This is a genomic window from Streptomyces composti, from assembly GCF_012034205.1.
GTDB lineage: Bacteria > Actinomycetota > Actinomycetes > Streptomycetales > Streptomycetaceae > Streptomyces > Streptomyces composti.
In genome coordinates, this window is the sequence record NZ_JAATEM010000010.1 from 56,255 (window position 1) to 111,577 (window position 55,323).

Consider the following 55,323-nt stretch of genomic DNA (forward strand, 5'->3'; position numbering starts at 1 on the left):
CGTCACCGACCGGGGGCTGATCACCGCCGGGCCCACCGAGCCCGTCGCCTTCGCACGGGAGGTCTTCCGGCTGCTCGGCGCCTTCGACGAGAAGGTGATCGACGCGTGGTACCGGCTGTTCCACCACTCGGACGCGGCCGCGTACGCCGAGCTGCAGGCGGCGGCCCGGTGAGCGCAGCGGCCCCGGAGCACGCGGGGGACCGAGGGCGGCAGGAGCTGCTCAGCCGCGCTGCGCTCGGCGTCTTCCGGCTCAACGGCCAGTTCCTGCAGCTGGCCGAGGAGCTGGCCCGTCCGGCCGGCCTCACCGCGGCCCGCTGGCAGGTGCTCGGCGCGGTCCTCGGCGAGCCGCTGCCGGTGGCGGGCATCGCCCGCGTCATGGGCATCACCCGGCAGAGCGTCCAGCGCATCGCCGACCTGCTGGTCGGGCAGGGCCTCGCCGAGTACCGCCCCAACCCGGCCCACCGCCGCGCCAAACTCCTCGCGCCCACCGAGGAGGGGCGGGCCGCGATCGCCCGCATCGACCCCGGGCACGCGGCCTTCGCCGAGCGGCTGGCGCACGCGTACGGGGAGGCGGACCTGGCCGGTGCGGTGGCGGCCCTGGAACGCCTGTCCGAGGTCCTCGACCGCCTGGACGGGCCCGTTACGGAACCGTAGGCACAGCCGGCTCACCCCGCACCGGCCCGGCACTATCCTCGGCTTGTTGCTCACTTGGGGGGAAGGCGGCGCAGCGATGGAGAAGCTCGGACCCGGGGATCCGCAGCAGATCGGGGCGTACCGGCTGCTCGCGCGGCTCGGGGCCGGGGGGATGGGGCACGTCTATCTGGCCCGTTCCGAGCGGGGCCGCACGGTCGCCGTGAAGCTCGTGCGGGAGGAGCTGGCCCGGCAGGAGGAGTTCCGGGCGCGCTTCCGGCAGGAGGTGGAGGCGGCCCGGCAGGTCGGCGGCCACTGGACGGCGCCCGTGCTGGACGCGGACACCGAGGCGGCCGTGCCGTGGGTGGCCACCGGGTATGTCGCGGGGCCCAGCCTGCAGCAGGTCGTCGGCCACGACCACGGGGCGCTGCCGGAGCGGTCGGTGCGCATCCTCGCGGCCGGTCTGGCGCACGCCCTCGAGGACATCCACGCGGCGGGGATGGTCCACCGGGACCTCAAGCCGTCCAACGTGCTGGTCACCATCGACGGCCCCCGGGTGATCGACTTCGGGATCGCGCGGGCCCTGCAGACGGTGACCGACGGCGGGCTGACCCGCACCGGGGCGCTGGTCGGCTCGCCCGGCTTCATGGCGCCCGAGCAGGTGCGCGGCGACCGCATCACCCCGGCCTGCGACATCTTCTGCCTGGGCTCGGTCCTCGCCTACGCCGCCACCGGCAGGCTCCCCTTCGGCACCGCCAACAGCGGAGTGCACGCGCTGATGTTCCGCATCGCGCAGGAGGAACCGGACCTCGAGCCGGTGCCGGAGGGGCTGCGCGACCTCATCGGCGACTGTCTGAAGAAGGACCCGGACGCGCGTCCCGGGCTGGACGAGATCCTCCGGCGGACCGGCGCGGAGGACACGGTCGCCGACGGCCGCTCCCGCGACCCGTGGCTACCGAGCGCCCTGGTCGCCCAACTGGGCCGCCACGCGGTGCAGTTGCTGGACACCGAGAACCCCGAGGCGCCGCAGGCGCAAGCGGACACGGGCGGGCCGACACCCACCGCTGTCTCCGAGACCCCGGCCGGTGCCTCGCCCGAGGGGGCCGCCAAGGACGCTCCCGCCGCGTCCCCTTCGGGTGCCGCGCCCGCCGCGACGCCCGAACACGCCCCCGCGGACGACGACGCCGCGCCGCCACCTCCCGGTGAACCGGGCAGCGGGGGCCCGGTGAACCACCTGCCCACCGTGGTCGTCGGCGGTCCGGGCGGCACCACCCCGCCCCCTGGCCCGGCCCCGGGCGCCCCCGGTCACCCGCAGCAGCACCCCCAGCCCGCCGCCTACGGCTACCCGTACGGCGGCTACCCGAGCGGCGCCACCCCTCCGTACGGCCCGCCGCCCTACTACGGGGCACCCGGCGGACAGGACCCCCGGCGGGACCCGCGCCCCTCCACCGCGCTGCTCGTGCTGATCGCCCTGGTCGTCGCGCTCGCGGCGGGTGGCACCGTGTACGCGCTGATGAGCGGCGGGGACAAGAGCAACGAGGCCGACGACCCGGCGGCGCCGCCCTCGACGGCCGTCACCGCACCCGACACCGCCGGCGCCACCACCCCCACCACCGGGCCGGACGCCTCGAAACGGCCGAGCACCACCCCGCCGCCGTCCGGCGGGGCGATCCCCACCGCCTACCTGGGCAGATGGTCCACCTCGTTCCGCAACGCGATGGGCGAGCACACCCGCCGGCTGACCCTCCAGCAGGGCGAGACCGGCGACACGGTGCTCTCCCTCGTCGCGGACGGCCCCACCGGCAGCGGCACCTATCACTGCGTCTTCGAGGCGGAGCTGACCTCCGCCTCCGACGACCGAGTGCGGCTCGGCCCGTCCACGGTCACCGTCGGCCGGCCCAGCAGCTCCTGCACGCCGGGCTCCGCCAGCGAGATCACCCTGCTCCCCGACGGCTCGCTCCGGCGCGTGCACAGCGGGGGCGAGCTGACCTTCCAACGGGACTGACCCCGGCCCGGGCTCGCCCTGGACCGTCTCCGGCTCCCGGACCGGCCCGGGCTCCGGTTCCCGGATCGGCCCGTGCCCGGTCCCCGGCCCGGAGCAGGAAGGGCTACCTCGGCTCCGGCGGGCGCTGTCTCGGCATGTTCGGGCGCGGCTGGTGTCCCGGAGGCGAGGGGATGCGCCCGTTGGGTGACGCGCCCTGCTCCTGCCGGGCGCCGTTCGCCACCGCCGTGTGCACGCTCAGCGGCGCGGTCCCGGTGCGGAACTCCACCATCCAGTCCGCCGTCTCGACCCGCACCAGCTCCGTGATGTCCTCCGAGAAGCGGCGCAGCACGTTCAGGCACCGCTCCGCCGCCTCGCCGGCCGTGCCCTCCGCGGGGCCCAGAACCTCCCGGACACACTCCGACGCCCAGTCGAACTGCAGCGCCTGCAACCGCCGCTGCACCGCCTGCGCGGTGGCCACGTCCCGCATCCAGCCGGACGTCACCCCGAAGAACCGGTCCCCGGCCACGCATGCCGCGCCCAGCAGCAGCGCCAGATAGCCCCAGGGCGCGACCCCGCTCACCGCCCCGGCCAGATCCAGCAGCGGCAGCGCCGCCCCGGTCACCACGCCCGCCGCCGCGCCGACCCGCAGCGCCCGGGCGCACCGGCGCTTCCGGACCCGGTCGGCGAGATACCAGGCGGCCGTCTCCAGCGCGCCCCGCTCCACCCACCGGTACAGCTCGTCCAGCCGGGCCGCGGGCTCGCCCCAGTCCCCGAGCGGGAACACCCGGCCGCCGAGGTCTCCCGGCCCCGCCTGCCCCGGCCGCCGCAGCCAGGCCGACGCCCCCTCGCCGCGCAGCTCGCCCCGCCCGTTCTGAGGCCGACCCTCGGGCTGCATCTCCGGCTGACCCACCCGGTACTCCCTAACTGACCGCGACTACGTGACTGACCCCGACCGATCCGACTGCTGCTCCCCGACCGCCCCCGGCCGGCCCGTACCGTTCACTCCACGCACCCGGCTGGTGACACCCGGTGCCGGTGTGGCGGACCCTTGATACCGCCCAAAGGGGTGGGCGCGCCGGTGTTTCTGCCGCTTTTCCGCCCGTACGGGGGCCTTGATCAGGTATAGGGTCCCGGCGCGGCTCACTCGAAAGAGTGCTGGGGCGACGCCCGCTGCGACCACGTAGGCTCGTGCCGAACGGGAAAAACGCCCGATGGACGATGGGAGCTGATCGTGATCCCCGGTGGTGGCCAGCCCAACATGCAGCAGTTGCTCCAGCAGGCCCAGAAGATGCAGCAGGACCTGGCCAAGGCGCAGGAGGAACTGGCCGGCACGGAGGTCGAGGGGCAGGCCGGCGGCGGTCTGGTGAAGGCGACCGTCACCGGCTCGGGAGAGCTGCGCGCGCTGAAGATCGACCCGAAGGCGGTGGACCCGGAGGACACCGAGACCCTCGCCGACCTGGTCGTCGCGGCGGTCCACGCGGCCAACGAGAACGCCCAGGAGCTGCAGCAGCAGAAGCTCGGCCCGCTCGCGCAGGGCCTGGGCGGGGGCGGCATTCCCGGTCTGCCGTTCTGAGTCGTTCTGCCTTTCTCAGACCGGCCGAGCCCTCTACCGTACGTAGTGAAGGAACCCCAGGAAGGACGGCAGTCCGTTGTACGAAGGCGTCGTGCAGGACCTCATCGACGAGCTCGGGCGGCTGCCCGGCGTGGGTCCGAAGAGCGCCCAGCGGATCGCCTTCCACATCCTTCAGGCGGAGCCGGCCGACGTACGGCGCCTCGCGCACGCGCTCATGGAAGTGAAGGCCAAGGTCCGCTTCTGCGCGGTCTGCGGGAACGTGGCGCAGGAGGAGCAGTGCGGCATCTGCCGCGACACCCGCCGCGACCCGGCCGTCATCTGTGTCGTGGAGGAGCCGAAGGACGTCGTCGCGATCGAGCGCACCCGTGAGTTCCGGGGCCGCTACCACGTCCTCGGCGGCGCGATCAGCCCGATCGACGGAGTGGGCCCCGACGACCTGCGGATCCGCGAGCTTCTGGCCCGGCTGGCCGACGGCACGGTCAACGAGCTGATCCTGGCCACGGACCCGAATCTGGAGGGCGAGGCCACGGCCACCTACCTCGCCCGCATGATCAAGCCCATGGGCCTGAAGGTCACCCGCCTGGCCAGCGGCCTCCCGGTGGGTGGCGACCTGGAATACGCGGACGAGGTCACCCTCGGCCGTGCCTTCGAGGGGAGACGACTCCTAGATGTCTGATGCCACGCTGCACGCGACGGACCAGAACCCGGACGACTTCGCGGTCCAGATCGCGGATCAGATCGAGAGCTTCCTGGTCGCCGTCACGGAGGTGGCGAAGGGCGACGAGCCGGACTCGGCCGTGCCCTTCCTCCTGCTGGAGGTCTCCCAGCTCCTCCTCGCCGGCGGCCGGCTGGGAGCGCACGAGGACATCGTCCCCGACGAGCGCTACGAGCCCGACCCGGGCCCGGAGCCCGACGTGGACGAACTCCGCGAGAATTTGGCCCGCATGCTGGAGCCGGTCGACGTCTACTCCGAGGTCTTCGACCCCTACGAGCCCCGCAAGAAGCCCGTCCCGGCCCGCATCTCCGACGACCTGGCCGACGTCATCACCGACCTGCGCCACGGCATGGCCCACTACCGCGCCGGCCGCACCACCGAGGCCCTGTGGTGGTGGCAGTTCTCCTACTTCTCCAACTGGGGCAGCACCGCGTCCGCCACCCTGCGCGCCCTGCAGTCCGTGGTGGCCCACGTCCGCCTCAACCAGCCCCTCGCCGAACTCGACGGCCTGGACACCGACCAGGACGTCGGCGACGACACCCTGGAGTTCGAGGCGGGCAAGGTCATGGCCCGCGAGATCGGCGAACCTCTGGGCATGCGCCCGGTCCAGTGACGCCGACGGGGCGCTCGCGGACCGCGGCCGACCGTTCCCGCGTCCGCCTGGGCCGTCTTCCGCGCCGGACTCCGGCCCGGGACGTGAGGATGCAGGCCTGACCGACCCCGCGCGATCACCCTTCCCCCGGCGCCGTATCGTGGTGCGGCATGTGGTCAGGGGAGCAGCCGGCGAAGAATGAGCACGCGTGGTGGGACATGCCCACGCGACCGTCCGGGCAGCCGGCCGGGCCCCCGCCGCCCCGGCGGAGCAACCGGGCGGCCACCTTCGCCGTCGTGGCGTCCGCCACCGTGGTCGTGGCGTGTGCGGCCGTCGCCGGCTACGTACTGCTGGGGGACGGCGAGGGAAGCGATCCGGGTCCCGCGCCCGCTCCGCCCACGCAGTCCGGGAGCCGGAGCCCGGCGGACTCCCGGGGCGAGGCCGGGCCGGAACCCCTGGTCCGCGGCTGGAAGGTCGTGGTGAACCAGGACCGGGGCATCGTCTTCGACGTTCCGCCGGAGTGGGATCCGCAGTCCGCGGACTGGATCCGGTACACGGCCGAGAACGACGACCCCGACGAGAAACCGCTCGTCGCCATGCGCGCCCCGGCGCATCTCAAAGAGAAGTGGTGCACCTCGGACGAGAACCGGGACGGGTCGGTGGAGGACACCCCGCTGGCGAGCGTGGGCACCAGGGGGAACAGCGGCGCCGCCGACCCCCGTGAGGCCGCCTCGGAGGATTCCCGGGCCTGGGTGTACGGGGAGTACGCCCAGCCGGACCGCGGCAAGGTCGCATCAGGTCGCGCGGAGAACTTCACCACCCGGTCAGGACTTTCCGGGACGCTGGCCTCCGCCTATTCCACAGGTGTGAACAGCACGAAGAAGTGCGCCTCGGACGGCAAGGCGTGGACCTTCGCCTTCCGGGACTCCGAGGGCGAGGTCATGTCCGTTTCGCTGGTCGGTGCGGCGAAGGTGCCCGGAGAGGTCAGCGAGGCCACCGTGCGAAAGATCATGAGTACCGTGCGCCTGAAATCCGGCTGATCTCTCCGGACGGAGAGGGCAACGTCAGGCGCGTCAAGGCGTTCAGGGGTCCGACGGCGCTCCCGAGAAAACAGGATCGCCGGTTGCGGCATGCGGAGGCGGGATGATCGGCAGGCCGTCCTCAGGTTCCGACCATGTGGGCGTGGGATCGGAGGGGTGCGCGAACGGCCCGGCGTGGTGGTACATGAGCAGCATCACCACCCCCGCGACCAGCACGGATATGACGGTCAGGGCGCAGCCGACGGGGTTGCGCGGGTTGTACTCGTAGTTGCTCGTGCCCCACTTGCTGCGCCTGAACACGGGTTCGTCCTCGTCGAAGTACACAGGCGGGAGCGTATGCGTGCGCATCGGGCGCCCGTCCCGGGCCGCCTGCGCGACACGGTTTGTGTGACACAGGTCGCTTTTCCGAGTGGTCTTGGCCGCCCTGGGCATGAGCCCTGCTGCACGGGTGCCCGGATGTCTCACGATGCGATACCGCAAAGGGGAAATTCGGACGCTCGTTAGACTGACTGCCGACCGCGGCCTGCACACATGTGTACGGACCGTGGAAAACGACGGACTGAGCGAGGAGCGCACGTGGGCCTTGTCGTGCAGAAGTACGGAGGCTCCTCCGTAGCCGATGCCGAAGGCATCAAGCGCGTCGCCAAGAGGATCGTGGAAGCCAAGAAGAACGGCCACCAGGTGGTCGCCGTGGTTTCCGCGATGGGCGACACGACGGACGAGCTGATCGATCTCGCCGAGCAGGTTTCCCCGATGCCTGCCGGGCGCGAGCTCGACATGCTGCTGACCGCCGGAGAGCGGATCTCCATGGCACTGCTGGCCATGGCGATCAAGAACCTGGGCCACAACGCCCAGAGCTTCACCGGCAGCCAGGCAGGTGTCATCACCGACTCGGTCCACAACAAAGCCCGCATCATCGATGTCACGCCGGGCCGGATCCAGGCCTCGGTGGACGAGGGCAACATCGCCATCGTCGCCGGGTTCCAGGGCGTCAGCCAGGACACCAAGGACATCACCACCCTCGGGCGGGGCGGGTCCGACACCACGGCCGTGGCGCTCGCCGCAGCGCTCGACGCCGAGGTGTGCGAGATCTACACCGACGTCGACGGTGTGTTCACCGCCGACCCGCGCGTGGTGAAGAAGGCCCGGAAGATCGACTGGATCTCGTTCGAGGACATGCTCGAACTGGCCGCCTCCGGGTCGAAGGTGCTGCTCCACCGCTGCGTGGAGTACGCCCGCCGGTACAACATCCCGATCCACGTCCGCTCCAGCTTCAGCGGCCTTCAGGGCACGTGGGTCAGCAGCGAGCCGATCAAGCAAGGGGACAAGCAGGTGGAGCAGGCCATCATCTCCGGTGTCGCGCACGACACCTCCGAGGCCAAGATCACGGTCGTCGGCGTGCCGGACAAGCCGGGCGAGGCGGCCTCGATCTTCCGCGCCATCGCCGACGCCGAGATCAACATCGACATGGTGGTGCAGAACGTCTCCGCCGCGTCCACCGGGCTGACGGACATCACGTTCACGCTGCCCAAGACCGACGGCCGCAAGGCCATCGACGCCCTGGAGCGGACCAAGGCCGCCATCGGCTTCGACTCGCTGCGCTACGACGACCAGATCGGCAAGATCTCCCTGGTCGGCGCGGGCATGAAGACCAACCCGGGTGTCACGGCCGACTTCTTCACCGCGCTCAGCGACGCCGGGGTGAACATCGAGCTGATCTCGACCTCCGAGATCCGCATCTCGGTCGTCACGCGCAAGGACGACGTGCAGGAGGCCGTGCGCGCCGTGCACACCGCCTTCGGACTGGACTCCGACAGCGACGAGGCCGTCGTCTACGGAGGCACCGGCCGCTGATGGCCGGAACCGGACGACCCGGCGGGGTCGTGCGACCGACGCTCGCGGTCGTGGGTGCGACCGGTGCCGTCGGCACGGTCATGCTGCAGATCCTGTCCCAGCGGAAGGACATCTGGGGCGAGATCCGACTGCTCGCCTCATCGCGCTCGGCCGGCCGCAAGCTGGCCGTGCGCGGTGAGGAGGTCGAGGTCCTGGCGCTCACCGAGGAGGCCTTCGACGGCGTCGACATCGCCTTGTTCGACGTGCCCGACGAGGTCGCGGGCCAGTGGGCGCCCGTCGCCGCCGCGCGCGGTGCGGTGGTGATCGACACCTCCTGCGTCTTCCGCATGGACGACGAGGTGCCGCTCGTCGTCCCCGAGGTCAATCCGCACGCGGCGCGGCTGCGGCCGCGGGGCATCATCGCCAACCCCGACTGCACCACCCTGTCGATGATCGTCGCCCTGGGCGCCCTGCACGCCGAGTTCGGCCTGCGCGAGCTGGTCGTCTCCGCCTGCCAGGCCGCCAGCGGCGCCGGGCACGCCGGCGTGCGGACCCTGCGCGAACAGCTGTCCCTGGTCGCCGGCACCGAGCTGGGCACCAGCCCGGGCGATGTGCGGCGGGCCGTGGGCGACAACACCGGGCCCTTCCCGGAGCCGGTGGCGCTGAACGTGGTGCCCTGGGCGGGGACGGTGCGGGAGGACGGCTGGTCCTCCGAGGAGATCAAGGTCCGCGAGGAGACCCGCAAGATCCTCGGCCTGGCGAACCTCCCGGTGGCCGTGACCTGCGTACGGGTGCCGGTGGTCACCACGCACTCGTGCACTGTGCACGCCCGCTTCGAGAACGAGGTCACCGTCGACCGGGCCCGCGAGATCCTGGCCACGGCACCGGGAGTGGTGCTGTGCGACAACCCGGCCGCGGCCGAGTTCCCCACGCCCGTCGACGCGGTCGGCACCGACCCCACGTGGGTGGGGCGGGTGCGCAGGGCGCTGGACGACCCGACCGCGCTGGAACTGTTCGTCTGCGGGGACAACTTGCGCAAGGGGTCGGCCCTGAACACCGTGCAGATCGCCGAGCTGGTGGCCGGCGAGAGCTAGGTCGTGTCTTCAAATGATCTTGAGTAGTGGATCATGGTGGGGTGATACGTCGCCATGAACTGTCCGATGCTGAGTGGGACTTCGTCCGGCCGCTGCTGCCCGAGTCCTTGCGGGGGCGGAAGCGGTTGGACGACCGCACCGTGCTCAACGGGATCGTGTGGAAGTTCCGGACCGGCACCGCTTGGCGGGATGTGCCCGAGCGGTACGGTCCGTGGCACACGCTGCACACCCGCTTCCGCCGCTGGGCCCTGGACGGCACCTTCGAGCGGATGCTCCGTGCCGCCCAGGCACGGGCGGATGCGGCCGGGGACATCGACTGGCTGGTGTCGGTCGACTCCACGGTCGTGCGGGCCCACCAGCACGCCGCCGGAGCCCGAAAAGGGGGCTCCGCAGCCCCGGCCTCGGACGCTCCCGGGGTGGCCTGACCAGCAAGATTCACCTGGCCTGCGACGCCTTTGGCCGCCCGCTCGCCTTCACGGTCACGGGTGGGAACACCAACGACTGCACCCAGTTCACGGCCGTGATGGAGGAGATCCGGGTGCCCCGCATCGGACCGGGACGGCCCCGCGTGCGGCCCGCCCACGTACTCGGCGACAAGGGCTACAGCTCCAGGGCCATCCGGACCTGGCTGCGACGCCGGGGCATCAGCCACACCATCCCCGAGCGATCCGACCAGGTCCGCAACCGGCTCCGGCGTGGCAGCCGAGGAGGGCGCCCGCCAGTCTTCGACAAGCAGCTCTACAAGCGGCGCAACGTGGTGGAACGGTGCTTCAACCGCCTGAAGCAGTGGCGCGGTATCGCGACCCGCTACGACAAGACCGCCGAGTCCTACCAAGCAGCCGTCACCCTCGCATCGCTGCTGATGTGGACGTGACATTTGAAGACAACTCCTAGCCCTGCCTCGGTCCGGGAGGCGAAGCATCCCGCCCTGGTCCGGCCCGTCAGGCGGAAAAATTGTGCTCAGCACTAAGATCCCATGTCGGGCCTGTGTAAATTTGCCTCCCCGTTCTCCGCAACCGCGCGGAGGGCGGGGAGCGTCTATGCGGTCACCCTTTCCGGTGCGTGGGGACGCCTGGAACCGGGCGTGGGGACGCCCGTCATGACGCGACATAGGGGATGAGCGGGGCACATGAGGGCAAAGGACGTCGGTGCACGAGTGACGCCCGGCACGTACAACCCTTTCGGGGGGAAACGTGTCCAACTTGCGTGGCTGAGGTACTCGACTTCACAGCGCCGCCTGGCTTGGGCCTGCGCCCCCGCCAGGCCGTCCGACCCCGTCTGGCCGGGTCGCCCGGTGGCATGCCGGTGATCGCGCCGATGCCAGCAGCGCGGCCGGCCCGCCTCCCCAACCAGCGTGACGGCGCCGACGAGGCAGTGGCGGCCGGAACGACCGTCGACCACCTCACCGAGACCTACCGGGCCCACTACCGGTCGCTGCTCGGTCTCGCCGCGCTCCTGCTCGACGACACCGCCTCCTGCGAGGACGTCGTCCAGGAGGCGTTCATCCGGGTGCACTCCGCCCGCAAGCGCGTCCGCGACCCGGAGAAGACCCTGGCGTATCTGCGCCAGACCGTCGTCAACCTCTCCCGATCCGCGCTGCGCCGCCGCATCCTGGGGCTGAAGCTGCTGTCAAAGCCGATGCCGGACATGGCGAGCGCGGAGGAGGGGGCCTATGAGCAGCTCGAGCGCGACTCCCTCATCCAGGCGATGAAGGGGCTGCAGCGCCGCCAGCGCGAGGTGCTGGTGCTGCGCTACTTCGCCGACATGACCGAGGCCCAGGTCGCCGAGACCCTCGGCATCTCGCTGGGCTCGGTCAAGGCGTACGGTTCGCGGGGCATCGCGGCGTTGCGGCTGGCCATGGAGGCGCCGGCATGAGCAACGGCAGCACCGCCCGGCCCGAGGGCACGGGGCCGGAGCACCGCCCGGAGGAGACAGGACCCGAGCACCGGCCCGAGGGCACAGCGCCCGAGCAGGAGCGCGAACCTGCTGCGTCCGTCGGGGCTGAGCGGGAGAGCGAACCCACCGCGTCCGACGAGGCTGAGCGGGAGCGCGAGTCCGCTGTGGCGGAAAGTGCCGAGCGGGAGGGCGAGTCCGCCGCGTCCGACGAGGCCGGGCAGGAGGGCGAGTCTGCTGCGTCGGCCGGGGCTGAGCGGGAGCGCGAGTCTGCTGCGCCCGACGAGACTGAGCGGGAGGGCGAGCCTGCTGCGCCCGACGAGGCCGGGCGGGAGCGGGAACCCACGTCGCTTCGGGGGCCCCGGGCCGACGAAACGCACGCTGGGAACGGAGCAGGGAACGACGGCCTTGACGACCAGGGCCCCGAGGGGCTCGGCGCGGACGAGCAGAAACTGCGCGAGCTGCTGCACCGGGCGGTGCAGCAGGTCGAGCCGAGTGACGGCACCCTGGAGTATCTGCGCCGCGCGGTCCCCGCCCGCCGGGCCCGCAAGCGCCAGGCGATGATCGGCATGGCCGCCGCCGCCCTCTTCGTGGGCACTGCCGTCCCGGCCCTCGTGCACGTCTCCAACAGGACCGGCTCCGACGCCAACCCCTCCGCCGTCGGCCACGCTTCCCAGACCCAGGGCGGCACCGGCGACGCCGTGGGCGGCGCGGGCGGCGAGACCACCGCCGGCGGCTCCTCCGACGAGGCCGGCAGGGGCGGCAAGGGGAAGGGCGAGGACAAGGAGAAGGGCACCGGCCCCGGCGCCACCCAGGGCGCCACCGAGGGCACCGGCCCCTCCGCCGGCACCACCGCCGAGGCCCCCGCCTGCACCAGCGCCGACCTCGGTCCCGCGGTCGCCACCAGCGCCGCCCCCGACTCCACCGGCGCCGTCTACGGCTCCTTCCGGGTCAGCAACATCTCCGGCGACAGCTGCACGGTCACCGGCCCCGGCGGTGTGACCGTCACCCCGGCGGGCGCGGCCGACCGGGCGAGGATCGGCGCCTCGCGCCATGTCGCGGGCGACCCGGCCGCCGCGCTGCCGGACCCCTCCCTGGAGGTGCCGCAGCTGGTGCTCAAGCCGGGCGAGGCCTACGAGGTGAAGTTCGCCTGGGTGCCCACCGAGACCTGCCCCACCCCCGGTGACTCCTCCGGCGGTTCCACGGGCGGCCCCACCACCGACCCGTCGCCCACCGACGAGCCGGGGCAGGACAGCGAGGGGGCGACCACGGGCGGCGACACCGGCACCGCCGCTCAGATGCTCAGGGCGGACGGCCCGGCCGACGGCAGCGTCACGGTCACCTACACGCCTGCGACGGGCAGCGGTTCCGCGTCGGCCGTGGTGGGCAAGGCCTGCGCCGGCTCGGTCTACTGGACGGGCTTGCTGACGGCGACCTGATCCTCGCCGGACGCGCCGGACGCGCCGGATCTCGCCGTCCCGCCGGACGCGCCGGGGCTCGCCGCACCGTCCGTCGCCGCGACGGTCCCGTTCGTCTCGACCGTACCGTTCTTCTCGTCGGCCGCCCCGTCCGGGACCAGCCCGAGCTGCGCGTCACGGGCGAACTCCAGCTCGCGGCGCAGCAGCCGGAACCACATGAACACCACGAAGCCCACGAAGGCGAACCACTCGGCGGTGTAGCCCAGGTTCTGGAAGGCCTTCAGGTCCAGCCCCGTGCCGCCCGGCGCGGTGGCCGGGACCGCCTTCATCCCGGAGTCGCCGCGGTTGAGCGTGACGTACGCGTCGTACACGTCGTAGGGCACCAGGTTCACCAGGGACGCCGCGCTGATCGCCGCCGTCTGTCCCTGCGGGAGCCCGCCGCGGGCGCTCACCCCGTTGTTGCCCGGGGTCTCGGAGGCCTGGAGCGCACCGGTCACGCTCACCTCGCCGGACGGGGGCGCGGGCACGTCCGCCGGGTCGGGCGTGCCGGGCAGCCAGCCGCGCACCACCGGCAGGGCCTTGCCGCCGTCCGTGCGCAGCAGCGTCAGCACATAGGTGCCCCGCTTGCCGTCCAGCTCGCGGTCCGGCACCAGCAGCTGCTCGTCGTAGCGCCCGCGCGCGGTGACCTGCTTGCCGGAGGTCTCCTTGGTCACCGGCAGCATCGCGTCCAGCGGCCGGGGGGCCTCGCTCCGGGCGGACGCCACCTGCTCCTCGGCCTTGCGGTGGCCGTCGACCCGGTCCTCGAACCGGCCGAGCTGCCAGGACCCCATGAAGATGCAGAAGGGGATGGCGAGCACCACGAAGAGGTTGATCCCCCACCACCGGGGGGTCAGCAGAAACCGGTACACACCACAACGGTACGGGGCAGCCGCCGGCCGGGAACCGTGGGGGTCCTGGAGGGCTCGCGAAGGTTGTCCACAGGCCGGGCGGGGGTGGCGGTGCGATGTCCCTCCGAGCGGGCAGTATGGCCCCATGACTGAGCCACACGCCGCCCCCGCCTCCGAGATGCCCGACTGGGAGAAGCGATTCCGGGCCCCCCGAGTGTCCCTCCCCGAGTGGGCGGAGGACGCCCCCGACCGTTCGCTGTTCGTGTCCAACGCCACCGGCACCTACGAGCTGTACGCTTGGGACCGCAGGACCGGCGAGCAGCGCCAGGTGACGGACCGGCCCAACGGCACCACGGACGGTGTCCTCTCCCCGGACGGCGAGTGGATCTGGTGGTTCGACGACAAGGACGGCGACGAGTTCGGCGTCTGGCGCCGGCAGCGCTTCACCGGCGGCGAGGACGAGCTGGCCGTGCCCGGCCTCGACCCGTCCTACCCCGCGGGGCTCGCCCTCGGCCGGGACGGGCGCACCGCGGTCGTGGGCCGCTCCACCGACGAGGACGGCACCACGATCCACCTCGCCCGCATCGGCGAGCGGCCCGTGGAGATCTACCGGCACCGCGAGTCCGCGGGCGTCGGCGATCTCTCCCACGACGGCTCCCTGATCGCCATCGAGCACACCGAGCACGGCGACGCGATGCACTCCGCGCTGCGCGTGCTGCGCCCCGACGGCAGCACCGTCGCCGACCTCGACGACACCGAGGGCGGCACCCGCGAGCTGGGCCTGGAGGTGCTGGGCTTCGCGCCCGTCGCCGGGGACACCCGGCTGCTCGTCGGCCACCAGCGCCGGGGCCGCTGGGAGCCGATGGTGTGGGACGTGGCCACCGGCGAGCAGACCGACCTGGCCGTGGAACTCCCCGGCGACGTGAGCGCCGAGTGGTATCCGGACGGCACCGGGCTGCTCATCGTGCACAGCTTCGAGGCCCGCAGCGAGCTGTTCCGCTACGACCTCTCCGCGCGCGAGCTGATCGAGCTGCCCACCCCGCCCGGCACGGTCTCCGGCGCCACCGCCCGCCCGGACGGCACCGTCGAGTACCTGTGGTCGTCCGCGGCCGAGCCCTCCGCGGTCCGCTCCACCGCCGGCGGTGTCGTCCTGGATCCGCCGGGCATGAGGTCGCCCGGCTCGGTGCCGGTGGAGGACGTCTGGGTGGAGGGGCCCGGCGGCCGCATCCATGCCCTGGTGCAGAAACCGGCCGGCGCCACGGGACCGCTGCCCACTGTCTTCGACATCCACGGCGGTCCCACCTGGCACGACAGCGACTCCTTCGCCGCGGGACCCGCCGCCTGGGTCGACCACGGCTACGCGGTGGTCCGCGTCAACTACCGCGGTTCCACCGGCTACGGCCGCGCCTGGACGGACGCGCTCAAGCACCGGGTCGGCCTGATCGAGCTGGAGGACATCGCCGCCGTCCGCGAGTGGGCGATCGACTCCGGTCTCGCCGACCCCGACCGGCTGATCCTCACCGGCGGCTCCTGGGGCGGCTACCTCACCCTGCTCGGCCTCGGCACCCAGCCCGACGCCTGGGCGCTGGGCATCGCCGCCGTCCCCGTCGCCGACTACGTGACGGCCTACCACGACGAGATGGAGGCCCTGAAAGCGATGGACCGCACCCTCCTCGGCGGCACCCCCGAGGAGGTCCCCGAGCGCTTCGAAGCCTCCTCCCCGATCACCTACGTCGACCAGGTCAAGGCCCCCGTCTACATCTCGGCCGGCGTCAACGACCCGCGCTGCCCCATCCGCCAGATCGAGAACTACGTCCGCCGGCTGGAGGAACGGGGCGCGGTCCACGAGGTCTACCGCTACGACGCGGGTCACGGCTCCCTGGTCGTCGACGAACGCATCAAGCAGGTCCGCCTGGAACTGGATTTCGCCGCGCGGCACCTGCCCTGAGCGGAGCCGGAGGGGAGGCCCCGGCCTCCCCTCGCCACGGCCGGCCGTCCGCCGGTACACCGGCCGGACATGCGGAGGCCGGTACGCCGGCCGGACATGCGGAGGAGGGAACCGGAGGGCGTCTATACGATGTCCGCCCGTACGACAGACGGCGGTGCCGGAAGGGAGACGAGGCGTGGGGGAGGAACAGCAGCGTCCCCGGCGGCGGCGCGGTCAGGGCCAGTTGGAGGCGATGGTCCTGTCGGCGCTGCGGGAGGCCGACGGCCCCGCGACGGCCGGCTGGGTGCAGCGGCGGCTGGGCGGCGACCTCGCCTATACGACGGTCGTCACCATCCTGACCCGGCTGCTCGCCAAGGGCGCCGTCACCCGTGAGCGCGCGGGCCGGTCCTTCGCCTGGACCCCGGCCGCCGATCAGGCCGGACTGGCCGCACGCAAGATGCGCAAGGTGCTGGACGCGCAGAGCGACAGGGAGGCGGTGCTGGCCAGCTTCGTCACCGGTCTCGGGCCGGACGACGAGCGGCTGCTGCGGGAACTGCTGCGGCAGGCGGAGGACGAAGGGGAAGACTGAAGCCTCATGGGGGTGTTCGTCTTTCTTCCGCTGGTGCTGCCCTTGACGGCCTGGCCCGTCGCGCGCCTGGCCGAGCAGCATCTGCATCCCCGGACCGCGACCCGGCTGCTGACGGCCGTGACCGCGGTGATGGCGGTGTGCAGCACCGTCTGCCTCGCTCTGCTGATGGTGGTCGGCACGGCCCAGCTCCCCGGCAATCCGCTGCCCGACGGCTGGTCCGACCCCGAGGTGCGCGAGGCGGTGCCGTACGACGAGGTGGCGGGCCGGGCCGCCATCCCGGCGCTCGTCCTGGTGCTGGCCGCCTGCGCCCGTACCCTGTGGCGGCACGGCAGGGTACGGCGCCGCGCCCACCGCGCGCTGGCCGGGGTGCGCGGCAAGCGGGTGGCGGTCCTGCCCGACGACGTCCCCTACGCCTACGCCCTCCCGGGCGGCCGCAGGCAGGACCGCGTGGTCGTGACCACGGCTCTGCTGGAGCATCTGGAACCGGCCGAGCGCCGGGCGCTGTTCGCCCATGAGCGGGCCCATCTCGCCGCCCGCCACCACCGCTTACTCCTGGTGGCGCAGCTGGCCGCCCGGGCCAACCCCTTCCTGCGTCCCCTGCGCACCGCGGTGGCGTACACCGCGGAACGCTGGGCGGACGAGGACGCGGCCCAGACAATCGGCAGCCGCCGGACCGTGGCCTCGGCGATCGGCAAGGCCGCCCTCGTCTCCCGCGGCACGCCGATACCCACGCTGGCCGGTCTGGCCGCCGTGGGACCGGTGCCGCGCCGGGTCGCGGCCCTGCTCGCTCCCGCACCGACGGCGCGCCGCTGGCCCCCGGTGTTCACCTCGGTCGGTCTCGCGGCCTGGGGGGCCGCCGCGGGAGCCGCCGTGTCGGCCATGTCGTCGGCCAACTCGGCGGTGACGATGGTCCTCATCCTCCGCGCGGCGACGCCCCTGTGAGGCACGGGGCCGGTGCGGTGCGCCGCGTCGCTCAGAGGTCGAACTCGTGCGGCGGCAGGTCCAGGGCGTAGCACGCCTCCCGCACCACGGCCTGCTCGTCCTTGTCGAAGTCGCCGTCGGCGCCGCCGATGACGATGCCGATCTGGATGACGGCGCGGGCCTCGGCGGGCTTCTTCCTCGCCTTGGCGACCTCCTGCATCACGCTGACCTTGCCGAGCGCGAAGTCAGCGGTGAGACGGCTGAGGTTCTCCTCGAAGCGGCGGTGCAGGTCGTCCGGCGCGAAGTTCTTCAGCACCTCGTTGGTGGCGATCAGCTGGGCCACCCGCTGACGCTCCGAAGGATCGATCGTGCCGTCGGCGGCCGCGACCAGCGCGCACATCGCCATGCTGGCGTCGCGGAAGGCACCGCTGGTCAGTTCGTTCTTCTTCGCCATCAGCTGGGTCTGCATCGTCGATGCGGACTCTTTGATCCGGTCCCACAGGGCCATGCGCTCTCCAAGAAGTGAGGGGGCTTCGCGGCGCGGCGGCCCGGGACGTCGCCCGGACCGCCGCCCACATCTTCTACAACAACGTAGAAGTTCCCTGCCGAGTTCCCCCACCGGCCCGCCGGCCTGCACCAGCCGCCCGAGCCCTCTTCAGCCCTCTTCAGCCCTCTTCAGTCCCCGCCGGTCTTCGTCAGCCCTCTTCAGCCCTCGTCCTCTTCTTCTCCCTCGAAGAAGTCCCCCACCTCGTCGACGACTTCGGCGGCCACCATCCCGCCGGCCACACCCACCGCGAGCCCGGCCGCACCCGCCGCGATGGCGGTACCCATGCCGGGCCCGGACCGGTGCCCACCGTGGTGGTGCTCCCCGTGGCCGTACGCGCCGAAGGACCCGGGCGAGCCGTGGGCCGCCCGCTGCTCGATCAACTGCCGTACCCAGCCGTCGACTTCCGTGTTCCAGTCGCGGGCGTCCTGGTGCCCGACGGTGAAACGGGTGAGCGCGTCGTGCCCCGCCGAGAAGAAGCCGCCGCGCTTGTCCGCCTCCAGGACCACCTCCATACCGCCCGGGGTGGCGAGGAAGGTCACCTCGATCTCGTTCACCTGGTGCGCGTACTGCGGTGCCGGGGTGAGCTCGATCTCCTGGTAGAAGGGCAACTGCTGGCCGGTGCCGCCGATGCGCCCGTACTCCAGGTCGGCCGACTTGAAACCGAAGCCGAGCTGACCGAACGCCTCGAGAATCGCCTCCTGCACGGGCAGCGGGCCGACGGCCAGCGGATCGAGATCACCCTTGTCCCTGGCCCCCGCCACCGCCAGCTCCGTGCGCACACCGAGGACGACGCCCAGCGGCTGCCCGTGCAGCTCGGTGACCGGCGTCTCCCACGGGAGCGTCACGCTGAACGGCACGCTGCGCTCCTCGCCCTCCGCGAGGCGGAAACCGCCGCCGACCGTGTAGCGCTCGAAGGCGACGACGCCCTCGCGCTCACCGCCCTCGTGCTCGGCCTCGACGCGGGCCACCAGCTCCAGGGTGATGTGCTCGATGTCGAAAGCCGCGTTGCCGCCCTTGAGGCGTACCTGCCCCGACAGCGCCCCGCCGGGCCGGAACGGCCCCGCGTCCAGCACCGTGTCGACGGTGGGCCCGCCCACGCCGAGCGAGCCGAGCAGTCGCTTGAACACCATCCTGGCGTCCACTCCTTCACATGCGTGCCTCACCGAAGGACGGCGCCGGACACCGTCCTTCTACAAGTGAGTAGAAGCATAGAGCGGCAGCTCGCTCGGACAGTGCCTGATCGCCGGCGACTCGCCCACAACCGGCCACCCACCTGCCCGAGCACCTCCGCCACGACCACCACCAGCGACTCCGCCCGGCCTTCGGGCACCTCCCGCGACATTCGGTCATTGCCGGGCAGTCCGTCGCCATTTCCTCGCGATCGAGACCCCGCGCCGTCGAAGCCGGGCTATGCAGGGAAGCGGTGCGTGGAAGCGATGCGTACGGGAGTGATGGTCAGGTGGTTCTGAACATCAACGTGGCGTTTCTGCTGGCAGTCATCATCGTCTTACGACTCCGTCGGCGAACCCAGGCCCGGAGCCGGTCCGACGAGAAGCTGACGGTGGTCATCGTGCTGGTCTTCGGCGTGCTGATCGCGCCGACCAGCTTCGGGCAGGGCATTCTCCATGTCGTGGGTCAGATGGCCGACAGCCTGTCGCAGGCGAGCAGCCCCTGATCATCGGCGGTTCAGCCGCACGACGAGGCCGCCACATCCCGCTCGTGTGCCGATGGCCACAGCAGGCGGAGCCGGAATGGGCGCATACTGAGTCATGACAAAGCCTGCGGCGTCCAAGCGTCACTTGCCCACCAGCCCCTTCAAGGCCCCGGTCGCACCGACCCCCAAGCACTTCGCCACCGGCGATCAGGTCACACATGACGTGTACGGCCTCGGCCGGGTGCTCGGTGTCGAGGACGGGGTCGCGGCGCTCGTGGATTTCGGCTCGGCGCGAATGCGGATCTTGAGCCCGTACGCGAAGATGACCAAGCTGTAGGACCTCCGTGCCAGGTTTCGGCACGCCGGGTCTCCCCCGGGGACCCGTAACGAAAGGCAGACCTCTCATCGACTCGACGTCGCTGTTCTCCGCGCCCGAAGCGCGGCCCCGCCGCTCCGGTGCGGCATCACCCCGTCCGGCCACCAACCCGTTCCAGGCTCCGGACTTCCCGCAGGACGAGAGCTTCTCGGCCGAGTCCGAGGAGGCGGGCAACCGCAGGACCGGACGTCCCGCACGTGCGGGACGGACCCGGACTTCCTGACCGGCCGCCCCCACGAACGGCTCAGGGGCGCATGTTCCCCGAGGCAGGGCCCGGCGATGCGTCGGGCCGTTCGTCGCCGGCCGGGTTCTGGAGGGGGCGGCTGTCGGTGACCTGATAGGTGGCCTGCGGCTCCACAGGGCCGTCGGACTTCATCGCCTTGGCCTCGCTCTTGAGGATGCGGGCGGCCTTGCCGGCGTTGCGGGCGAGTTCGGGCAGCTTCTTGGCGCCGATGAGGAGGATGACGACGATCAGGAGGACCGCCATCTCGCTGATTCCGAACACTGTCTTCCGCTCTCTCAGGGGCCGTCTCGGAGCTGCAAATCTACAGCGATGTAGAAGGGGCGGGAAGGCCGGGTTTTCGGTCTCCTGCCGCCCCTCATCCGCGGCGTGTGCCGGCCGACCGGGGCCGGCATCGGCACCCCCGCGCGCGGGCGGCGGTGCCGACGGAAGCCGTCAGGGCTACTTGGAGGCGGCGTCGAGGGCGGCGAGCGCCTGGGCCCAGCGCACGTACTTCAGGTCCGCGAGGTCGGCGACCGTCCTGACGCCGAACGCCTCCTGAAGGAGTTCGCCGTCCCGGTCGGACACGCCCTTCAGCGCGGCGACAGGTGCCGCGAGGATCTCGGGCAGGCTCTTGTCCGCCCACGCTTTGTCCAGCACCTTGTCCAGGTCGATCGAGGCCATGACGCCCTCCCAGGGGTGACACCGCGGGAACCGGGTCCCCACGTGCCGACACGCACGTGAACCCGGTCCGCTCTCTACAAGACTGTAGAAGAATAGAAGGTGATTCCTCCAACTGCAGTGCAGTCAGGGGAAGTTCGGATGCAATGTCCGAAAGACGTGCGTGGAGAACAGCGATCGACGCGGGCCGGACGGCGGACGGCCGCTCGCCGGGAGCCGGTTTCAGGAAGTGGGCTCCCCAACGGCTCCCGAAACGGGGCCACAAAGCAGGCCAGGCCCGGTGCTGATCTCTCAGCACCGGGCCTGACCTGGTGTTTCTCTGTCGGGGTGGCGGGATTTGAACCCACGACCTCTTCGTCCCGAACGAAGCGCGCTGCCAAGCTGCGCTACACCCCGAGCGTCGTCGCTGTCGCGGCGACGACGTTTACTTTAGCCCACGGGTGGCCGGAGACGAAATCCGGTTTCAGCGCAGGCGGCGGTCCGGGTTCGGGCGGACGTGGTCGAGGGCCACTAGGAGGACCGCCAGGGCGTAGAAGGAGAGGCCCACCAGGAGGGCGTTGGCCAGCACGCTGCGGTAGCCGTCGCGGGTGACGTCGAGGAAGGGGTAGAGGTAGGCGGCCGGGTTGCCGGGGAGGAGCTCGCCGCGGACCAGGGTGAAGGCCAGGTAAGCCAGGGGATACAGCATCCAGGTCGTGGCCTGGCGGATGTGCATGCGGCCGGAGGGGGAGAGCAGGAGCCAGTCCAGCAGGGCCGCGACCGGGAGCACGGTGTGGAGGGTGTGCGCCGCCGCCGTCTCCAGCAGGCCCGTCTCGCCGGTCATGGAGAAGGCCGGCTTGGCGTCGGCGAGGAGGATGTGGTGGACCAGGGCCGCCATGACGACGTAGAGGAGGGCGGCGCCGGTGATCGCGCCCGGCAGGGGGTGGCGGGCGGTCCAGGCGCGGCGGGCCGAGGCCAGGGTGACCAGGGCCAGAAGCAGCGTGCTCTGGATGGTGAAGTAGCTCAGGACGCGGGTGGGGCTGCCGAGGAGGAGTTCGGCGGCTGCGGACGCGACGGCCGTGGCGGCCAGGAGCAGGCGGTAGGTGGCTGCGAGGGGGCGGCGGACCGGGGGGACCACCGCCCGGGCCGGCACCGGGGAGGGCAGCAGCGAGCGGGACGGCATCGGGACGGCGGGCAGGTCCGGGATGTCCCTGGGTATCGGGGCTGTCATGCCTCCAGGGTGGGAGGTATGACTCGATTGGTGCGATTTGTTGTGATGCGGATGGGTTAAGGCCCGGCTTGGGGGTGGGACAGCGGCCCGGGCTTGGGGACGGGTTGGCGGCGCAGTATGGGGCCAGTGTGGGGACGGGCTGGCGGCCCGGGGCTGGGGAGGGGGCGGGGCTCGGGCCGGGGGATGGGGCAGTCCCCCGGCGGGGCCGTCAGTCCCGGCTCGTGAGGGTGAGGAGGGTCGCCTCCGGGGGGCAGGCGAAGCGGACGGGGGTGTAGCGGTTGGTGCCGCAGCCTGCGGAGACGTGCAGATAGGCGGTGTTGCCGTCGGCGGTGTGGGTGGACAGGCCCTTCACGCGGTCCGTGTCGAGGTCGCAGTTGGTGACCAGGGCCCCGTAGAAGGGGATGCACAGCTGGCCGCCGTGCGTGTGGCCGGCCAGGATCAAGGGGTAGCCGTCGGCCGTGAAGGCGTCCAGGACCCGCAGGTAGGGGGCGTGGACGATGCCCATGGAGAAGTCGGCGGAGGACGACGGGCCGCCGGCCACCTCGCCGTAGCGGTCCCGCTTGATGTGCGGGTCGTCGAGGCCGGTGAGCTCGATGGACACGTCGTTGATCTTGAGGGTGCCGCGGGTGTTGGTCAGGTCGAGCCAGCCCGCGGCGTCGAAGCCGTCCCGGATCTCTTCCCAGGGGTTGTGGACGACGCCGACGGCGGGCGGGTTGCCGTTCAGGCCGTGCCTGCCCTGGGCCTTCTCGATCAGGTAGCGGGCGGGGTTGCGCAGGCGGGGGCCGTAGTAGTCGTTGGAGCCGAAGACATAGGCGCCCGGGAACTCCATCAGCGGGCCGAGGGCGTCCAGCACCTCGGGGACGCCCTCGGGGTCGGACAGGTTGTCGCCCGTGTTGATCACGACGTCGGGGCGCAGGCCGGCGAGCGAGCGCAGCCAGCGCTGCTTCTTGCGCTGGCCGCTGACCATGTGGATGTCGGAGACCTGCAGCACGCGCAGGGGGCGCATCCCGGACGGCAGGACGGGGACCGTCACCCGCCGCAGCCGGAAGGAGCGGGCCTCGAAGCCCGCCGCGTACAGCAGTCCGGCGGCGCCTGCCGCCGTGATTCCCAGGGGGATTCCGTATCGCGCGCGCATGGGCCCATCGTGTCAGACCGCGGGCGGCCGCCGTGCCACGCCGTCCGCCGGCCGCACGTACGAACGGCCTTTTCCCGTACGCCCCTTAAATCAGCAGGCGTCCTGCCCTGCGCACCTGCGACAATCAAGTCATGACCACGCTCAAGTCCAAGCTGCAGGATGACCTCAACGCCGCGATCAAGGAGCGCGACGAGCTGCGCTCCTCCACGCTGCGCCTGACGCTCGCCGCGATCACCAAGGAGGAGGTCGCGGGCAAGGAGAAGCGTGAGCTCTCCGACGAGGATGTGCTCAAGGTGATCACCCGTGAGGCCAAGAAGCGCCGTGAGGCGGCCGAGGCCTTCGCGCAGGGCGGGCGCACCGAGCAGGCCGAGCGGGAGAAGGCGGAGGGCGAGGTGCTCGCGCAGTACCTGCCGAAGCAGCTGTCCGACGACGAGCTGAACGCGATCGTCGCCCAGGCGGTCAAGGAGGCGAAGGCGGCCGGTGCCGAGGGGCCGCGCGCCATGGGCGCCGTCATGAAGATCGTGAACCCGAAGGTCGCGGGCCAGGCGGAGGGCGGCCGGGTCGCCGCCGCGGTGAAGAAGATGCTGGCCGGCGGCTGAAGGTCCGGTTTCGGTCCACACGGCCCCGTCCGGTCCCATCCGGTCCAGCCCGGTCCGGTTCCAACGGGTCTGTGCACGCCGACGGGCCTGCGCACGCCAACAGGTCTGTGCACGCGAGCGGCCCCTTCCCCGGTGGAGGAGAAGGGGCCGCTCGCGTAGGTCAGCAGGGCAGGAAGCCGGAAGTCCAGGTCCTGCCTCAGTCCCGGCCGCCCGGTCCGTTGCCCGGGCCGCGGATGAAGCCCTCCGGGAGGGAGAACGTCGGCTGGGGCTCCGGGCCGCCGGGGCCGCCGTTGCCCCCGCCGGGGCCGCCGTTGCCGCCGCCGATCAGGCCGCCGATGAAGCCGCCGTTGTCGCGGCCCCTGTCGCGGTCGTCGTCGTGATCGCGGTCCCGGTCACGGTCACGGCGGTCGTCCGGGATGTCGACGAGGTTGAAGTCGGGGGCGTCCTTGCCCTCCAGCGCGCCGTTCATCATGTCGCGCCAGATCGGGCCGGGGACCTGGCCACCGAAGACCTTGCCGTGCCACCGGCCGCCGATGGAGATGTTGATCATCTTCCGCTTGTGCGCGGGGTCGCCGACCCAGACCGCGCCGGCCATGTTCGGGGTGTAGCCCACGAACCAGGCGGCGTAGCGCTCGTCGGTCGTACCGGTCTTGCCCGCGCTGGGCCGGCTGCCGAGGCCGGCCTGGGTGCCCGTACCGTCCTCGACGACGCCCTTGAGCAGCGTGTTGATGGTGTCGGCGGTCTTCTCCGACATGGCCCGCGAGCAGGTCGACTTCGGCACCGGCAGGGACTTCTCCTTGCCCCCGATCCGCTGGGTGATCGACTCGATGGCGATCGGGGTGCAGTGCATGCCGCGCGCGGCGAAGGTGGCGTAGCCGTTCGCCATGGTCAGCGGGGACACCTCCTGGGTGCCCAGGGCGATGGACGGGGCCTGCTGCATCTTGCGGCCGTCGGCCCGCTGGACGCCCATCTTCTCGGCCATCTCGGTGACCGGGCAGATCCCGATCTCGCTGATCAGCTCGACGAAGTAGGTGTTGACCGACTTGGCGGTCGCCTCCTTCATACCGTAGGGGCCGACCTCGGACTCGTTCTCGTTCTCGACCGGGACGTTCTGCTCGTTCCACACCTTGCCGTCGCAGGCCTGGACGGGCGAGGGGTAGTTCATCTTGTACGGCGAGGCGTACTTCTTGGTCGGCGGCACCCCGTTCTCCAGGGCCGCCGCGGCGACGATCGGCTTGAACGTGGAACCGGGCTGGTAGCCCGCGCCGCCGCCCATGGCGTCGTCGACCGCGAGATTGAGCGTCGTCTCGTTCTTCTTGGTGTCGATGCCGTACGGCCGGGACTGGCCCATCGCCAGGATCTTGCCGGTGCCGGGCTCGACGATGGTGGCGGCGGTCGCCACGTCGTCGCTCTGGTTGACGTGGTCCTTCACCGACCGCTGCACGGCCTCCTGGGCCTGCGGGTCCAGGGTGGTGCGGATGGTCAGGCCGCCCCGGTTCCAGATCTTGGCCCGCTCCTCCCTGGTCTTGCCGAACGCCGGGTCGTTCAGGAAGACCTCGTGCACGTACTCGCAGAAGAAGCCCGCGCCCTTGACCGCGGTGATGCAGCCGTTCTTCGGCTTGCTGATGTTCAGCCCGAGCGGGGCCTTGGCCGCCTTGTCGGCCTCCTCCTGGGAGACGGCCCCGACCTGGGCCATCCGCCGGAGCACCACATTGCGCCGCTTCGTCGCCTCGGCCTCGTCGTTGACCGGGTCGTAGCGGCTCGGGGACTGCACGATGCCGGCGAGGAGGGCGGACTCCTGGAGGTTGAGGTCCTTGGCGGGCTTGGAGAAGTAGCGCTGGGCGGCGGCCTCCACGCCGTAGGCCTGCTGGCCGAAGAAGGTGATGTTGAGGTAGTTCTCGAGGATCTTCTTCTTGCCCAGCTCCTCCTCGACCTGGATCGCGAACTTCAGTTCGCGGATCTTGCGGCCGATGGTCTGCTGGGTGGCCTGGGCGACCTTGGTGGGGTCGTCGCCGGCCTCCTCGACGAAGACGTTCTTCACGTACTGCTGGGTGAGCGTGGAGGCGCCCTCGGCGACGCCGCCCTCCTGCGCGTTGCGGTTGAGGGCGCGCAGGACGCCCTTCAGGTCGACGGCGCCGTGCTGGTAGAAGCGCGAGTCCTCGATCGCGACGATCGCCTTCTGCATGTACGGCGAGATGTCCTTGAGGTCGACCACCGTGCGGTCGCGCGAGTAGACCGTGGCGATGGTGCCGCCCTGAGCGTCCAGGATGGTGGTGCGCTGGCTCAGCGGAGGGGTCTTCAGGTTGGCCGGGAGCTCGTCGAAGCTCTCGACCGAGCCCTTGGCCGCCAGCCCGAGCGCGCCCACGGCGGGCAGCGCGATTCCGGCCAGCACCGCTCCCGCGAGGACACTGACACCGAGAAACTTGGCGGCCTGCTGCGTGGGGGACAGACCACCGCCCGAGCGCTTGTTTGACATGAGAGCAGCCTACGTTCTCATTCGCCGGACAGGCGTATATGCCTTGGCCTAAGCTGCTCTCGACTGTCACAGCAGTGAGGCCACGTATCAATACGTCCGGCGACCCCGAATCGTCTCGGACCTTCTCGGCTTTCTTTGTGGAGAGAGAGTCGAGTGCGTGCCCCGAATCGCCTTGTGTGTCACTTGGTGTCCGTTGTGGCGCAACTGAACTGACCCCATATGCCCGGTTTGCCGCGCATGTCGCCAGCTCACTCCCGCGGGTGATCTGCCGCTTACCCATAGTCCGTTCGGACCATTCAAGATTGGGCCCGCTGGGGGTGTTGCGTCGTGCCCACCTTCCGTAACGTCCTCAACTGGCGACGGTGAATATGCCGCTGCCGCCGTGGGGGAGCCTCGATTCGGGAGAGGACGGCGCCGGTATGGGCTGGGTTACCGACTGGAGTGCGCAGGCTGCCTGCCGCACTACCGATCCGGATGAACTGTTCGTTCAGGGAGCAGCGCAGAACAGGGCCAAGGCGGTGTGCACGGGATGCCCGGTACGCACCGAATGTCTGGCCGACGCGCTGGACAACCGCGTCGAGTTCGGCGTGTGGGGAGGCATGACCGAGCGTGAGCGCCGGGCGCTGCTGCGCCGCAGGCCCACCGTGACCTCCTGGCGCCGGCTGCTGGAGACCGCCCGCTCGGAGTACGAGCGCGGAGCCGGTGTGCCGATGGGCGACGACCAGGTCTACGAGAACTACGCGGCGGTGAGCTGAGGGCTCCGCCGGCCGAGCCGAGGGATTCGGGAGCCGATGAGCTGAGGGCCCTGCTGCGGGCCCTCGACGGCGTCGGAGTGTTCCTTTGACGGGCGTCGGTGTGTTCCTTTGGCGGGCACGGCCAGGGATGTCCTCGACGGGAACGGCCAGGGAACGGCCAGGGACAGAGATGGCGGAACGACGCGGCCGGCGCTACGCGCCCGGCTCGGGCAGCTCGGGCCGGTTGTTCGCGAGCCGGTCGCCGATGTCCCGCAGCCCCGCCAGGTCGTGGACATCGCCGGGCAGCGCGGCCACCTCCGTCACCGCCACCTCCGGGTGGAGCGCGGTGAAGCGGTCGCGTGTGCGCTGCTCGCGCGCCAGCAGGTGCATCCGTTCGGCGTGCAGCCTCAGCAGGCCCGCGGTGAAACGGTCCACCGAACGTTCCGCGTCGGCGGGGGAGCCTTCGTCGGGAGCGGTGGACTCGACGGGGTCGGCCGGCCCGGCGGAAACGCCGGGCTCGTCGCGAGCCGGTGATTCTGAACTGTCGTATGTGCTCGGGGAGTTGCCGGGAGAGGTACGAGAACCAGCTTTCCCGTCCTCCTGATCCACAATGCGGGACTCCTCAAGATTTTCCGCCGCGGCGACCGCCCGCTCGGCCGACAGCCGGTCGGCACCGCTGCCGTGCACCCGGTTGAGCACCAGACCGGCGAGCGGCATCCGCTCCGCGGCCAGCCGCTCCACGAAGTAGGCGGCCTCGCGCAGCGCGTCCCGCTCCGGGGCCGCCACCACCAGGAACGCCGTCCCCGGCGCCTGGAGCAGCTGGTAGGTGGCGTCCGCGCGCGTACGGAATCCGCCGAACATGGAGTCCATCGCCGCCACGAACGTCTGCACGTCCTTCAGCAGCTGACCGCCCAGCAGCTTGCCCAGGACGCCGGTCATCATCGACATGCCGACGTTCAGGAATTTCATCCCGGCGCGGCCGCCGGCCTTCGCCGGGGCCAGCAGCACCCGGATGAGCTTGCCGTCGAGGAAGGAGCCCAGCCGCTTGGGCGCGTCCAGGAAGTCCAGCGCGGAGCGCGACGGCGGGGTGTCCACGACGATCAGATCCCACTCGTCCCGGGCCCGCAGCTGGCCCAGCTTCTCCATCGCCATGTACTCCTGCGTGCCCGCGAAGCCCGCGGAGAGCGACTGGTAGAAGGGGTTGCTCAGGATCGCGGCGGCCCGCTCGGGGTCCGCGTGCGCCTCGACGATCTCGTCGAAGGTGCGCTTCATGTCGAGCATCATGGCGTGCAGTTCGCCGCCCGCGGAGTCGTCGATGCCCTTCACCCGGCGCGGGGTGTTGTCCAGCGAGTCGATGCCCATCGACTGGGCGAGCCGGCGGGCCGGGTCGATGGTGAGGACCACCACCTTGCGGCCCCGCTCGGCCGCGCGCAGCCCCAGGGCCGCGGCGGTGGTCGTCTTGCCGACGCCGCCCGCGCCGCAGCACACGATGATCCGGGTCTGCGGATCCTCGATCAGCGGGTCGATGTCGAGGACCCGGGCGGGGGAGAGGCGCTGACGGGCGGCTCGCTCGTGCGCCTGGGCGGCCTGGGCCGGTTCCGGACGGCTCATGTCATCCCCTGCTTCCGATGCGTCCACAACCTTCGACACGTCCGGTCGCTCGCGCGCATCCGGTCTCGTCCGGTCTCGTCCGGTCTCGTTCTGCACGGCCGGCACGTCACGGCACGTCCGGCTGGTGACGACACGCGTGGCGCGTACGGCGGGCGGCACGTCTCGTGACGGTTCACGAGACGCCCTGTCCGCGCAGCTCGCGGGCCATCTGATAGAGGGCCGCGAGGTCCACGCCGTCCGCGTACAGCGGCAGCTCGTGCAGCGGCAGGCCGAGGTCCTCCAGTACGGCGCGCTGCTCCGCCTCCAGCGCGTACCGCTCTGCGTACTCCCGCGCCTGCTCGAGCAAGGGGTCCACCAGCCGCTCGGCGTGTCCGCCGCGGCGTGCGCCACCGAGGCCGGCCGACGACAGTGCCCGTGCGACGGAGGAACGCTCGACGGTGCCGAGGAGTTCCAGGTCGGCCGGGTCCAGCAGGGCAGGACGCACCATGTTCACGATCACCCGTCCGACCGGCAGCCGGGCCGCGCGCAGCTCGGCGATGCCGTCCGCGGTCTCCTGGACCGGCATCTCCTCGAGCAGCGTCACCAGGTGCACCGCCGTCTCCGGCGACTTCAGCACCCGCATCACGGCCTGCGCCTGATTGTGTATCGGGCCGATCTTGGCGAGCCCGGCCACCTCGTCGTTGACATTGAGGAAACGGGTGATGCGCCCGGTCGGCGGGGCGTCCATCACGACGTAGTCGTAGACGAACCGCCCGCTGCGCTCCTTGCGGCGCACCGCCTCGCACGCCTTGCCGGTCAGCAGCACGTCCCGCAGACCGGGGGCGATCGTGGTGGCGAAGTCGATGGCACCGAGCTTCTTGAGCGCGCGGCCGGCGCCGCCCATCTTGTAGAACATCTGGAGGTAGTCCAGAAGGGCCAGTTCGGGGTCGATGGCGAGGGCGTACACCTCGCCCCCGTCCGGAGCGACGGCGATCTTCCGCTCCTCGTAGGGCAACGCCTCCGTCTCGAAGAGCTGTGCGATGCCCTGGCGGCCCTCGACCTCGACGAGAAGCGTCCGCTTCCCTTCCGTGGCCAGGGCCAGCGCGAGGGCCGCGGCCACCGTGGTCTTGCCGGTTCCGCCCTTGCCGCTGACGACCTGGAGCCTGCTCACGTCTTCGAGCCTAAATGCTCGGTGTGCGCCCCGGCGGCTCCGGGCCGACTTCCGCGGACATGTCACCGTTCATGTGACGGTTCACGTCACGGTTCACGCGACCGGTCAGGTCGCTGTTCATGGTGCTGTTCCTGTCGCTGTTCATGGTGCTGCCCGAAGGCCGCCCGGGCCGAGCCGGACGCCGTCGCCTGTGCGCCGGGACGGGCGGCTAGAGTCGGCCCATGACCAAGTGGGAATACGCGACTGTGCCGCTGCTCGTCCATGCCACGAAGCAGATCCTGGACACCTGGGGCGAGGACGGCTGGGAACTCGTCCAGGTCGTGCCCGGGCCGAACCCGGAGCAGCTGGTGGCCTACCTGAAGCGAGAGAAGCAGGCATGAGCACTGTCGAGACGAAGCTCGCCGAACTGGGTCTGAGTCTGCCGGAGGTCGTCCCGCCGCTGGCGGCGTACCAGCCGGCCGTGCAGTCGGGTCCGTACGTCTACACCGCGGGCCAGCTCCCCATGGTGGACGGCAAGCTGCCGGTCACCGGCAAGGTCGGTGCGGAGGTCACCGCGGAGGAGGCCAAGGAGCTGGCGCGCACCTGCGCGCTGAACGCCCTCGCCGCGGTCAAGTCCGTCGCCGGTGACCTGGACCGGATCGCGCGCGTCGTCAAGGTGGTCGGCTTCGTCGCCTCCGCCCCCGACTTCACCGGCCAGCCGGGCGTCCTCAACGGCGCGAGCGAGCTGCTCGCCGAGGTCCTCGGCGACAAGGGCGTCCACGCACGCAGCGCGGTGGGCGTCGCGGTACTCCCCCTGGACGCACCGGTCGAGGTCGAGATCCAGGTGGAACTGACCCAGGCGTGACCCGGGCCCGGACGGGCTGCCCACATGCGGTCTGTCCGGCCCTTCCGTGCCGCCGTGCGGCCTGTCCGGCCTGTCCGGCCCTTTCCGGGCCGTCGTGTGGCCTGTCCGGTCTGTCCGGCCTCTCCGGGTGGAGCCCGGGGCAGCCCTCCTGTCCGGCGGCCCGGTGGTTCGGGCGCGCCCCGCTCGCCCTGCGTTCGGGGGCGTGTCCCGCTCGCTGAGGGGCGAGGACTCATGCGCGTGCCCCCGAGCGCGGGGCGCAGCAGATGCCGGCCCGCCTGCTCGCCCCCGCGCCCGCGGACCCCCGCGGAGCGGCCCGGCACTCGAACATCCGGGCGTCAGCGGATAGCCTCCGGCCATGGCGAATGTGCAGGCTGATGGGCAGTGGTACCCGCCGGAGTGGCCGGACCGGATCCGGGCGCTCGCCAGTGGGTCGCTGACACCGGTCGCGCCCAAGCGGGCGGCCACCGTGATGCTGCTCAAGGACACCCCGGACGGCCCTGTCGTGCACATGCTTCGCCGTCGTACGTCCATGGCCTTCGCCGGCGGCGCCTACGCCTACCCCGGCGGCGGTGTGGACCCGCGCGACGACGAGCGGCAGATCCGCTGGGCGGGACCCTCCCGCACCTGGTGGGCGGAGCGGCTCGGCGTCGACGAGACGGGCGCCCAGGCGATCGTCTGCGCCGCCGTGCGCGAGACGTACGAGGAGGCCGGCGTCCTGCTCGCGGGGCCGACGGCCGACGCCGTGGTGGGTGACACCACCGGCGACGACTGGGAGGCCGACCGTGCGGCCCTGGTCGCCCGCGAGGTCTCCTTCGCGGAGTTCCTCGACCGGCGCGGTCTGGTCCTGCGCTCCGACCTGCTCGGCGCCTGGACGCGCTGGATCACCCCGGAGTTCGAGCCGCGCCGCTACGACACCTGGTTCTTCGTCGCCGCGCTGCCGGACGGCCAGCGCACCCGGAACGTCTCCACCGAGGCCGACCGCACGGTCTGGATCCCCCCGCGCGAGGCGGCCGCCGCCTACGACCGGGGGGAGCTGCTGATGATGCCGCCGACCATCGCGACCCTGCGCCAGCTGATGCCGTACAGCAGCGCGGCCGAGGCGCTCGAGGCGGCGCCCGACCGCGATCTCACGCCGGTGCTGGCCTCCGCGCGCCTGGTGGACGGCCAGATCGTGCTCTCCTGGCCGGGGCACGACGAGTTCACCAAGCACATACCGACCGGGGGAGCCCCCGCATGACGAACGCCAGCACCCTGCCGGGCCAGCCCCGGGGCCAGGTCGTCTCCGGCCCCGCGACCCCGCGCGCGGTGAACGTCCTGGCGCCCAACCCCTCAGCGATGACCCTGGACGGCACGAACACCTGGATCCTGTCCGAGCCGGATTCCTCCCTCGCGGTGGTCGTCGACCCGGGCCCGCTGGACGAAGACCACCTGCGCCGGGTCGTCGCCACGGCCGAGGAGGCCGGCAAGCGCGTCGCCCTGACCCTGCTGACGCACGGTCACCCCGATCACGCGGAGGGCGCGGGCAGGTTCGCCGAGCTGACCGGCACCAAGGTGCGAGCCCTGGACCCCGCGCTGCGGCTGGGCGACGAGGGGCTCGGCGCCGGGGACGTGATCCGCGTCGGCGGCCTCGAACTGCGGGTCGTGCCGACGCCGGGCCACACCGAGGACTCCCTCAGCTTCCACCTGCCGGCCGACCAGGCCGTCCTGACCGGCGACACCATCCTGGGGCGCGGCACGACCGTGGTGGCCCATCCGGACGGCCGCCTCGGCGACTACCTGGACAGCCTGCGCCGCCTGCGCTCGCTCACGGTCGACGACGGCGTGCACACCGTCCTGCCCGGTCACGGGCCCGTGCTGGAGGACGCCCAGGGCGCCGTCGAGTACTACCTCGCGCACCGCGCCCACCGCCTCGCCCAGGTCGAGACCGCCGTCGAGGACGGCTACCGCACGCCTTCCGAGGTGGTCGCCCATGTCTACGCGGACGTGGACCGTTCCCTGTGGCCGGCCGCGGAGCTGTCCGTACGCGCCCAGCTGGAGTACCTGCGGGAGCACGGGCTGATCTGAGTACCCTGGACGCCTGAACCACGGAAACAGCAGCCGCCCCGGCGGTCCGGAGACAGCCGCCCCGGCGGTCCGGAGACAGCGGCCCCGGCGGTCCGGCAACAGTAGCCCCGGGGGCCGGAACGGCAGCCCCCTGCCCCGGCGGCCCCGGAGCACGGCCGAGCCCCGCCTCCCGTACCGGCGGGGGTGGGGGCTCAGGCGTACGACGTAGAGAACAGGTGCGGGGAAGAGGCGTACGGAAGGGCCCGGCGTCAGCGGGAGCGCTTCGCCAGGCGCTCCACGTCCAGGAGGATCACCGCGCGGGCCTCCAGGCGCAGCCAGCCGCGCTGGGCGAAGTCCGCCAGGGCCTTGTTGACCGTCTCGCGGGAGGCGCCGACCAGCTGGGCCAGCTCCTCCTGGGTCAGGTCGTGCACCACGTGGATGCCCTCCTCGGACTGCACGCCGAAGCGGCGGGACAGGTCCAGCAGGGCGCGGGCAACTCGGCCCGGGACGTCCGAGAAGACCAGGTCGGACATGGCGTCGTTGGTCTTGCGCAGGCGGCGCGCGACGGCCCGCAGCAGGGCCGTGGCGACCTCGGGGCGGGCGTTCAGCCAGGGCTGGAGGTCGCCGTGGCCGAGGCCGAGCAGCTTGACCTCGGTCAGCGCGGTGGCCGTGGCCGTGCGCGGGCCCGGGTCGAAGAGCGACAGCTCGCCGATGAGTTCGCCGGGGCCGACGACGGCGAGCATGTTCTCGCGGCCGTCGGGGGAGGTGCGGTGCAGCTTGACCTTGCCCTCGGTGACCACGTAGAGCCGGTCTCCGGGGTCGCCCTCATGGAACAGGGAGTCGCCCCGTGCCAGGGTCACCTCACTCATGGAGGCGCGAAGCTCCGCGGCCTGCTCGTCATCGAGCGCCGCAAAGAGCGGGTTCCGCCGCAGAACGTCGTCCACGAGTTATCTCCTTGTCGACCTGCTCGGGGGATCTTGCTCCCCCACGTACCAGGGGACCGTGGTGCCCATTTTGCCTGACGGTCCAAACAGTGTGATCTGTCACAAGGATGCCGCACCGTCCCGCCGGGGTACGCGGCAGGGGTCCAATTGGGCGCCGATCTTCCGGGTCCGGGGCGGATGTCGGTGCCGGGCCGTAGGCTGGCCGGGTGTCCAAATCGCCGGTGAGAGCACAGGCAGAGGGGGCTGCGCGGGTGGCGGTAGGTCGCGATTCCGCTGTGGGCGAACAGAGCCCCGATAGCGGTAGGGAAACGACGGAAGCGGCGAGGAAGGCCGCCGCCGAGCGGGCGGCCCCTGCCGGGAATCCGGCTGTGCACGAGGCTGCGGCGCAGGAGGCGACGGCATCGGCCGAGCAGGTGGCGGAGGGGGCCGCGCCTGCCGAGCAGGCGACAGCGCAGCCCGCGACGACGAAGAGGGCGGCCACGAAGAAGGCGGCGGTGAAGAAGGCTGCTGCCCAGCAGTCCGCCGCGAAGAAGACTGCCGCGGAGAAAACTGCCGCGAAGAAGACCGCCGCCAAGAAGACCTCCCCCGCGAAGCCTGCTGCAAAGAAGGCCGCACCGGCGAGGAAGGCTGCCGCCAAGAAGGCCGCACCGGCGAAGAAGGCCGCCGTCAAGAAGGCCCCCGTGGCCGGGAAACCCCTCGTCGCACCCAAGAAGGCCACCGCCGCGGTCAAGGCCGCGCCCGCGAAGACCGTCGTCCGCCCTGGCAAGGGCGAGTCCCGCACCGCGCTGGTGCGCCGCGCGCGCCGGATCAACCGCGAGCTCGCCCAGGTGTACCCGTACGCCCACCCGGAGCTGGACTTCGAGAACCCCTTCCAACTGCTGGTCGCCACCGTCCTGTCGGCCCAGACCACGGACCTGCGCGTCAACCAGACGACCCCGGCCCTCTTCGCGAAGTACCCCACCCCGGAGGACCTGGCCGCAGCCAACCCGGAGGAGGTGGAGGAGATCCTCCGCCCCTGCGGCTTCTTCCGCGCCAAGACCCGCTCGGTGATGGGCCTCTCCAAGGCGCTGGTGGAGAGGTTCGGCGGTGAGGTCCCCGACCGCCTCGAGGACCTGGTCTCCCTGCCCGGCGTGGGCCGCAAGACCGCCTTCGTGGTGCTCGGCAACGCCTTCGGCCGGCCCGGCATCACCGTGGACACCCATTTCCAGCGCCTGGTGCGCCGCTGGAAGTGGACGGACGAGACCGACCCCGACAAGATCGAGGCGGCCGTCGCGGCGCTGTTCCCCAAGAGCGAGTGGACCGATCTGTCGCACCACGTGATCTGGCACGGCCGCCGCATCTGCCACGCCCGCAAGCCCGCCTGCGGCGCCTGCCCCATCGCCGCGCTCTGCCCCTCGTACGGTGAGGGCGAGACGGACCCGGAGAAGGCGAAGAAGCTGCTGAAGTACGAGAAGGCCGGCCTGCCGGGCCAGCGTCTGAAGCCGCCGCAGGCCTACCTGGACGCGGGCGGCCGCCCCGCACCCCCGCTGGGGGCCGGATGAGCGGATGCGGCAGCCGCCGCCGGCACGGCTGGGCCGCGGAACGATCTCGGGGCCCCGGGGCGTTGCATCCGCAGGACCAGACACGCCTCTGCGGGCCGGGACGAGTGGGGTGGCGATGACGCGGGCGAGCAACACCCGGGGCGGGCCGGTGACGATCACCAAGGAGGACCTGCCCGAGTGGCTGGACCCGGTGGTGCGGGCGGCGGAGACGATCGCTCCGCGCCAGCTGAGCCGCTTCCTGCCGCCGGAGAACGGCTCGGGCCGCCAGTCCGCCGTGCTCATCCTGTTCGGCGAGGGCGAGCGGGGCCCCGAGCTGCTGCTGATGGAGCGGGCGGGATCGCTGCGCTCGCACGCCGGGCAGCCGTCCTTCCCGGGCGGGGCGCTCGACCCGGAGGATGGTGATCCGCTCGGCGACGGGCCGCTGCGGGCCGCGCTGCGCGAGGCCGAGGAGGAGACCGGGCTCGATCCGGCCGGTGTCCAGCTCTTCGGCGTGCTGCCGAAGCTCTACATCCCGGTGAGCGGCTTCGTGGTCACGCCGGTGCTGGGCTGGTGGCGCGAGCCCAGCCCCGTCGGCGTGGTGGACCCGAACGAGACGGCCCGGGTCTTCACCGTGCCGATCGAGGATCTGACCGACCCGGCCAACCGTGCGACCACGGTTCATCCCAGCGGCTACAGGGGGCCGGCGTTCCTGGTTCAGTCGGCTCTGGTGTGGGGCTTCACCGCGGGGGTCATCGACCGTCTGCTGCACTTCGCCGGATGGGAGCGCCCCTGGAACCGCGACCGGCAGGTCCCCCTGGACTGGCGGTCATGACAGGGTGGGCGCCGGAGCGAGGCGAATGACGAGGCGAGGCTTGAAGCGGTGAACGTGCTGGACATCCTGCTGCTGATCGCCGCTGCCTGGTTCGCGGTGGTCGGCTACCGCCAGGGCTTCGTCGTCGGCATCCTGTCGGTGATCGGGTTCCTGGGCGGCGGACTCGCCGCCGTGTACGTGCTGCCCGTGATCTGGGACGCCCTCACGGACGACGCCGAGGTCGGCACCACCGCGGCCGTGGTCGCGGTGGTCGTGGTGATCGTGTGCGCCTCCGTCGGTCAGGCGCTGACCACGCACCTCGGCAACAAGCTGCGCCGCTACATCTCCTGGTCCCCGGCCCGGGCGCTCGACGCGACCGGCGGCGCCCTGGTGAACGTGGTGGCGATGCTGCTGGTCGCCTGGCTAATCGGCTCGGCGCTCGCCGGTACGACGCTGACCGCGCTGGGCAAGGAGGTGCGCAGCTCCAAGGTGCTGCTCGGGGTGTCCCGGGTGCTGCCGGACCGCGCCGACACCTGGTTCGCCGACTTCTCCTCCATCCTCGCCCAGAACGGTTTCCCGCAGGTCTTCAGCCCGTTCGCCAACGAGCCGATCAACGACGTCCAGCCCCCGGACCCGGCGCTGGCCGACAGCCCGGTGGCCGCCCGCGCCCAGCGTTCCATCGTCAAGGTGATGGGCACCGCCGAGAGCTGCGGCAAGGTGCTGGAGGGCACCGGGTTCGTCTTCGCCGACCGCCGGGTGATGACCAACGCCCACGTGGTGGGCGGTGTCGACGAACCGACCGTGCAGATAGGGGGCGTGGGCCGCAGATACGACGCCACGGTCGTGCTCTACGACTGGGAGCGCGACATCGCGGTGCTCGACGTGCCGGACATGAAGGCCCCGCCGCTGCACTTCTCGTCCAGGGACGCGAGCAGCGGTGACAGCGCGATCGTCGCCGGTTTCCCGGAGAACGGCGCGTACGACGTGCGTTCGGCGCGCGTGCGCGGCCGCATCACGGCCAACGGCGCGGACATCTACCACCGGGGCACGGTCCGGCGCGATGTGTACTCCCTGTTCGCCAACGTCCGGCAGGGCAACTCCGGTGGCCCGCTGCTGACGCCCGAGGGGGAGGTTTACGGCGTGGTCTTCGCCAAGTCCCGCGACGACGCCGAGACCGGGTACGCGCTCACCGTGGACGAGATCCGGGAGGACATCGCCAAGGGGCGTGCCGCCAACCGCGAGGTGGACAGCGACAGCTGCGCGCTGTGAGTGGGGCGCGAGCGGCGTGGCGGGGCGCCGGCAACGGGCGGGCGGCGGTCAGCCCTTGGGGTGGCGCAGGCGTACGGAGACCCAGCGGGCCCGGCGACGGAGAATGCGCGGGATTCCCACCCTGAGGGTCGTACCTGCCATCTGCGGTGCACCGCCTCGCTGGTGGGTTCCGACACCGCTCGCCGAGCGGCGATTGCGGCTTGCGTCACTGTAGTCGTGCGTCCAGCCCATACCCCGACGTCTGCCCCCGCCCCAAGGTCGATAACCGCCTGACGGGTGCCCAATTGGCTTATGCGCGGGGCAAGTACGGGCCGCGTCCGATCGGTTACCGATCCGGCTCGGGGTCCTTCAGCCAGTTGACCAGTTCTGTGGAGAAAGTGACCGGATCCTCCTCGTGGGGGAAGTGTCCGAGTCCGTCGAACAGCCGCCAGCGGTAGGGCGCCTCCACGTACTGGCCCGAGCCGGCCGCGCTGCGGGTGCGGATCACCGGGTCGAGCGAGCCGTGCAGATGCAGGGTGGGCACCCGGACCGGCCGCTTCATCCGCCGGTTGAACTGGAAGCCGTCGGGGCGGGCCAGCGAGCGCACCAGCCAGCGGTAGGGCTCGATGGCGCAGTGGGCCGTGGAGGGGATGCACATGGCCCGCCGGTAGACCTCCAGGGCCTTCTCGTCCGGCAGGCCCGGCCCCGACCAGTCCTGGATCAACCGGGCGACCAGGGCGCCGTCGTCCGCGGTGAGCCGCCGCTCGGGGATCCAGGGGCGCTGGAACCCCCAGATGTGGGAGAGCGCCGCCGACTGCCGCACATCGGCGAGCATCGCGGCACGCCAGCGCCGCGGGTGCGGCATGGACACGACCGCGAGTCGCCGCACCAGCTTGGGGCGCATCGCCGCCGCCGTCCACGCCAGGTATCCGCCCAGGTCGTGGCCGACCACCGCGGCGTCCGGCTCGCCGAGGGACCGGATCACCCCGGTGAGGTCCAGGGCGAGGTTGGCCGGGTCGTAGCCGCGGGGGGTGCGGTCGCTGCCGCCCACGCCCCGCATGTCCATGGCGACAGCACGGAACCCGGCGTCGGCCAGCGCGGTCAGCTGGTGCCGCCAGGTCCACCAGAACTGCGGGAAGCCGTGCAGCAGCAGCACCAACGGCCCGTCACCCGCTTCCGCGATGTGGAAACGGGCGCCATTGGCGGCGACATCCCGGTGGGTGACCTCGGCCCCGGGGACGTCGAGGCGTACGACCGAGGCGCTCTGCTCCGGGAAAGGGGCTGGGTCCGTCATGAGGACGAGCGTGCCACAGCCTCGATGGCCTCCGGGGCCCGGTCCTGCGGCAGTTCCTTGCGCTCCGGGCGCGGGTGCGGCTTGGCGTTCTGCAGCACGCCCGCCGTCTCCTTCACCGACGCGGCGACCTTCTGCGGGCCGCGGCCCTGCTTGGCCTTCTTGGCGAAGACCACGCCGATCAGCCCGAGCAGGCCGGCGATCAGCACGTTCGCCGCGAACGACAGCAGGAAGCAGACCGCGAGGTTCCAGCCGCTCCAGGTGCGGATGCCGTACGCCAGGGCGAAGTTGAGCATCGGCAGGGAGAACAGCAGCAGGACCCCGGCCGCCAAGAAGGCGCCGCCGCTGGTCGCGCCCCGCTTGACGTCCTGCCTGAGCTGCGTCTTCGCCAGCGCGATCTCGTCGTGCACCAGCGCCGACATCTCTGCCGTCGCGGTGGCGAAAAGCTGTCCGATGCTGCGTTCGGCGCCGACCGGGCTGCCGTCGGGTGCGCTCATCGCGGTCTCCCTCTCCTGCCGACCGAGGTGCTGGCTCGTCTGCCGGCTCGTCTGCGTGCGGTGGTGACGACTTCCGTCCCGCTTTTGTACCGTCTCGTCAGATCATGCCCGACGGTCCCCGTCCTCGCCTGCCCCGCCCGCCACTTCAGCAAGCCGCTGTCGTTCGGCGGCCTTCTCCTCGGCGAGCCGCCGGTGCTCGGCGGCCTTCCGCTCCAGGAGCCCGGCCATGCGCAGGTGGTACTCCGGGTCGTCCGCCTCGTAGACGTCCGGGATCCCGTCGTGGTCCTCGTCGCGCTCCTCCTCCTCGGCGATCCTGCGGTAGGTGGCGTTGCGCAACTTCAGCAGCACCGACGCCAGCAGGGTCGCCAGCAGCGAACCGGTGAGGACGGCGGCCTTGACGCCGTCCGTCATCGCCGGATCCTTCTCGAAGGCGAGCTCGCCGATGAGCAGCGACACGGTGAAGCCGATCCCGGCGAGCACGGCCACCGCGAACACGTCCGACCAGGCCAGGTCGTCGCTGAGCGAGGCCCGGGTGAAGCGGGCCGTCAGCCAGGTGCCGCCGAAGATGCCCAGTGCCTTGCCGACGACCAGGCCGAGCACCACGCCCAGCGTCTCCGGGGTGGTGAACACCTTCCCGATCGCCTCGCCCGAGACGGTGACACCCGCGCTGAACAGCGCGAACAGCGGCACCGCGAGGCCCGCCGACAGCGGTCGCACCCGGTGCTCGATGTGCTCCCCCGGCGAGTGCTCCTCGCCCTCCCGGCGGTGGCAGCGCAGCATCAGGCCCATGGCGACACCGGCGATGGTGGCGTGGATGCCGCTGTTGTACATCAGCGCCCAGATCACCACCGCGAGCGGCACGTACACGTACCAGCCGCGCACCCCCTTGCGCAGCAGCAGCCAGAACACGGCCAGGCCGGCGACGGCGCCGCCGAGCGCCGGGAAGTTCAGCGACTCGGTGAAGAACACCGCGATGATCAGGATGGCGAAGAGGTCGTCGACGACGGCCAGGGTGAGCAGGAAGGCCCGCAGCGCGCTCGGCAGGGAGGTGCCGATGACGGCGAGCACGGCGAGCGCGAAGGCGATGTCGGTCGCGGTGGGCACCGCCCAGCCGGCCAGCGACCCGCCGCCGACGCCCGCGGTGATCGTGTAGACGACGGCCGGAGCCGCCATGCCGCACAGCGCGGCGACGACCGGCAGCGCCGCGGCCCGCGGATCGCGCAGATCACCGGCGACCAGCTCGCGTTTCAGCTCGATCCCGGCCACGAAGAAGAAGATCGCCAGCAGTCCGTCGGCCGCCCAGTGCGCCACCGACAGGTTCAGCCCCAGTGCCGCGGGGCCGAAGTGGAAGTGGCTGACGCTCTCGTAGCTGTCGTGCAGGGCGGGAACGTTCGCCCAGACCAGCGCGGCGACCGCGGCGATCAGCAGCAGGACGCCGCCGACGGTCTCGGTGCGCAGCGCCTCCGCGACGAAGTTCCGCTCCGGCAGCGAGAGCAGCCCGAAGACCTTGCGCGAGGAACGCGAGGAACCCGAGGAAGAGGAGGAAGAGGGGGTGCGGGACGGAGCGGACACAGCGGGGATCTCCAGGTCGGGGGACAGCACGGACACACATGCCGACCAGACTTCCCGGCGCACCATGACGATCTTGGACTTGTCCTACGCGCATTCGAGCTTACCCGTGGACCTCGCAAAGCGTGCAGGGCGGGGCGCCCGCCCGCGGGAGCGGGACGATCACCGTGAGGCGGGACGACCAGCGCGAGAAGCTGGAACGACTCCGCCCTCGGGCGGGTGGAGCAGCGCGGCAGGGCGGCGCCGGTCCGGGCAGCACACCAGGTTGAGCGAGACGCGTTGTCCGTGATCCCGGCTGCCCGTCCGGGTGACGCGTGAAGGGCCGGGACCGGTGATCCGGTCCCGGCCCTTCAGCCGGAGGCTCAGTCCTCGCTGGGTGCCTGCGGCAGCTTCGCCTGGATGAGGTCCATGACGGTGCTGTCGGTCAGGGTGGTGACGTCACCCAGCTGGCGGTTCTCCGCCACGTCGCGCAGCAGCCGGCGCATGATCTTGCCGGAGCGGGTCTTGGGCAGCTCCGCGACCGGCAGGATGCGCTTGGGCTTGGCGATCGGGCCGAGCGTGGCGCCGACGTGGTTGCGCAGCTCGGCGACCAGGTCCTCGGTCTCGTCGGCGGTGCCGCGCAGGATCACGAAGGCGACGATCGCCTGGCCGGTGGTCTCGTCGGCCGCGCCGACCACGGCCGCCTCGGCGACCGACGGGTGGGAGACCAGGGCGGACTCCACCTCGGTGGTGGAGATGTTGTGCCCGGACACCAGCATCACGTCGTCGACCCGGCCGAGCAGCCAGATGTCACCGTCGTCGTCCTTCTTGGCACCGTCTCCGGCGAAGTACTTGCCCTCGAAACGGGACCAGTAGGTGTCGATGAACCGCTGGTCGTCGCCCCAGATGGTGCGCAGCATCGACGGCCAGGGCTCGGTGAGGACCAGATAGCCACCGCCGCCGTTGGGCACCGGGTTCGCCTCGTCGTCGACGACGGTCGCGGAGATGCCGGGCAGCGGGCGCTGTGCCGACCCGGGCTTGGCCTCGGTGACGCCGGGCAGCGGCGAGATCATCATGGCGCCGGTCTCGGTCTGCCACCAGGTGTCCACCACCGGCGTGCGGTCGGCGCCGATGTTCTTGCGGTACCAGATCCACGCCTCGGGGTTGATCGGCTCACCGACGGAGCCCAGCACGCGCAGGCTGCTGAGGTCGAACTTCGCGGGGATGTCGTCGCCCCACTTCATGAACGTCCGGATCGCGGTCGGCGCGGTGTAGAGGATGGTCACGCCGTACTTCTGCACGATCTCCCAGAAGCGGCCCTGGTGCGGGGTGTCGGGCGTGCCCTCGTACATGACCTGCGTGGCGCCGTTGGCCAGCGGGCCGTAGACGATGTACGAGTGGCCGGTGACCCAGCCGACGTCGGCCGTGCACCAGTAGACGTCGGTCTCCGGCTTGAGGTCGAAGACCGCCCAGTGCGTGTACGCCGTCTGGGTGAGGTAGCCGCCGGAGGTGTGCAGGATGCCCTTCGGCTTACCCGTGGTGCCCGAGGTGTAGAGGATGAACAGCGGGTGCTCCGCCTCGAACGCCTCCGGGGTGTGCTCGGTGCTCTGACGGTCGACGAGGTCGTGCCACCACACGTCGCGGCCCTCGGTCCAGGCGACCTCCTGGCCGGTGCGGCGGACCACGAGGACGTGCTCGACCTGGTCCACCCGGTTGACGGCCTCGTCCACGGCCGGCTTGAGCGCGGAGGGCTTGCCGCGCCGGTAGCCGCCGTCGGCCGTGATGACGACGCGGGCGTCGGCGTCCTCGATGCGGGTGGCGAGTGCGTCCGCCGAGAAGCCGCCGAAGACCACCGAGTGGGCGGCGCCGATGCGAGCGCAGGCCAGCATCGCGATCGCCGTCTCGGGGATCATCGGCATGTAGACGGCGACCCGGTCGCCCTTGCGGACTCCCAGCTCCAGCAGGGCGTTGGCGGCCTTGGAGACCTCGTCCTTGAGCTGGGCGTAGGTGATGGCGCGGCTGTCGCCGGGCTCGCCCTCGAAGTGGATGGCGACCCGGTCGCCGTGGCCGGCCTCCACGTGCCGGTCGACGCAGTTGTAGGCGACGTTGAGCTCGCCGTCCTTGAACCACTTGGCGAACGGCGGGTTCGACCAGTCGAGGGTCTCGGTGGGCTCCTTGGCCCAGGTCAGTCGGCGGGCCTGCTCGGCCCAGAAACCGAGCCTGTCAGCCTTGGCCTGTTCGTACGCCTCAGCCGTGACGTTGGCGTTCGCGGCCAGGTCAGCGGGCGGCGCGAAGCGACGCTCCTCCCTCAAAAGGTTGGCCAGGCTCTCATTGCTCACGGCATCTGCCTTTCCCAGGGTGTCCGTTCAGGGTGTCCGTTGTGTCCCAGGCCACAGCTCATCAGACCCGAGGGTGCGCTGACAAGGGTCGACGGCACATTGGTTTAGACCTGTCCGGTGTGCGGTCTGTTTGCTGTGTTCGGGGCTCGCGGCTCGGACCGGTGTGCCCGGTCACCCCTTCCCACGGGCGGCGGAGCAAGCCGGTTCAAGGGGTGTAACGCCCCTCACACCGGACGGTCGGGGCAGGGCACCCGGACGGGTGCCCTGGCGACCCGGGCACACACCGGGGCGGGTGCCCTGGCGACCCGGGCACACACCGGGGCGGGTGCTCTCGCGGCCCCGGGCGGACTCGGGTCCGCAGGGGCAGTCCGCTCACACCGCCAGGTCCACCTCACGCACCCGCTCGAACACCGGCTCCCGGTCCGTCTCGGTGAGCAGATACGTCTGCGCCTCGCCGACGTGGAAGTACAGCCCGTGCAGCTCCAGCCTCCCGGCGCCGAGGGCACGGGCCACGGACTGGTGGGCGCGCAGATGCTCCAGCTGCTGGACCACATTGGTCAGGCAGAGCCGCTCCACCGCGTCCGCCGTGGGTCTCCCCGCCAGCCGGGGCGCGCTCCCGCCGCCCATGCGCTCCAGGCTGGGCCGGCCGTGCCGCAGCCACCGTCCGAGCGGAGTGCCGTCGCCGGACACCGGGGTGCCGAGCAGCGCCTGCATCGCGCCGCACCCCGAGTGCCCGCAGATCGTGATGGAGCGTACGGCCAGCACGTCCACCGCGTACTCGATGGCTGCCGCCACCGAGTCGTCCCCGCTCTCCTCCCCGGGCGCCGGCACCAGGTTGCCGACGTTGCGCACCACGAACAGGTCGCCCGGACCACTGGAGGTGATCATCGAGGTGACCAGCCGGGAGTCGGCGCAGGTCAGGAACAGCTGGGTGGGCCGCTGCCCCTCGCGCGCCAGCCGGGCCAGCTCCTCGCGGACCAGCGGGGCGGTGTTGCGCTGGAACGCGCTGATGCCGCGGACGAGTTGCACCCCTCCTGCGCCGGGTGACGTGGCGTCGACGGCACCGGTGACGTGGGCGGGCGGGGTGCCGGCGGGTGCGGGTGCGGGTGTGGCGCCGGCGGGAGCGGTGCCGCCGGGTGCGGGCTCGGTGGCCTCCGCGGCGGGGGTGAACGTGCCGTCGGACGTGCTCCTCTCTTCGGGCGGCGGGTTGACCGCCGGTGGGCGTTCGCACTGGTGGTTGCGCCACGGCGTCCAGGGGCGGCAGCGGCAGCCGTCGCCGGAGGGGGCGCGTCCGGCGGCTCCGTTGCGCGCGGCCGTGCCGCGGGCGGGATCTGCGGCGAGGTCGGCGGGTTCGGCGATGCGGACGCCGGACCGGCGTCCGGTCATCCGCACGGTGCCCCCGTGTGCGGTGTGGGTCTGCTGCCAGTCCTGCAGCGTCTCGTAGGCGGCGTGGTCCATGAACGACCCGTCCAGCGCCACGACGACGTCCGCCCCCTGGGGCACCTGATGCAGGGCGCGGCTGAGCCGCGGCACGGCGAGGAACGTCAACTGGCCTCTGACATGGACGTGATGGACTCCCGCCTCCTCCTCGTGCGTGATACGCGTGCGGGTCAGCCGGTGCAGGGCGACGCCGACGGCCACGGCGATGCCCAGCGCCACTCCCTCCAGGACGCCGAGACAGATCACGCCGAGGGTGGTGACGGCGTAGACCAGGGCCTCCCGGTGGCGGGTCACCGTGCGGATGTGGTGCAGGGACACCATCTGGATGCCGATGGCCATCACCAGGGCGGCGAGCGAGGCGAGCGGGATGAGCTCCAGGAGCGGGACCATCAGCAGCGCGGCGATCACTACGAGAACGCCGTGCAGCATCGTGGAGTTCCGGCTCACCGCACCCGCCTGGACGTTGGCCGCGGTACGCACGGCGACCCCGGTCACCGGCAGCCCGCCCAGCGAGCCGGAGACGACGTTCGCGGCACCCTGGCCGAGCAGTTCGCGGTCCAGGTCGGAGCGCTTGACCGGAACCGGGCCGGGGCGGGAGCCGGCCAGCTTGTCCGCCGCGACGGCGCTCAGCAGCGACTCCACGCTGCACACCAGCGTGGTGGTGAGCACGGCCGCGATCAGCCCGAGCACCGGACCCTCGGGCAGCCCGGCCAGGGCGTGGCTGCTCCAGGACGGCAGGTGCACCTGGGGCACCGCCAGGCCGGCCAGTGCGGCGACGGCGGTGGCACCGGCGACGGCGACGAGCGCGCCCGGGAGCTTGCGCAGCAGCTCTCCCGCCCGGCCGGGGATTCTCGGCCACAGGAGCAGCACCACCAGGGTCAGCAGACTCACCGACACCGCGTCGGGACGCAGCTGTGCCAACTGGGCGGGCAGCGCGCGGAGATTGTCGGGGACGGAGCTCTGCGGGGTGCCGCCCAGGGCGATGTGCAGCTGGGCGATGGCGATGGTGACGCCGATGCCGGCGAGCATGCCGTGCACGATCGCGGGGCTGACGGCGAGGGCGGTGCGGGCCACCCGCAGGCTGCCGAGGGCGAGTTGGACGAGCCCGGCGAGGACGGTGATGGCGCAGGTGGTGCGCCAGCCGTACTGCTGGATGAGGTCGGCGGTGACCACCGTCAGGCCGGCGGCGGGGCCGCTGACCTGCAGTGGAGAGCCGCCGAGGCGTCCGGCGACCAGCCCGCCGACGGCGGCGGCGACCAGACCGGCCTGGAGAGGGGCGCCCGTGGCGAGGGCGATGCCGAGGGACAGCGGGAGGGCGATCAGGAAGACCGTGATCGAGGCCGAGACATCGCTGCCCGCGATGCGGAAGCGCCGTCGGCCCGGAGGGGGCGGGCTGTGCGGGGGATGAGTGCGCTCGGTGGGCTTCGGGCCTCGGGCATGGGCGGGGACACAGGCGGACATGGTTCCCGTCTCCTCGGGGTGAGCAATCGCGGACGGCGGGATGTGCCAGCGGGGACGGGGGCCGGAAGAACGGCCGAACGGAACGAACTGCTGGCTTCAACAATGGGTAAACGAATCGCAATTCAGAGTAAAGACAAAACCTAGACTTTTATGGCAAATGGAGGAATGAATCCCTCTGTCGGGTGAAGCAGCTATTTCATCGGCTTGTCGTATTAATTCCTTCTCTCTTCCGTGCGAGCTTGGCGGAGATCGCCCTCAGCAGGGTTGGCCCGAGAGAAGGAAGAAGGTGGACGGATGGCCGCCACCCGGAAGATCGCCGCGGGCACCGTGATGGCCGCGGTCGGCGCAGCCTCCCTTGCCGGCTGCGGCACCGACTCGCCGAGCAAGGCGAAGCCCGCACCCGCGCCGAAGAACGTGGTCCGCCTGATCGGCGACGGCTCCACCGCCTACACCGGTGCGCAGCCGCATCTGCCCAGGCCCGAGCGGCTCAAGCCGGGCGAGAAGCCGCCCCAGTTCGTCGTGTTCTCCTGGGACGGAGCGGGCGAGGACAGCCAGAAGCTGTTCTCCCACTTCCGCAAGGTCGCCCGGGAGAACAACGCGACCATGACGTACTTCCTGAGCGGTGTGTACATGCTCCCGGAGGACAAGCGCGATCTGTACCGGCCGCCGCAGCACTCCCCGGGCCGCTCCGACATCGGCTTCAACGACCCCCAGGGCATCGCCGACACCGTCAAGCAGCTCCGGCTGGCGTGGCTGGAGGGCAATGAGATCGGCACCCACTTCAACGGGCACTTCTGCGGCAAAGGCGGCGTCGGCGAGTGGTCGGTGGCGGAGTGGAAGGACGAGATCGCCCAGGCGAAACGATTCGTCAAGACCTGGAAGACCAACACCGGCATGACGAACGCCTCGCCGCTGCCCTTCGACTACGACAAGGAGCTGATCGGCGCCCGGACGCCGTGCCTGGAGGGCCGGGAGAACTTCATGAAGGCGGCCCGCGACCTGGGCCTGCGCTACGACACCAGCGGCGTCAACAACCAGGTCTGGCCGAAGAAGGAGGACGGCCTGTGGGACCTGTCGATGCAGCTGGTGCCGTTCCCCGGTCACAGCTTCGAGCAGCTGACCATGGACTACAACTTCATGGTCAACCAGTCGGGCACCGCCACCCAGGGCGACCCCGCCAAGCACAGGCTGTGGGGCGATCAGATGCGTGACGGCCTGCTCCAGGGCTTCGAGCGCGCCTACAACGGCAACCGGGCGCCACTGATCATCGGCAACCACTTCGAGTCCTGGAACGGCGGCACGTACATGCGGGCCGTCGAGGAGGTCATCGAGACGGTGTGCAACAAGTCCGACGTGCGGTGCGTGTCCTTCCGGCAGCTGGCGGACTGGCTGGACGCCCAGGACCCGAAGGTGCTGCAGAAGCTGCGCACGCTGGGCGTCGGCGAGGCCCCCGAGAAGGGCTGGAAGTCCTTCCTCCAAGCACATCCCGCACCGGCGCCCAAGGGCGTGCCCGGGGCGCCGGCGGCGAAGGGCTGAGCAGGACGCGCGGGGCGCCGGTGCGTGACCAGGGGGCGCGGGGCGCAGGGAACGGGGGGATCGGGTGAGGGCGCAGGACGAGGCGGGCGCGGGTGTCAGGCGCCGGCGGTGACGCTCGCGCCCGCCCTCGCCTGCGCGCCGTCCCGTGCCCCCGCGCCGGCGCCCGTTCCTGCTCCCGCTCCCGTCCCTGCTCCCGCGGGTTCGCTCTCACCGAGCACGAAATCGGGGTCGACCTGCGCGGCCAGGTCGGTCCCGGTGCGCTCGTTGCCCCAGGTGCGGGCGTTCTTGAGGTGGAAGTGCACCATCTGTCGGGTGTAGCGCTCCCAGTCGCGCAGCTCGTAGGTGGCGTCGGCGGCCGTGTGCAGCAGGCGCAGCGCCTCGCGGTTGGGCTCCTCCAGGAGGCGGAAGCGGGGCGGGCGGCCCTTCTCCATGGCCCGGACCCAGTCCGAGTGGCCCACCGCCACCAGCAGGTCCTCGCCGACCTCGTCGCGGAGGAAGGCGAGGTCCTCAGGACCCTGCACCTTGTTGCCGACGACCTTCAGCGTGACGCCGTAGTCCTGGGCGTACTCCTTGTACTGGCGATAGACGGAGACCCCCTTGCGGGTCGGCTCGGCCACCAGGAACGTGATGTCGAAGCGGGTGAACATGCCGGAGGCGAAGGAGTCCGAGCCCGCCGTCATGTCCACCACGACGTACTCGCCGGGGCCGTCCACCAGGTGGTTCAGGTAGAGCTCCACGGCTCCGGTCTTGGAGTGGTAGCAGGCGACCCCCAGGTCGGCGTCCGTGAAGGGGCCGGTGACCATCAGACGCGCGGTGCCGCCGTCGAGTTCCACCGGGCGGGCGCAGGCCTCGTAGACCGGATTGTCCTCGCAGACCCGCAGCAGCCGGGAGCCCTCGCCGGGCGGGGTCGTCTTGATCATCGTCTCGGCGGAGGCGATGCGCGGGTTGGTGCCGCGCAGATAGTTCTTGATCAGGGGGAGGTGCTCGCCCATCGCGGGCAGCCGGGCCGCCTCCGCCTCGTCGAGCCCCAGCGCGGCGCCCAGATGCTGGTTGATGTCGGCGTCGACCGCGACGACCGGGGCGCCCTCGGTCGTCAGATGGCGGATGAACAGGGAGGACAGGGTCGTCTTGCCGCTGCCGCCCTTCCCGACGAAAGCAATTTTCATGTTCACCAAGCGTAGTGCCGTGATGACTGTAAGTGGCAGCGGGGCGTGAAGAAGACCACTCCATCGTGGGGTGGGCGCGCGAGGTGCGTAGGGTCGTACTCATGAGTACGACAGGCGCGTCCGCCGACCCGCTCGCCGCCCTGGCCTCCCTGCCCGGCGTGGCCGACTCCGTGGAGTCCGTGCGCAAGGCCGTCGACCGGGTCTACGGGCACCGGGTCATGCGGCGGCGCAGCAACGAGATCACCTCCGAGGCGGCGCTGCGCGGCGCCCGTGGCTCGGCGGCGCTGGCCGGCGCCGACTGGGCGCTGGAGGAGGTGCGCCGGCGCACCGACTTCAGCGGTGACGGCGAGGCGCGCACCATGGGCGCGGCGCTGCGGCTGACCGCCGAGGCGGGGCAGCTGCTGTCCATCTGGCGGCAGTCGCCCCTGCGGGTGCTGGCCCGGCTGCATCTGGTGGCGGCCGCGGACAAGGCGGAGCAGGTCGGCCGCCCGCGCAAGGAGGGCGAGCCGGTCGACGAGCCGCTGCTCACGCTCGACCTGCCGGGCGCCGCGGAGATGCACGGACGGCTGGACGGCCTTGCCGAGGTGATCATCGCCGGCGGTTCCGCACCGGCGCTGGTGACGGCCTCGATCGTGCACGGGGAGCTGCTCGCGCTGCGGCCCTTCGTCTCGCACAACGGCCTGGTCGCGCGCGCCGCCGAACGCGTCGTGCTGGTCGGCAGCGGACTCGATCCGAAGTCGGTCTGCCCGGCCGAGGTGGGCTACGCGGAGCTGGGCCGCGAGGCGTATCTGGCCGCGCTGGAGGGCTATGTCTCCGGGACGCCCGAGGGCGTGGCCGCCTGGATCGCGCACTGCGGCCGGGCGGTCGAGCTGGGGGCGCGTGAGTCGACGGCGGTCTGCGAGGCGCTGCAGCGCGGCGCGGCCTGAGCTCGGCGGCCGAGCCGGACCCGAACCTTCTCGTGACCGGGCCGGCCGAGACGGTCCACGGGCCTTCCGGCGCGGTGACCCGAGCACCGGGCTTTCCGGCATGCTGACCTGGCCCCTGGCACACCAATGCGGCGGTACGAGGAGTCGTACCGCCGCTGGCATGTCCACCGGGTTACCAAGCGTCCTCGAACAATTGCCCATCAGGTCGGGAACCTTGCCCGTCACCTGGTGCGGCTGGCCCGTAATCGACGGGTCGACGTCGCGTGGGTGCCCGGTTTCCATGCTCGGTCCGTGGGGCCAAATGCGTTCCGAAGGTGATCCTTTCGGATTCCCTTGGTCTCGCGGGCCGTTAATTCCTTTGTACTCCAGGACCGAAGCCAACGGAAGGGTTGGCTCTGCTTCTTTACTTTTGGGTTCAAAGAGGAGCTAAACGGACGCGGGTCGGCGGCGGCTGGCGTACCAGACCAGACCGGCGGTTGCCGCGGCGGCTCCGACGGCGACGGCCGCGATCAGTGCGGGCCTGGCCGGCACGGAGAACTCGGGCAGGCGCTGCTTGAGCCGCACCGGGCGGTGGAAGTCGAGAATCGGCCATGCGCGGGCGACCGCCTCGCGCCGCAGCGCGCGGTCGGGGTTCACCGCGTGCGGGTGGCCCACCGCCTCCAGCATCGGCAGATCGGTCGCCGAGTCGCTGTAGGCGTAGCAGCGGGCCAGGTCGTACCCCTCGGACTCGGCCAGCTCGCGGATCGCCTCGGCCTTGGTCGGGCCGTAGGCGTAGTACTCCACCTCGCCGGTGAAGCAGCCGTCGTCGCCCACGACCATGCGGGTGGCGACGACCCGGTCCGCGCCCAGCAGCTCGCCGATCGGCTCCACCACCTCGGCACCCGAGGTGGACACGATCACCACGTCCCGGCCCGCGGCATGGTGCTCCTCGATGAGGGTGGCGGCCTCGTCGTAGATGATCGGGTCGATCAGGTCGTGCAGCGTCTCGGCCACGATCTCCTTGACCTGCTGGACGTTCCAGCCACGGCACAACGCGGACAGGTACTTGCGCATCCGCTCCATCTGGTCGTGATCCGCGCCTCCCGCGAGGAAGACGAACTGGGCATATGCGGTGCGCAGCACAGCCCTGCGGTTGATCAGGCCGCCTTGGTAGAAGGACTTGCTGAACGTGAGCGTGCTCGACTTCGCAATGACCGTCTTGTCCAGGTCGAAGAAGGCGGCTGTGCGCGGCAAGGAGTGGTTTTCCACGCTCCTGAGCATAGGCGCACCTCATTCGGCGTAAGGTAGGGCGCGTGGGTTTGCCTGAGAGGGCTCTCGGGTACACCATGGAAGTCACGGATCGTTCGCGCGACCGTGCTAACCCGGCCCGACTCCTCCCCCCCCGAGTCGGCCGTGGGGACGACCCCCGCTCTCCCCCCCGGCGGGGGTCGTCGCATGTCCGGGTGGGTTTTCTCGCTCTCATGATGGCCCTGGTGGCGACCGGGCGCTCGCTGCGGGCCAGGGTTTGGCATGCGCATGACTTGTTACTGTGGGTAATTCTCGGGCTGCGCTGCGGGTCCGGACCGGAACGTGAGCCGCACTCACCTGTATGGGTGAAGGCGATATTCACAACGGCCGACTTGTCCACAGTTTTCGACCAAGATCCCCTTCCATTTCCCGATCCCTGCACCGTGATTCCTGCGCGACCCGCTCGCGGCGAGTTCTCTGCCCGTTCCGTTTACCGGGGTCGCGTTTGGCCGGTTTCTGTCGGCCGCCCTTAAGGCGGCCCATGCCGGTTCTTCACACGTTTGGGAATCGCGGGGCCGCAGGGGCTGCGCGAGACACGCAGCGAAGGGGGACGACCATGACCGGAACCGTCACACACGATCCGCCGCCCGCCGCCGGAGGCAGCCGCCCGAGCGGGCCGCTGATCGTCACCGAAAACGCACAGCTCCTCGACGACCTGCTGCGCCTGTGCGCGGCGGCCGGCGCCACACCGGAGGTCCACCACGGCCTGCCGGAACCGCGGGGCAGCTGGGAGGCCGCGCCCCTGGTGCTCGTCGGCGACGACGCCGCACGGCGCGTCCGCGGGGCCGCGCGCCGGCGCGGTGTGGTGCTGGTCGGCCGCGATCAGGACGACTCCGGGGTCTGGCGCCGCGCCGTGGAGATCGGCGCCGACCACGTGCTCATGCTGCCCGACGGCGAGCAGTGGCTGGTCGACCGCATCGCCGACGTGGCCGAGGGCGTCGGACGGCCCGCCCTGACCGTCGGCGTCATCGGCGGCCGCGGCGGGGCCGGCGCCTCCACCCTGGCCTGCGCACTCGCCGTCACCTCCGCGCGGGAGGGACTGCGCACCCTCCTCGTCGACGCGGACCCCCTGGGCGGCGGCCTCGACGTGGTCCTCGGCGGCGAGACCGCCCAAGGGCTGCGCTGGCCCGCGTTCGCCGCCTCACGGGGACGGGTCGGCGGCGCGGCGCTGGAGGCGTCGCTGCCGGAACTGCACTCGCTGCGCGTGCTCAGCTGGGACCGCGGGGACTGCGTGGCCGTCCCGCCGCAGGCCGTGCGTGCGGTGCTGGCGGCCGCCCGGCGCGGCGGCGGCACGGTCGTGGTCGATCTGCCGCGCCGGGTCGACGAGGCGGTGGCCGAGGCTCTGGCCCAGCTCGACCTCGGACTCCTGGTGGTCCCGGCCGAGCTGCGCGCCGTCGCCGCGGCCAAACGGGTGTCCTCCGCCATGCGCATGGTGCTGCGCGATCTGCGCGTGGCCGTGCGCGGGCCCTACGCACCCGGCCTCGACGACCACGAGGTGGCCCGGCTGCTCGACCTGCCGCTGGCGGGCGACGTACCCGTCGAACCCGGCCTGCAGCGCCCCCACCAGACGGCCCGGCCGCCCGCGGCCTCCGGCCGGGGGCCGCTGGCCCGCTTCTGCAAGGAGTTCTGGGAGCAGGCCCTGGTGGAGGCGAGGACGGCATGAGGACCACGGCTACGAGGACCACGGCTACGAGGACCACAGGGACGCGTGCCTCGGGGATGCGGGTCACGGGGATGCGGGTCTCGGGCATCGAGACCACGGCTTCCAGGACCGCGACGACCACGATCACCTTGCCTCCGGTCGGTTCCGGTCGGCCCGAGGAACCGGCCGACGGCCTCCCCGAGGGACTCCTGGACGAGGTGCGGCGCCGGCTGGCGGAGAGCGGGGCCGAGCCGACGCCCGCCCGGGTGGCGCAGGCCCTGCGCGAGCAGGGCACGGTGCTCGGCGACGCGGAGATCCTGCGGGCGGCCGAGCGGCTGCGGTCCGAACTGGTCGGCAGCGGCCCGCTGGAGCCGCTGCTCGCCGACCCGGCGGTCACCGACGTCCTGGTGTCGGCCCCCGACCGGGTCTGGGTCGACCGAGGCCGCGGACTGGAACTGACCGGCGTCCGCTTCCCCGACGCGCCGGCCGTGCGCCGTCTCGCCCAGCGGCTGGCCGCCGTCGCCGGCCGGCGCCTGGACGACGCCCGCCCTTGGGTCGACGCCAGGCTCCCCGACGGGACCCGGCTGCACGCGGTACTGCCGCCCGTGGCCGTCGGCAGCGCCTGTCTCTCCCTGCGGGTCGTGCGGCCCCGCGCCTTCACCCTGGACGAGCTGACCGCGGCGGGCACCGTGCCGCCGGCCGGCGACCGGGTGCTGCGGGCCCTGATGGACGCCCGTCTGTCCTTCCTGGTCAGCGGCGGGACCGGCAGCGGCAAGACGACCCTGCTCAGCGCGCTGCTCGGACTGGTCGGGCCGGACGAGCGCATCGTCCTGGCCGAGGACTCCGCGGAGCTGCGGCCCGACCACCCGCACGTGGTGCGCCTGGAGACCCGGCCCGCCAACCAGGAGGGTGCTGGGCTGGTGACCCTGGAGGACCTGGTGCGCCAGGCGCTGCGGATGCGCCCGGACCGGCTGGTCGTCGGCGAGGTGCGCGGCTCGGAGGTGGTCCATCTGCTGGCCGCCCTCAACACGGGCCATGAAGGCGGTACGTGCACGGTTCACGCCAACGCGGCCGCCGATGTGCCGGCCCGCTTGGAGGCGCTGGGTACGGCCGCCGGGCTCGACCGCCTGGCGCTGCACAGCCAGCTCGCCGCCGCCGTGTCGGTGGTGCTGCATCTCGTCAGGGACCGGTCGGGGCGGCGGCGCATCGCCGAGGTGCACGTGCTGGAGCGCGACCCGTCCGGCCTGGTACGGACCGTGCCGGCGCTGCGCTGGGGAGCCGGAGGCTTCCTCCAGGAGCCCGGGTGGGAGCGGCTGCGGTGGCTGCTGCGGGAGCGGAGCGGGGGCGGCAGGTGAACGCGGTCACCGAGGTGTCGACGGGGCTCGCCGTGGCCTGCCTGATGAGTGCGGCCTGGCTGGTGGGCGGCGGGCGGGCCGGTGCCCGGAGGGCCCGGCTGCTGCTGGCCGGCGGGGGAGTGGTGGGCGGCGGAGCACCGCCGGGAAGGTCCGCGGTGCTCCAGGAGTGGAAGCGCATCGCCGGGCGACTGCACGGTGAGTGGTGGGCGCTCGTCGCCGGGGTGCTCCTGGCTGTCCTGGGTGCCTCGGTGCTGCCTCTGGTGGCCGGGGCCGCCGCGGTGCCGGTGCTGCGGCGCCTGCGGCTGGCGGCGCTGCGGCGCCGGGAGCGCGACCGGCGCGGGGACGCGGTGATCGCGCTGTGCGGTTCGCTCGCCGGGGAGGTGCGAGCCGGGCGGCAACCGGGTGAGGCGCTGCTGCCGGCCGCGCGGGACTCCGGCGGGCTGGGCGACGCCCAGGCGACGGTGCTGGCGGCGGCGCGGTTCGGCGGTGACGTCCCCGGGGCACTCGCCGCGGCGGCGCGGCAGCCGGGGGCCGAAGGGCTGCGCGGGCTCGCCGCGTGCTGGCGGGTCGCCGTGGACCAGGGGGCAGGGCTCGCGGACGGACTCGACCGCCTCGAGGCCGCCCTGCGCACCGAGCGGGACCAGCGCAACGACCTGCGCGCCCAGCTCGCCGGGGCCCGGGCCACGGCGGTGCTGCTGGCGGGTCTCCCGGTGCTCGGCCTCGCCCTCGGTGCCGCCCTCGGCGCCGACCCGCTGCACATCCTGCTGCACACCCCGGCGGGGCTCGGCTGCCTGGCGGCCGGTGCGGTGCTGGAGGGGCTGGGGCTGTGGTGGGTGCGGCACATCATGCGCGGGGCTCAGGAGCGGACGGCATGAGCGGAGACGTTGTCCACAGGCTGGGGATGACCTCGGGCGTCGTGGCGCTGCTCGGCTGGGCGGCTCGGTGGCTGTGGCAGGTCCGGCGGGAGCGGAGAGCGCGCCGGCGGCTGGCGGAGCTGGTGGCCGGCGAGCGGGTGGCGGACGTTCCGCGGCGCAGGGCGTGGCGAGCCGCCGGGCGCTGGCTGCCGCCGGCAGGCGTGGTGTGCGCCGGCTGGGTGGTGGTGGGCGGTCTCGCCGGACTCGCGGTGGGGCTGGCCTGCGCGGCCGGGCTCTGGCGCCTGCGGGTTCGTCAGGAGGCGGCCGGCTCACGGCAGTGGGCCCGGGAGGCGGCGCGGGCGGAACGTCAGCTCCCGCTCGCCGCCGACCTGCTGGCCGCCTGCATCGCGGCGGGCGCAGGACCTGTGACCGCCGCACAGGCCGTCGGGGAGACCTTGGCGGGACCGGTCGGCGACGCGCTGGCGCGGGGCGCGGCCGAGGTCCGGCTCGGTGGCGAACCGGCCGCGGCATGGCAGCGCCTGGCCGCGCTGCCGGGCGCCCGGTCCCTGGCCCGGCTGCTGGAGCGGGCGGACGTCTCGGGACTCCCCCTGGCCGCGCCCGCCGCCCGGCTCGCCGCCGAGACCCGCGCCGAGTGGGCACGGGCGGCGACGGCACGGGCCCGCAGGGCGGCCGTCATGGTCAGCGCACCGGTCGGGCTGTGCTTCCTGCCCGCGTTCGTCGCGGTGGGCGTGGTGCCCGTGGTGATCGGCCTCGCGGGCGGGGTGCTGGGAGGGGGTGGCCGGTGACGGCTCCCGGAACCCGGCGGGGGCGGACAGACAGACGGGCGATCAGCCGGCAGGCACGTCGCGAGCCGCAGGACCGGGCCGGTGGTCGGAGGAGACGAACAGGAGGACCGAGCCGGCGGTCGGAGGAGACGAACAGAGGACCGGGCCGGCGGTCGGAGCGAACAGGCAGCAGGACCGAGTCAGCGAACGAGCGAACAACAGGACCTTTCTTCACGGGGGTTGAGATGCATCGGATGAATCGAGCGGTATGGGCACGGCTGCGGGCACTTCGGGGCCGGG

General features: G+C 72.0%; 53 protein-coding genes, 1 tRNA gene and 1 pseudogene (2 of these 55 only partly in view). 33 read left to right on the top strand and 22 right to left on the bottom strand.

Annotated features, from left to right (window positions below; all coding sequences use genetic code 11):
• From HCJ93_RS10100 to HCJ93_RS10110, 3 genes are all read left to right on the top strand, one after another.
• Window positions 1-172, top strand: the 3' end of a protein-coding gene (locus tag HCJ93_RS10100; RefSeq protein ID WP_167993266.1) for a DJ-1/PfpI family protein. 431 nt of this gene lie to the left of the window's left edge; 172 of the gene's 603 nt are visible here — the last part of the coding sequence; its start codon lies off the left edge, out of view; the stop codon is at window positions 170-172.
• Window positions 169-654 carry a MarR family winged helix-turn-helix transcriptional regulator gene (locus HCJ93_RS10105; protein ID WP_167993268.1) on the top strand — a complete coding sequence of 162 codons (486 nt, stop codon included), beginning with the start codon at window positions 169-171 and terminating at the stop codon, window positions 652-654. The genes HCJ93_RS10100 and HCJ93_RS10105 overlap by 4 nt, the downstream gene beginning before the upstream one ends.
• A gap of 76 nt (window positions 655-730) precedes the next feature.
• Window positions 731-2,635: a protein kinase domain-containing protein gene (locus HCJ93_RS10110; protein ID WP_167993270.1), complete on the top strand. Its 1,905-nt coding sequence runs from the start codon at window positions 731-733 to the stop codon at window positions 2,633-2,635.
• Between the two features lie 103 nt (window positions 2,636-2,738).
• On the opposite strand, the gene HCJ93_RS10115 is transcribed toward HCJ93_RS10110, so the two are convergent.
• Entirely contained in the window at window positions 2,739-3,524 is a 786-nt protein-coding gene (locus tag HCJ93_RS10115) for an SLATT domain-containing protein (RefSeq protein WP_167993272.1), read from the bottom strand.
• 321 nt (window positions 3,525-3,845) lie between these two features.
• Between HCJ93_RS10115 and HCJ93_RS10120 the strand changes: the two genes are divergently transcribed.
• The 4 genes from HCJ93_RS10120 (at window position 3,846) to HCJ93_RS10135 (ending at window position 6,534) form a co-directional block, all read left to right on the top strand.
• Window positions 3,846-4,187, top strand: a complete 342-nt coding sequence (locus tag HCJ93_RS10120) for a YbaB/EbfC family nucleoid-associated protein (protein ID WP_167993273.1) — start codon at window positions 3,846-3,848, stop codon at window positions 4,185-4,187.
• A 76-nt stretch (window positions 4,188-4,263) separates the two neighbouring features.
• Entirely contained in the window at window positions 4,264-4,863 is a 600-nt protein-coding gene (gene recR / locus HCJ93_RS10125) for a recombination mediator RecR (protein WP_167993275.1), read from the top strand.
• A complete protein-coding gene (locus tag HCJ93_RS10130) occupies window positions 4,856-5,515 on the top strand; it encodes a DUF5063 domain-containing protein (RefSeq protein WP_167993277.1) in 660 nt (219 codons plus the stop codon). The genes recR and HCJ93_RS10130 overlap by 8 nt, the downstream gene beginning before the upstream one ends.
• 197 nt (window positions 5,516-5,712) lie before the next feature.
• Window positions 5,713-6,534 (top strand): DUF8017 domain-containing protein, encoded by an 822-nt coding sequence (locus HCJ93_RS10135; RefSeq protein ID WP_206317196.1) that lies wholly within the window; start codon window positions 5,713-5,715, stop codon window positions 6,532-6,534.
• A gap of 42 nt (window positions 6,535-6,576) precedes the next feature.
• On the opposite strand, the gene HCJ93_RS10140 is transcribed toward HCJ93_RS10135, so the two are convergent.
• Window positions 6,577-6,858, bottom strand: coding sequence for a hypothetical protein (locus HCJ93_RS10140; protein WP_167993152.1), 282 nt, complete (start codon window positions 6,856-6,858; stop codon window positions 6,577-6,579).
• A 252-nt stretch (window positions 6,859-7,110) separates the two neighbouring features.
• Between HCJ93_RS10140 and HCJ93_RS10145 the strand changes: the two genes are divergently transcribed.
• The 5 genes and pseudogenes from HCJ93_RS10145 to HCJ93_RS10165 all read left to right on the top strand — a co-directional run bounded on the left by HCJ93_RS10145 (window position 7,111) and on the right by HCJ93_RS10165 (window position 12,793).
• A complete protein-coding gene (locus HCJ93_RS10145) occupies window positions 7,111-8,388 on the top strand; it encodes an aspartate kinase (RefSeq protein ID WP_167993279.1) in 1,278 nt (425 codons plus the stop codon).
• Entirely contained in the window at window positions 8,388-9,461 is a 1,074-nt protein-coding gene (locus HCJ93_RS10150) for an aspartate-semialdehyde dehydrogenase (protein WP_167993287.1), read from the top strand. The genes HCJ93_RS10145 and HCJ93_RS10150 overlap by 1 nt, the downstream gene beginning before the upstream one ends.
• Before the next feature lie 44 nt (window positions 9,462-9,505).
• Window positions 9,506-10,335, top strand: a pseudogene (locus HCJ93_RS10155) (IS5 family transposase).
• Between the two features lie 425 nt (window positions 10,336-10,760).
• Entirely contained in the window at window positions 10,761-11,336 is a 576-nt protein-coding gene (locus tag HCJ93_RS10160; protein WP_167993289.1) for a SigE family RNA polymerase sigma factor, read from the top strand.
• Window positions 11,333-12,793 (top strand): hypothetical protein, encoded by a 1,461-nt coding sequence (locus tag HCJ93_RS10165; protein WP_167993291.1) that lies wholly within the window; start codon window positions 11,333-11,335, stop codon window positions 12,791-12,793. Before HCJ93_RS10160 ends, HCJ93_RS10165 begins: the two co-directional genes overlap by 4 nt.
• Here the strand turns inward: HCJ93_RS10165 and HCJ93_RS10170 are convergent.
• Window positions 12,763-13,680: an SURF1 family protein gene (locus HCJ93_RS10170; RefSeq protein WP_309141364.1), complete on the bottom strand. Its 918-nt coding sequence runs from the start codon at window positions 13,678-13,680 to the stop codon at window positions 12,763-12,765. The genes HCJ93_RS10165 and HCJ93_RS10170 overlap by 31 nt on opposite strands.
• Window positions 13,681-13,804: 124 nt before the next feature.
• Between HCJ93_RS10170 and HCJ93_RS10175 the strand changes: the two genes are divergently transcribed.
• The 3 genes from HCJ93_RS10175 (at window position 13,805) to HCJ93_RS10185 (ending at window position 17,117) form a co-directional block, all read left to right on the top strand.
• Window positions 13,805-15,607, top strand: coding sequence for a S9 family peptidase (locus tag HCJ93_RS10175; RefSeq protein WP_167993295.1), 1,803 nt, complete (start codon window positions 13,805-13,807; stop codon window positions 15,605-15,607).
• A 175-nt stretch (window positions 15,608-15,782) separates the two neighbouring features.
• Window positions 15,783-16,175, top strand: coding sequence for a BlaI/MecI/CopY family transcriptional regulator (locus HCJ93_RS10180; protein WP_167993297.1), 393 nt, complete (start codon window positions 15,783-15,785; stop codon window positions 16,173-16,175).
• A gap of 6 nt (window positions 16,176-16,181) precedes the next feature.
• The gene (locus tag HCJ93_RS10185) at window positions 16,182-17,117 is read left to right on the top strand and encodes a M56 family metallopeptidase (RefSeq protein WP_167993299.1); all 936 of its coding nucleotides are present in this window, start codon (window positions 16,182-16,184) and stop codon (window positions 17,115-17,117) included.
• A 31-nt stretch (window positions 17,118-17,148) separates the two neighbouring features.
• Here HCJ93_RS10185 and HCJ93_RS10190 read toward each other — a convergent pair whose 3' ends face one another.
• Window positions 17,149-17,604: a tellurite resistance TerB family protein gene (locus HCJ93_RS10190; protein ID WP_167993301.1), complete on the bottom strand. Its 456-nt coding sequence runs from the start codon at window positions 17,602-17,604 to the stop codon at window positions 17,149-17,151.
• Window positions 17,605-17,801: 197 nt separating this feature from the next.
• Window positions 17,802-18,773, bottom strand: a complete 972-nt coding sequence (locus HCJ93_RS10195; protein ID WP_167993303.1) for a sporulation protein — start codon at window positions 18,771-18,773, stop codon at window positions 17,802-17,804.
• Window positions 18,774-19,102: 329 nt separating this feature from the next.
• Between HCJ93_RS10195 and HCJ93_RS10200 the strand changes: the two genes are divergently transcribed.
• Window positions 19,103-19,318: a hypothetical protein gene (locus tag HCJ93_RS10200; protein WP_167993305.1), complete on the top strand. Its 216-nt coding sequence runs from the start codon at window positions 19,103-19,105 to the stop codon at window positions 19,316-19,318.
• Between the two features lie 94 nt (window positions 19,319-19,412).
• Complete coding sequence (locus tag HCJ93_RS10205) at window positions 19,413-19,634, top strand: hypothetical protein (protein ID WP_167993307.1); 222 nt, start codon at window positions 19,413-19,415, stop codon at window positions 19,632-19,634.
• A gap of 283 nt (window positions 19,635-19,917) precedes the next feature.
• Here HCJ93_RS10205 and HCJ93_RS10210 read toward each other — a convergent pair whose 3' ends face one another.
• From HCJ93_RS10210 to HCJ93_RS10230, 5 genes are all read right to left on the bottom strand, one after another.
• Window positions 19,918-20,178: a twin-arginine translocase TatA/TatE family subunit gene (locus tag HCJ93_RS10210; protein ID WP_167993309.1), complete on the bottom strand. Its 261-nt coding sequence runs from the start codon at window positions 20,176-20,178 to the stop codon at window positions 19,918-19,920.
• A gap of 177 nt (window positions 20,179-20,355) precedes the next feature.
• Entirely contained in the window at window positions 20,356-20,577 is a 222-nt protein-coding gene (locus HCJ93_RS10215) for a hypothetical protein (RefSeq protein WP_167993311.1), read from the bottom strand.
• A 319-nt stretch (window positions 20,578-20,896) separates the two neighbouring features.
• Window positions 20,897-20,970, bottom strand: a tRNA-Pro gene (locus HCJ93_RS10220).
• Window positions 20,971-21,037: 67 nt separating this feature from the next.
• Window positions 21,038-21,781: a Pr6Pr family membrane protein gene (locus tag HCJ93_RS10225; RefSeq protein WP_167993313.1), complete on the bottom strand. Its 744-nt coding sequence runs from the start codon at window positions 21,779-21,781 to the stop codon at window positions 21,038-21,040.
• Window positions 21,782-21,989: 208 nt separating this feature from the next.
• Complete coding sequence (locus HCJ93_RS10230) at window positions 21,990-22,916, bottom strand: metallophosphoesterase (protein WP_167993315.1); 927 nt, start codon at window positions 22,914-22,916, stop codon at window positions 21,990-21,992.
• A 131-nt stretch (window positions 22,917-23,047) separates the two neighbouring features.
• On the opposite strand from HCJ93_RS10230, the gene HCJ93_RS10235 reads away from it, so the two are divergent.
• Window positions 23,048-23,515 (top strand): GatB/YqeY domain-containing protein, encoded by a 468-nt coding sequence (locus HCJ93_RS10235; protein ID WP_167993317.1) that lies wholly within the window; start codon window positions 23,048-23,050, stop codon window positions 23,513-23,515.
• A 196-nt stretch (window positions 23,516-23,711) separates the two neighbouring features.
• On the opposite strand, the gene HCJ93_RS10240 is transcribed toward HCJ93_RS10235, so the two are convergent.
• A complete protein-coding gene (locus HCJ93_RS10240) occupies window positions 23,712-25,991 on the bottom strand; it encodes a transglycosylase domain-containing protein (RefSeq protein ID WP_167993318.1) in 2,280 nt (759 codons plus the stop codon).
• A 419-nt stretch (window positions 25,992-26,410) separates the two neighbouring features.
• Between HCJ93_RS10240 and wblA the strand changes: the two genes are divergently transcribed.
• The gene (gene wblA, locus HCJ93_RS10250; RefSeq protein WP_206317198.1) at window positions 26,411-26,746 is read left to right on the top strand and encodes a transcriptional regulator WblA; all 336 of its coding nucleotides are present in this window, start codon (window positions 26,411-26,413) and stop codon (window positions 26,744-26,746) included.
• Between the two features lie 192 nt (window positions 26,747-26,938).
• Here wblA and bagB read toward each other — a convergent pair whose 3' ends face one another.
• Window positions 26,939-28,336 carry an ATPase BagB gene (bagB, locus tag HCJ93_RS10255; protein ID WP_167993320.1) on the bottom strand — a complete coding sequence of 466 codons (1,398 nt, stop codon included), beginning with the start codon at window positions 28,334-28,336 and terminating at the stop codon, window positions 26,939-26,941.
• 172 nt (window positions 28,337-28,508) lie between these two features.
• Window positions 28,509-29,486: an ATPase BagA gene (gene bagA / locus HCJ93_RS10260; protein ID WP_167993321.1), complete on the bottom strand. Its 978-nt coding sequence runs from the start codon at window positions 29,484-29,486 to the stop codon at window positions 28,509-28,511.
• Between the two features lie 221 nt (window positions 29,487-29,707).
• On the opposite strand from bagA, the gene sp36 reads away from it, so the two are divergent.
• The 4 genes from sp36 to HCJ93_RS10280 all read left to right on the top strand — a co-directional run bounded on the left by sp36 (window position 29,708) and on the right by HCJ93_RS10280 (window position 32,394).
• Complete coding sequence (sp36, locus tag HCJ93_RS10265; RefSeq protein ID WP_009189813.1) at window positions 29,708-29,866, top strand: Sp36 family protein; 159 nt, start codon at window positions 29,708-29,710, stop codon at window positions 29,864-29,866.
• Window positions 29,863-30,330, top strand: coding sequence for a RidA family protein (locus tag HCJ93_RS10270; RefSeq protein ID WP_167993323.1), 468 nt, complete (start codon window positions 29,863-29,865; stop codon window positions 30,328-30,330). The genes sp36 and HCJ93_RS10270 overlap by 4 nt, the downstream gene beginning before the upstream one ends.
• Window positions 30,331-30,685: 355 nt before the next feature.
• Window positions 30,686-31,567, top strand: a complete 882-nt coding sequence (locus tag HCJ93_RS10275; protein WP_167993325.1) for an NUDIX hydrolase — start codon at window positions 30,686-30,688, stop codon at window positions 31,565-31,567.
• On the top strand, window positions 31,564-32,394 hold the full coding sequence (locus tag HCJ93_RS10280; RefSeq protein ID WP_167993326.1) for an MBL fold metallo-hydrolase: 831 nt from the start codon (window positions 31,564-31,566) through the stop codon (window positions 32,392-32,394). The genes HCJ93_RS10275 and HCJ93_RS10280 overlap by 4 nt, the downstream gene beginning before the upstream one ends.
• A 248-nt stretch (window positions 32,395-32,642) precedes the next feature.
• Here HCJ93_RS10280 and HCJ93_RS10285 read toward each other — a convergent pair whose 3' ends face one another.
• Complete coding sequence (locus tag HCJ93_RS10285; RefSeq protein ID WP_010031945.1) at window positions 32,643-33,317, bottom strand: Crp/Fnr family transcriptional regulator; 675 nt, start codon at window positions 33,315-33,317, stop codon at window positions 32,643-32,645.
• A gap of 494 nt (window positions 33,318-33,811) precedes the next feature.
• Between HCJ93_RS10285 and nth the strand changes: the two genes are divergently transcribed.
• The 3 genes from nth to HCJ93_RS10300 all read left to right on the top strand — a co-directional run bounded on the left by nth (window position 33,812) and on the right by HCJ93_RS10300 (window position 36,917).
• The gene (gene nth, locus HCJ93_RS10290; protein ID WP_167993477.1) at window positions 33,812-34,858 is read left to right on the top strand and encodes an endonuclease III; all 1,047 of its coding nucleotides are present in this window, start codon (window positions 33,812-33,814) and stop codon (window positions 34,856-34,858) included.
• 115 nt (window positions 34,859-34,973) lie between these two features.
• Complete coding sequence (locus HCJ93_RS10295; protein WP_167993328.1) at window positions 34,974-35,669, top strand: NUDIX hydrolase; 696 nt, start codon at window positions 34,974-34,976, stop codon at window positions 35,667-35,669.
• Between the two features lie 48 nt (window positions 35,670-35,717).
• Window positions 35,718-36,917, top strand: a complete 1,200-nt coding sequence (locus tag HCJ93_RS10300; RefSeq protein WP_167993336.1) for a MarP family serine protease — start codon at window positions 35,718-35,720, stop codon at window positions 36,915-36,917.
• Window positions 36,918-36,965: 48 nt separating this feature from the next.
• On the opposite strand, the gene HCJ93_RS29385 is transcribed toward HCJ93_RS10300, so the two are convergent.
• The 6 genes from HCJ93_RS29385 to HCJ93_RS10330 form a co-directional block, all read right to left on the bottom strand.
• Window positions 36,966-37,148, bottom strand: coding sequence for a hypothetical protein (locus HCJ93_RS29385; protein WP_167993337.1), 183 nt, complete (start codon window positions 37,146-37,148; stop codon window positions 36,966-36,968).
• A 94-nt stretch (window positions 37,149-37,242) separates the two neighbouring features.
• A complete protein-coding gene (locus HCJ93_RS10310; RefSeq protein WP_167993339.1) occupies window positions 37,243-38,190 on the bottom strand; it encodes an alpha/beta fold hydrolase in 948 nt (315 codons plus the stop codon).
• Window positions 38,187-38,684, bottom strand: a complete 498-nt coding sequence (locus HCJ93_RS10315) for a phage holin family protein (RefSeq protein WP_167993341.1) — start codon at window positions 38,682-38,684, stop codon at window positions 38,187-38,189. The genes HCJ93_RS10310 and HCJ93_RS10315 overlap by 4 nt, the downstream gene beginning before the upstream one ends.
• 102 nt (window positions 38,685-38,786) lie before the next feature.
• Window positions 38,787-40,322, bottom strand: coding sequence for a Na+/H+ antiporter NhaA (gene nhaA, locus HCJ93_RS10320; RefSeq protein ID WP_167993342.1), 1,536 nt, complete (start codon window positions 40,320-40,322; stop codon window positions 38,787-38,789).
• Between the two features lie 293 nt (window positions 40,323-40,615).
• Window positions 40,616-42,571 carry an acetate--CoA ligase gene (acs, locus tag HCJ93_RS10325; protein WP_167993344.1) on the bottom strand — a complete coding sequence of 652 codons (1,956 nt, stop codon included), beginning with the start codon at window positions 42,569-42,571 and terminating at the stop codon, window positions 40,616-40,618.
• Between the two features lie 372 nt (window positions 42,572-42,943).
• Window positions 42,944-45,472: a SulP family inorganic anion transporter gene (locus tag HCJ93_RS10330; RefSeq protein ID WP_167993346.1), complete on the bottom strand. Its 2,529-nt coding sequence runs from the start codon at window positions 45,470-45,472 to the stop codon at window positions 42,944-42,946.
• 294 nt (window positions 45,473-45,766) lie between these two features.
• Here HCJ93_RS10330 and HCJ93_RS10335 point away from each other — a divergent pair, with 294 nt between their 5' ends.
• The gene (locus HCJ93_RS10335; protein ID WP_167993347.1) at window positions 45,767-47,008 is read left to right on the top strand and encodes a polysaccharide deacetylase family protein; all 1,242 of its coding nucleotides are present in this window, start codon (window positions 45,767-45,769) and stop codon (window positions 47,006-47,008) included.
• Window positions 47,009-47,103: 95 nt separating this feature from the next.
• Here HCJ93_RS10335 and HCJ93_RS10340 read toward each other — a convergent pair whose 3' ends face one another.
• Window positions 47,104-48,174 (bottom strand): ATP-binding protein, encoded by a 1,071-nt coding sequence (locus tag HCJ93_RS10340; protein ID WP_240967533.1) that lies wholly within the window; start codon window positions 48,172-48,174, stop codon window positions 47,104-47,106.
• 101 nt (window positions 48,175-48,275) lie between these two features.
• Here HCJ93_RS10340 and HCJ93_RS10345 point away from each other — a divergent pair, with 101 nt between their 5' ends.
• Complete coding sequence (locus HCJ93_RS10345) at window positions 48,276-49,100, top strand: Fic family protein (protein WP_167993349.1); 825 nt, start codon at window positions 48,276-48,278, stop codon at window positions 49,098-49,100.
• A gap of 426 nt (window positions 49,101-49,526) precedes the next feature.
• Here HCJ93_RS10345 and HCJ93_RS10350 read toward each other — a convergent pair whose 3' ends face one another.
• Window positions 49,527-50,360, bottom strand: coding sequence for an HAD family hydrolase (locus tag HCJ93_RS10350; RefSeq protein ID WP_167993350.1), 834 nt, complete (start codon window positions 50,358-50,360; stop codon window positions 49,527-49,529).
• A 583-nt stretch (window positions 50,361-50,943) separates the two neighbouring features.
• Between HCJ93_RS10350 and ssd the strand changes: the two genes are divergently transcribed.
• From ssd to HCJ93_RS10375, 5 genes are all read left to right on the top strand, one after another.
• Window positions 50,944-52,050, top strand: a complete 1,107-nt coding sequence (ssd, locus tag HCJ93_RS10355) for a septum site-determining protein Ssd (protein ID WP_167993352.1) — start codon at window positions 50,944-50,946, stop codon at window positions 52,048-52,050.
• Window positions 52,047-53,384, top strand: a complete 1,338-nt coding sequence (locus tag HCJ93_RS10360; RefSeq protein WP_240967534.1) for a TadA family conjugal transfer-associated ATPase — start codon at window positions 52,047-52,049, stop codon at window positions 53,382-53,384. Before ssd ends, HCJ93_RS10360 begins: the two co-directional genes overlap by 4 nt.
• Before the next feature lie 44 nt (window positions 53,385-53,428).
• Entirely contained in the window at window positions 53,429-54,259 is an 831-nt protein-coding gene (locus HCJ93_RS10365) for a type II secretion system F family protein (RefSeq protein WP_167993487.1), read from the top strand.
• Window positions 54,256-55,044, top strand: coding sequence for a type II secretion system F family protein (locus HCJ93_RS10370; RefSeq protein ID WP_167993354.1), 789 nt, complete (start codon window positions 54,256-54,258; stop codon window positions 55,042-55,044). Before HCJ93_RS10365 ends, HCJ93_RS10370 begins: the two co-directional genes overlap by 4 nt.
• Window positions 55,045-55,277: 233 nt before the next feature.
• Window positions 55,278-55,323, top strand: partial view of a DUF4244 domain-containing protein gene (locus HCJ93_RS10375; RefSeq protein WP_167993356.1) — the beginning only. It continues 164 nt past the right edge of the window; only the first 46 of its 210 coding nucleotides appear in the window; its start codon is at window positions 55,278-55,280; its stop codon lies off the right edge, out of view.

What these genes read in the sequence shown, in the direction of transcription:
- HCJ93_RS10275 (WP_167993325.1), top strand. Translation starts at nt 30,686, where the DNA reads ATGGCGAATGTGCAGGCTGATGGGCAGTGGTACCCGCCGGAGTGGCCG.
- HCJ93_RS10315 (WP_167993341.1), bottom strand. Translation starts at nt 38,684, where the DNA reads ATGAGCGCACCCGACGGCAGCCCGGTCGGCGCCGAACGCAGCATCGGA.
- HCJ93_RS10280 (WP_167993326.1), top strand. Translation starts at nt 31,564, where the DNA reads ATGACGAACGCCAGCACCCTGCCGGGCCAGCCCCGGGGCCAGGTCGTC.
- HCJ93_RS10270 (WP_167993323.1), top strand. Translation starts at nt 29,863, where the DNA reads ATGAGCACTGTCGAGACGAAGCTCGCCGAACTGGGTCTGAGTCTGCCG.
- HCJ93_RS10165 (WP_167993291.1), top strand. Translation starts at nt 11,333, where the DNA reads ATGAGCAACGGCAGCACCGCCCGGCCCGAGGGCACGGGGCCGGAGCAC.
- HCJ93_RS10225 (WP_167993313.1), bottom strand. Translation starts at nt 21,781, where the DNA reads ATGACAGCCCCGATACCCAGGGACATCCCGGACCTGCCCGCCGTCCCG.
- sp36 (WP_009189813.1), top strand. Translation starts at nt 29,708, where the DNA reads ATGACCAAGTGGGAATACGCGACTGTGCCGCTGCTCGTCCATGCCACG.
- HCJ93_RS10150 (WP_167993287.1), top strand. Translation starts at nt 8,388, where the DNA reads ATGGCCGGAACCGGACGACCCGGCGGGGTCGTGCGACCGACGCTCGCG.
- HCJ93_RS10240 (WP_167993318.1), bottom strand. Translation starts at nt 25,991, where the DNA reads ATGTCAAACAAGCGCTCGGGCGGTGGTCTGTCCCCCACGCAGCAGGCC.
- HCJ93_RS10205 (WP_167993307.1), top strand. Translation starts at nt 19,413, where the DNA reads ATGACAAAGCCTGCGGCGTCCAAGCGTCACTTGCCCACCAGCCCCTTC.
- HCJ93_RS10340 (WP_240967533.1), bottom strand. Translation starts at nt 48,174, where the DNA reads ATGAAAATTGCTTTCGTCGGGAAGGGCGGCAGCGGCAAGACGACCCTG.
- HCJ93_RS10330 (WP_167993346.1), bottom strand. Translation starts at nt 45,472, where the DNA reads ATGTCCGCCTGTGTCCCCGCCCATGCCCGAGGCCCGAAGCCCACCGAG.
- HCJ93_RS29385 (WP_167993337.1), bottom strand. Translation starts at nt 37,148, where the DNA reads ATGGGCTGGACGCACGACTACAGTGACGCAAGCCGCAATCGCCGCTCG.
- HCJ93_RS10175 (WP_167993295.1), top strand. Translation starts at nt 13,805, where the DNA reads ATGACTGAGCCACACGCCGCCCCCGCCTCCGAGATGCCCGACTGGGAG.
- nhaA (WP_167993342.1), bottom strand. Translation starts at nt 40,322, where the DNA reads ATGGTGCGCCGGGAAGTCTGGTCGGCATGTGTGTCCGTGCTGTCCCCC.
- bagB (WP_167993320.1), bottom strand. Translation starts at nt 28,336, where the DNA reads ATGAGCCGTCCGGAACCGGCCCAGGCCGCCCAGGCGCACGAGCGAGCC.
- HCJ93_RS10190 (WP_167993301.1), bottom strand. Translation starts at nt 17,604, where the DNA reads ATGGCCCTGTGGGACCGGATCAAAGAGTCCGCATCGACGATGCAGACC.
- HCJ93_RS10350 (WP_167993350.1), bottom strand. Translation starts at nt 50,360, where the DNA reads ATGCTCAGGAGCGTGGAAAACCACTCCTTGCCGCGCACAGCCGCCTTC.
- HCJ93_RS10110 (WP_167993270.1), top strand. Translation starts at nt 731, where the DNA reads ATGGAGAAGCTCGGACCCGGGGATCCGCAGCAGATCGGGGCGTACCGG.
- HCJ93_RS10310 (WP_167993339.1), bottom strand. Translation starts at nt 38,190, where the DNA reads ATGACGGACCCAGCCCCTTTCCCGGAGCAGAGCGCCTCGGTCGTACGC.
- HCJ93_RS10345 (WP_167993349.1), top strand. Translation starts at nt 48,276, where the DNA reads ATGAGTACGACAGGCGCGTCCGCCGACCCGCTCGCCGCCCTGGCCTCC.
- HCJ93_RS10130 (WP_167993277.1), top strand. Translation starts at nt 4,856, where the DNA reads ATGTCTGATGCCACGCTGCACGCGACGGACCAGAACCCGGACGACTTC.
- HCJ93_RS10360 (WP_240967534.1), top strand. Translation starts at nt 52,047, where the DNA reads ATGAGGACCACGGCTACGAGGACCACGGCTACGAGGACCACAGGGACG.
- HCJ93_RS10295 (WP_167993328.1), top strand. Translation starts at nt 34,974, where the DNA reads ATGACGCGGGCGAGCAACACCCGGGGCGGGCCGGTGACGATCACCAAG.
- ssd (WP_167993352.1), top strand. Translation starts at nt 50,944, where the DNA reads ATGACCGGAACCGTCACACACGATCCGCCGCCCGCCGCCGGAGGCAGC.
- HCJ93_RS10215 (WP_167993311.1), bottom strand. Translation starts at nt 20,577, where the DNA reads ATGGCCTCGATCGACCTGGACAAGGTGCTGGACAAAGCGTGGGCGGAC.
- HCJ93_RS10185 (WP_167993299.1), top strand. Translation starts at nt 16,182, where the DNA reads ATGGGGGTGTTCGTCTTTCTTCCGCTGGTGCTGCCCTTGACGGCCTGG.
- HCJ93_RS10235 (WP_167993317.1), top strand. Translation starts at nt 23,048, where the DNA reads ATGACCACGCTCAAGTCCAAGCTGCAGGATGACCTCAACGCCGCGATC.
- HCJ93_RS10365 (WP_167993487.1), top strand. Translation starts at nt 53,429, where the DNA reads ATGAGTGCGGCCTGGCTGGTGGGCGGCGGGCGGGCCGGTGCCCGGAGG.
- HCJ93_RS10230 (WP_167993315.1), bottom strand. Translation starts at nt 22,916, where the DNA reads ATGCGCGCGCGATACGGAATCCCCCTGGGAATCACGGCGGCAGGCGCC.
- HCJ93_RS10135 (WP_206317196.1), top strand. Translation starts at nt 5,713, where the DNA reads ATGCCCACGCGACCGTCCGGGCAGCCGGCCGGGCCCCCGCCGCCCCGG.
- HCJ93_RS10195 (WP_167993303.1), bottom strand. Translation starts at nt 18,773, where the DNA reads ATGGTGTTCAAGCGACTGCTCGGCTCGCTCGGCGTGGGCGGGCCCACC.
- HCJ93_RS10335 (WP_167993347.1), top strand. Translation starts at nt 45,767, where the DNA reads ATGGCCGCCACCCGGAAGATCGCCGCGGGCACCGTGATGGCCGCGGTC.
- wblA (WP_206317198.1), top strand. Translation starts at nt 26,411, where the DNA reads ATGGGCTGGGTTACCGACTGGAGTGCGCAGGCTGCCTGCCGCACTACC.
- HCJ93_RS10370 (WP_167993354.1), top strand. Translation starts at nt 54,256, where the DNA reads ATGAGCGGAGACGTTGTCCACAGGCTGGGGATGACCTCGGGCGTCGTG.
- HCJ93_RS10160 (WP_167993289.1), top strand. Translation starts at nt 10,761, where the DNA reads ATGCCGGTGATCGCGCCGATGCCAGCAGCGCGGCCGGCCCGCCTCCCC.